Origin of the sequence: Shewanella algidipiscicola, from assembly GCF_003605125.1 — a bacterium.
In the GTDB taxonomy this organism is placed as follows: Bacteria; Pseudomonadota; Gammaproteobacteria; order Enterobacterales; family Shewanellaceae; genus Shewanella; species Shewanella algidipiscicola.
This window is the reverse complement of sequence record NZ_QPQT01000001.1, coordinates 1-57,671: the sequence shown is the minus strand read 5'-3', so window position 1 is coordinate 57,671 and position 57,671 is coordinate 1. Positions and strand designations below refer to the sequence as shown.

Below are 57,671 nucleotides of genomic sequence, written 5' to 3'. Positions count from 1 at the left end.
CGTTACGGTGAAATGGCCTTGCCGCTTATTTATCTGCAAGAGGGCAAAGTGAAGCTTATTACCGAGGCGATCACAGACTTACCTGTGGGCATTGAGTTGATAAGCTTGTTATCTGCCGAAGCCCTAAGTGATACTCAGCTTAGCGACGAGTCTAAAGCGAAAAAGGTCAAATAGGCTAAGTCTAAGCCCGCTGATAACTATACTGATAGTCATAGTTAAGGGTTGTAAATCATTTAGTTGCTACTTAACACCTGACATCAGATCTATTGTTGCATCCATTATGCGCTCATCAACAAAGAGGGGACTTATCTAACCTGATGGGCTTGTAATGTAATAGGGGAGTTTTAACTAATGCTTTGACATAAAAATAGCCCTAATGCGTTAATCATAGGGCTATTTTTTTGTGTGAACTTGGGCGTGGGTAAGCAAGTAAAGGTATTAGCTCACTGCTTGTTTTTCTTCTTTAATCCTAACCCTAACTCACGGCCACGAATTCGCGCATAAAATGGCAATGTGATCAGTAATATCGCCAGTAACAGCACTTCAATCGCGGCAAATACCAAGGCGGTGTCGGTCACATACAGTAAGGTTAATCCATGTAGCATATACAGGCAGATAATAAAACTGCCCCAAGCATAGGTGTAGGGATCGCCGCTTAAAATGCCTTTTAATGGTGCCAGTAAGGGCAATATCCATAACAGACTAAAAATTAGCGAATATTCGCCACTTAGCCCTTGATTACCAAACCAGGCTGTCATCAATAACAACAAGGCCAAGTAGCAGGCTCGACTGATTTGAAATAGCTTATTTGAGCTCATGGGCCATTGACGCCTTATAAAATGCTTAATACGTTTTCGGGAGGACGCCCGATCGCCGCACGGTTATTGGCTAACACTATGGGGCGTTCGATAAGTTTAGGAGTGTCTACCATCGCTTGGAGAAGCAGTTCATCATCTTCAATATCGGCTAGCCCCTGGGATTTATATTCATCTTCTTTCGTGCGCATCAATTGGCGAGGCGTGATCGCTAATTTATCGAGAATGCCGCGGATCTCAAGCTGAGTGAGAGGAGTCTTAAGGTATTCTATGATTTGAATATCACAGCCTTTTTCTTCAAGTAACGCCAAGGTTTGACGGCTTTTTGAACAGCGAGGGTTATGAATAATACTTACTTGCGTCATAGGTTGTCTGCTGGTTGTCAAAAGTTGCCGATATTCTACTGTAAAAGGTGAGCGGAGTCACAAAGAGTTCGCTCACCTCCATGTTACAGCTGTTCGATCGCTTTCTTCGATTGTTTAAATTGGCGAATACGGGCTTCGATACGTGCCAGTTGTAGTGGATCTTGTTCTGATAAGCGATAGGCAAAATTAAGCTGGTCAATCGCGCCGTCGTAATCTGCTGCTAAAGCCATTGCTTCGGCTTTAATGTAATGCTCCATCGATTGATTGCCGACCTCTTTATAGGCGTCACTGAGTAGGTAGAGAGGTAACTGATTTTGTTTATCGAGGAAAATCATCTCCTCCAAAATAGGAATCGCCTTTAGTGGTTGTTTGTGTTCAATATAAGCATTGGCTAAATTGACATTGATCACCTGAGAGGTGGGTTTTAGTTGCCGCTGTTTCTCTAACATAGCAATTGCTTGGTCATGTTGTTTGCGCTCCAGCAGTAAGTCAGTTTTGGTGTCTATATAAAACAAATTATTGGGTGCTTGAGCCAGTAGTTCATCGATAATCTTTTCGGCTTGTTGAGTTTGCTTTGCACGCAGCAGCGCTAAGGCTAAGCCGTACTCGGCAGCTTGTTTATATTCATATTGGCCTTTTTTCAGCTGATTTTGAAATAGGCTTAATGCGGCCTCTTCACTATAGCTTGAGAAGCGCACTTGAATACGGGCTTTAGCTAACTGAAAATCGAGGTTATCGGCGATATATCGATGCGGATATTGGGCGGCGCGATTACGTGCCTCACTGATCCGTGATTCAGGTAGTGGGTGAGTCAACAACATTTGTGGCGGTGTAGTGGTAAAACGGTAGCGAGTCGCCAGTTTTGCAAAAAAGTCGGCGGCGCCATTAGGGTCAAAACCGGCATCGACTAATATTTGCATCCCAATTCGGTCGGCTTCCTTCTCATGGAGACGGGTGTAGTTAATCTGTGATTGCGTTGCCAAAGCCTGAGTGGTGGCCATTGCCGCCATTCCCGCCTGCGGCGCCGCAATAGTCAACAAAATGGCTCCTAGTAGACCCACCATGGTGGCTGTTGAGCTCTTATCTCTGGCTTCAATTGAGCGAGCCAAGTGACGTTGAGTCACGTGGGTGATTTCGTGGCCGATAACCGATGCTAGTTGGCTTTCATTATCTGCATTGAGGAACAGGCCTGTATGAACACCGACATGACCACCAAAAAACGCAAATGCGTTGATCTCATCATTGCGCAGCAAAAAAAAGTAAAAGGGGGTTTTGACCCCATTGGCGTGAGCCACCAGTTTATTGCCTAGTTCCGTCATGTATTGATTTAAGACAGGATCGTTAAGAATCGGTGCAGATGAGCGTATGACGCGCATATAAGCATCGCCATAGGTATTTTCTTTTTCTAAGCTGAAGGTGTTTACCGCGGCCGTGCCGAGATCCGGCAGGTCATTATTAGCAAAACCCAAAGGGGCTACAGCAAACAAGGCCAGTGACATCGCCCCCGCAAGGAGGGACTTGGCTGTGTTAATTTTACTCAAACTTATCCTTAGCGGGCTATCAGCATATCATGTTGATTATTAGAGTGAATAGAGCACAATTAGTTCATTTATGTCGAGTGACACCTTGTAATAAAAGCAAAGTATACTGCAACTTAATTGATAACTTGTGGTTTAGTCAGAGACTTAGGATAATAGCCGGAGTTTGTCTTTAGCAAGTTGATTATGACTTTTATTGATTTAACCTCTTATCGATGTCCCTTAGCCTTAGTTAAGCTTAAGTTGGCGCTTAAACAGATGAGTGATGGCGAGCAACTGCTGGTGAGTCTTGCAGATAAAGGCTCACGCCAAGATGCGCCGCGGTTTTTAACACGACAAGGTTATCTGTACACCGAACAGCAAAATAATGACCAAGTATTAGTGCTCGCCGTAGTTAAAACGGCGCGGTCGTAATTGTAATGCATGACTGAGTAGGAAGTGTGAATGTTATCCTTATTAAGCAATTGGTATAAAGACCGATTTAGCGATCCCCAAGCGGTAACCCTAGTGTTTATCATTGTGGGTATTGCGCTGGCCCTCTATTTTGCTGGCGGGCTGTTGGCGCCGCTGTTGGTTGCCTTAGTATTAGCCTTTTTGCTTGAGTGGCCTGTCGCGCAAATGGGCCGTATTGGGATCAATCGCACCACAGGTGCTTCATTAGTCTTGGTGCTGTTTATCGGTATGATGATATTGCTGATGTTCGGTTTGGTGCCCAGCCTCTGGAAACAAGGGCTCGGCTTAGTCACAGATTTGCCCTCCATGCTTGATAAAGGGCTTATCACCATCAAAGCGTATGTCGAAAAATATCCTCAGTTCTTAAGTACCGAGCAGCTAGATGCGACCGTTGGTGAGCTTAAAAAGTTACTCGATACCCAGCACCTGTTGGACTTAGGTAAACAGCTCATAGGTTATTCAGCCTCACTATTGGTGTTAATGGTTTATACCATTTTGGTGCCATTATTGGTGTTCTTTTTCTTGAAGGACAAGGAGCAGCTCATTCGTGGTAGCAAGCGCTTTATCCCGTCTAATCGTGACTTAGCTCGTAAAGTCTGGTTAGAGATGAATCAACAAATCTTTAATTATATTCGCGGTAAAGTGATTGAGATTTTTATCATTGGCGTGGTCAGCTATCTGTTTTTTGCCATTATGGATCTGCGTTACGCCGCTTTATTGGGCGTGTTAACCGGATTGTCGGTATTGATCCCCTATGTTGGGGCTACATTGGTGACTCTGCCTATTGCCTTGGTGGCGTTCTTTCAGTGGGGCGTGAGCCCTGAGTTTGGTTATTTGATGTTAGGTTATGGCATCATTCAAGCACTCGACGGCAATGTGCTAGTGCCTGTGCTGTTTTCCGACGCCGTTGACTTACACCCTGTATTTATCATTGCTGCCGTGTTGGTGTTTGGTGGACTATGGGGCGTTTGGGGAGTATTTTTCGCTATCCCGCTGGCGTCTTTGGTGAAAGCCGTGATCAATGCTTGGCCGCAAGTGAACTCGGCTTCGTTAACGTTAGATAAGCCTGAAGATGAAACAGCTGATAAGCAGACATCAGCTACACCATCGAACTAAGTGTATTCTTTCTTTTAAGTACTAAGAGTTGCAAGGTCATGGCAGGGGTAAGACTGTGCGGATTAAGCGCAGTAGAATAGGGCGTTAAGCCCAGTTTCGCGGTAATAACTTATGTTGTAACAATCATTTTGAAAATAAAAAGCCAGCAACTAAGCTGGCTTTTTTGTTAGCTAATGCATTGTTGCTTACTGGCTATCAATAACTTTCATAACAACTTCATGATGATCTTTGGTTTTAAATTTATCGAACACATGTAGGATTTTGCCGTCTTGACCGATAAGAAAGCTCAACCTATGGATGCCATCATACACTTTGCCCATAAATTTCTTCTCGCCCCACACGCCAAATGCATCGGCAATGGCATGGTCTTCATCACTTAATAATGAGAAGTTAAGTTGATGTTTATCGGCAAAACGCGCCAGCTTAGCGACAGGATCTGGGCTGATACCCAAGACTGTGACCTGATTGGCGTCAAGTTGGGGTTTACTGTCTCTTAAACCACAAGCCTGTACAGTGCAGCCAGGTGTCAGTGCTTTAGGATAAAAGTAAACCAATACAGGGCCGTCTTTTAATGCTGCTTCGAGTGAAATGGCTTCATCGTTTTGATCTTTTAGGGTAAAGGTTGGGGCAACATCCCCTTGGACTAAGGTTTTCATTCGCTTTCCTTTTGATTGCTGTCGATCCCCTGCATACGTTCAATATTGCAGCTAAGGTTCAATTCGTCGGCAAGTTCGATGATATTTTGTTCGAGTTGTTCGATATCCACTTTCTCTGGCACATTAATGGTTAAAAACACATTTTGTATTGGCTCACCGTCAGCGGTTTCTTCAGCATGTGAGCGTACGGCTGCAAGATCCAGTGAGCGGTCGGCCAAAAATTGTGTTAAGCGTTTCATGGTGCCACGCTGATCTTGACCATTAAAAGAGACTTGTAGGCGTGACACATAATGGCGTGGTGTGTGCTTTGAGGTGCGTTTCATCACGCTTAAAAGCCCCAGCTCGACACTTAATGCTGGCAAATTTGCTTCCATCTTAGTGATGGCAGGCCAGGAACCAGAAATCATCATGATCAAGGTAAACTCATTGCCGAAAATGGCCATTCTACTGTCGACAATATCGCAGTCACATTCACTCGCAAGGCGTGCAAACTTACTGACGATACCGGGACGATCCGCCCCCAGTGCGGTGACGACCAGATGATTAGACATGAAATTCCCCCGTGTTGCTGTGAAAATAGTACAAATAAACGCCGCTAAACGATAACGTTTTTTTGAAGCACGACATGCTAACACATGTTAGTGATTTTGCGATCCCTGTCTTAACAAACGCTCAAACAAATAATCAGGGTGCCTATGAGGTGAAATTCTCGCGCTGTGGCGAGAGTTATGCTTGTTTTTAACGCTTAGCATCAGTACCATAGCCAATCCTGAATCCTTGGGGAAGTCACATGATAAACGGAAGCATTGTAGCCTTAATCACACCAATGAATAGTGATGGCTCAGTCGATTATGCAAGTCTAGAGAAACTGGTCGAATACCATATTGAACAGGGTACGGACGCTATTGTCGCGGTTGGTACCACTGGCGAGTCTGCTACTTTACCCATGGCTGAACACATTGAAGTGGTCAAACACGTGGTTAAATTTGCAGCCGGACGCTTACCTATCATAGGTGGTAATGGCGCTAATGCAACGGCGGAAGCGATAGAGCTGACCAAGGCACAGGCAAACAGTGGCGTTGCCGCCATGCTTGGTGTCACACCTTATTATAATAAGCCGACACCCAAAGGGCTTATCGCGCATTATCGGGCGGTTGCAGCCTCGACCGACATTCCACAAATTTTATACAATGTACCAGGCCGTACTTCGGTAGATATGTTACCTGAAACCGTGGCTGAACTCGTGTCTGTGCCTAACATTATTGGCGTAAAAGAAGCGACTGGCGATCTCAGCCGCGTCGCAAGGTTACGTGAACTGTGTGGTAACGACTTTAAACTTTATAGTGGCGATGACCCAACGGCTCGAGAGTTTCTTAGTTTAGGTGGTGACGGCGTCATTTCAGTGACCAACAACATAGTGCCTAAAGCGTTTAAAGTGATGTGTGCTGCCGCATTAAACGGGGATATGGCCACCGCGATTGTGATAGAAGAGCAAATTAAACCTCTGTTTAGTGCTCTATTTTGCGAAGCCAATCCTATTCCTGTTAAATGGGCCGCTCACCGTATGGGTTTGATAAATGACGGTCATATTCGTTTACCTTTGACGGAACTTTCCCCCCAGTTTCATGGTCTGTTGCTAGAAGCGATGAAAAATGCCCGAATAGAGGTTCAATAATAGATGCTAAAGCAAGTCACCCCAATTTTACTGATTGCAGCTGTTTCAGCCTGTAGTTCACCCATTGATAGACGTCAGGCTAATGGTAGCGATGAGTATGTGTTATTGGAGTCTCAGCCCAAGTTGGTGATACCCCAAGGGCTTAATCAACCTAAATACAGCAGTGAGTATGATATCCCACCCGTTGGTAACAAGGTCGATACTAGCCTTGTGGGTAAAAAGCTGGATATTCGTCCACCATTACAAGTATTGCCTATGGCTGAAGGTACTCACGTTGAAGAATCGAGCGACAGTATTAAGGTTGTAGTCGAATCGATTGATAATGATATCGACTTAAGATCCGAGATGCTTGATATTCTTAAGGCCTATCTTAATAGCAAGTCAATTAAGATGGTTAAAGAAGATGATGAAGCCGGAATTATTGAAACGGATTGGATAGAGAACCAAGAGGTAATCGACTCCAATTTATGGGGCGCAGATGACGTTTATTTAGTGCGTCAACGTTATCGCTTTACCGTTAATGTGCGTCCTCATGGCCGTAGTGGTAATTTAGCTATTGAGCTGATTGATCATGAAGAGCGTTTTGACGGTCAAGATCAAGATGTTATCTTAAGCGGTGAAGATAAACGCCGTTATACGGTTGATATGCTTAATAACACTATTGCATTTATGAGTGTTAAACGTGCGCAATTAATTAAGGCTAAGCGACTGAAACAGAGTCTAGGTATCGATGTAAGTCTAGTGAAGGCCGAGTCTACCGCTGATACCGAGCCTGGTGCGAGTTATTGGTTAGCCCAAGCGCCGTTTAATCGCACATGGGATCGTTTACGTATTGTCTTACCAGAAATGGGCTTTGAAGTTGTCGACATGGACAGTAACAAAGGGCTCTATTTTATCAGTGTTAATGACGACTCTGGTTTCTGGAGTTCGTTATGGAATGATAACAAGCTTCCGTTAGAACAAGGTAGCTATCGTTTACGTATCGAACAAGATAGGGATAATACTAATACGCGTATTTACCTTAACGATATGAATGACGAGCCTTTGAGTAATGAGATGATTGAAACTGTCTACCAGACATTAGCCGATCTCATGCAAGAAGATCGTAAAATGCGCTAAATTCACATTCAGTCATGAAGTTAAAAAGAGGCTCGTATAGCCTCTTTTTTTATGCGTTATCGTTAAGATTTACCCCACAGTCAACCGCAATTGATCGCTTTAGCCATTTTGGGCGTACTGCAGCAGTGTTTTGTTTGCGTTAAGTTTGTAACCAAAAGTAAAACCCCTTGATGCGTCTTAAATCCTAGGTAAACTACCGTTAACAAATTGATGCCATTCGGAAGATTGATGAAAAAAACTATAATAATCTTAATGATATTAGCGGCAATCGCTGGCGCCTATTATTATAACAACCCATCTAGCAGTCAGCTAAGTATTAAGCCAAGGCCGATACCTAATGTGGTTATTGCCAAGGTTGAAATGCAGCCTATTCGTGATGAAGTTGAAGCATTAGGCACGGGCAAAGCCAATGAATCGATCACAGTTACGCCTAAAGTGACTGATATGATCACCGAGCTGAATTTTGAAGATGGGGACATTGTCGAGAAAGGCCGCCTATTGGTGCGTTTACAAGACAGAGAACAGATTGCCAGTGTTACTGTCGCTCGAGTAAAGATGAACGATCACAAGAGAGAGCTTGCACGTATTAGCTCACTAGTGACCAGCCAAACAGTAGCCGCACTAGAACGCGATCGACTACAAACCTTAATCGATACCGCCAAAGCACAGTTAGAGCAAGCAGAATCAGCATTAAAAGACCGACGCATAATTGCACCGTTCTCAGGCCGCCTTGGTTTACGTCAAGTCAGTGAAGGTAGTTTGGTGACTCCAGGTACAGTTATAACCACGCTCGATGATATCTCCACCATTAAATTAGATTTCTCCGTACCCGAGCGCTTCTTGCAGTCGCTTAAAGTGGGTAAGACGGTAGAAACTAGTGCGGTTGCCTACGATGGTGAACTGTTTAGCGGTAAGGTGATATCCATCGATAGCCGAGTCAACCCCACCACTCGCGCGGTTGTCGTGCGAGCGGCTTTGCCCAATCAAGATTTACGTTTATTGCCTGGTATGTTGATGAAGGTCAAGCTTATCAAGCAAAACCGTGAAGCCTTAATTATTCCTGAAGCGGCGATTATTCCTATCCAGCGTGATCAATTTGTGTATCTCGTTAACGATGACAATGTGATAGAGCAACGCCAAGTTAAACTTGGTATTCGTAAACGTGGCTGGGTGGAGATTGTAGAAGGGCTGCAGGTGGGTGAGCAAGTGGTGACCCGCGGTATTTTAAAGGTTCGCCCAGGTGATGAAGTGAAAGTGCAGCTGAGCGAAAACTTTAGTTTTCTTCAGCAGGCTAAGGTGGAGCCCCTAGTATGATCTTGACGGATTTGTCGGTAAAGCGACCGGTTTTTGCTTCCGTCATTAGCATCTTGTTGATTATATTTGGCTTAGTGGCATTTGATAAGTTGCCCCTGCGCGAATACCCCAATATCGATCCTCCGATAGTGTCGGTTCAAACTAATTATCGCGGTGCAAGCGCAGCGGTAGTTGAAAGCCGGATAACTCAGCTGGTTGAAGACCGTATCAGTGGCGTCGAGGGGATCCGTAATATTAATTCATCGAGCCAAGATGGACGTTCGTCGGTGACGTTAGAATTTGATGTCGGCCGAGACATCGAGGCGGCCGCTAACGATGTCAGAGATCGCATCTCGGGGTTACTGAACAATTTACCTGAGGAAGCCGATCCGCCAGAAGTGCAAAAGGCCAATGGCGGCGATGAAGTGATCATGTGGCTTAATCTGGTTTCGGATCAGATGAACACTTTGCAGCTGACTGATTATACTCGTCGTTATTTAGTTGACCGTTTCTCTGTTCTCGATGGTGTGGCCAATATTCGCATCGGTGGCGGTAAAGTCTATGCCATGCGAGTGTGGATAGATCGCCAAGCCTTAGCGGCGCGAAAACTGACCGTTGCCGATATTGAACGAGTGCTGCGTTCAGAAAACGTCGAGTTACCCGCAGGCTCTGTCGAATCTCAAGATCGTCATTTTACGGTACGCTTAGAGCGTAGCTTTAAAAATGCCAACGATTTTGCCAATTTAGTCTTGGCTGAAGGTGATGATGGCTACCTGATTAAGTTAGGTGATGTGGCGAGAGTCGAAGTGGGTTCAGAAGAGGAACGCATCACTTTTAGAGGCAATAAAGAGTCGATGATAGGCCTTGGCGTCTCTAAGCAATCGACTGCAAATACCTTAGATGTGGCGCGGGCAGCCAATGCCCTAGTCGATAAAATCAATCCTACCTTGCCCGCAGGAATGGAGATTAAGCGCTCATACGACAGCTCGGTATTTATCGAAGCCTCGGTCAAGGAGGTGTATCAAACACTATTTATCGCCATGTTTTTGGTGATAGTGGTGATCTACCTATTTTTGGGCAGTGTGCGCGCCATGTTAATTCCAGCGTTGACAGTGCCTGTATCGTTAATGGCGACGTTTATCGTGCTTTATGCCTTAGGGTATACCATCAACTTGCTAACCCTACTGGCGATGATTTTAGCCATTGGTATGGTCGTTGATGACGCAATTGTGGTACTTGAGAACATCCACCGGCGGATAGAGGAGGGCGACTCACCCTTAAAAGCCGCTTATTTAGGCTCACGGGAGGTGGCGTTTGCGGTCGTCGCGACCACGTTAGTGTTAGTGGCCGTCTTTATGCCCATCACCTTCTTAGAGGGCGATTTAGGTAAGCTGTTTAAAGAGTTTGCCGTAGCCATGAGTTCTGCTGTGGTGTTCTCAAGCATTGTGGCTTTAACCTTAAGTCCGATGATGTGCTCTAAGTTACTCAAACCTGCTGGGCAGGAATCTTGGTTGGTGAAAAAAATCGATGCAGGAATGGACAGCTTGACACGCTTTTATCGTGCGACGCTCACCAAGGCGATGCAGCATCCATTTGTGGTGTCCTCTCTGGTGGTTATTGCGCTGGGAATGAGTGGCTGGCTAATGACTCAAGTACCACAAGAATTTGCTCCCCGTGAAGATAGAGGCTCGATGTTCTTAATCGTCAACGGGCCGCAGGGTGCCAGTTTTGAATATATCACTCCCTATATGGACGAAATTGAGTCACGCCTGATGCCTTTGGTTGATAGCGGTGATATTAAACGTCTGCTTATCAGGGCGCCGCGCAGTTTTGGTCGTAGTGCCGATTTCTCTAATGGGATGGCGATTATTGTACTAGAGGATTGGTCGCAGCGACGCAGCGCCTTTGAGATCATAGGTGATGTGCGGGCACGATTGGCCGATCTCGCCGGTGTGCGAGCTTTTCCTGTCATGCGACAAGCGTTTGGCCGAGGGGTAGGCAAGCCGGTACAGTTTGTCTTGGGCGGCCCAAGTTATGAAGAGATCGCTAAATGGCGTGACATCATATTGGAAAAAGCCAAAGATAATCCTAACCTTATTGGCCTAGATCATGACTATCAAGAAACCAAGCCACAACTGCGGGTGATCATAGATAAAGATCGCGCCGCTGCCCTTGGGGTATCAATCTCGCATATAGGTCGCACATTGGAGTCGATGTTAGGCTCAAGACTCGTGACGACCTTTATGCAAGGCGGTGAAGAGTATGATGTGATCATCGAGGGTGAGCGCGACAATCAAAATACCGCCCATGATTTAACCAATATCTATGTTCGCTCAGACCGTACTCAGGCGTTGATCCCCTTAGCTAACTTAGTGTCTGTGGAGGAGTTTGCCGATGCAAATCAGCTTAATCGCTATAACCGAATGCGGGCAATCACCATTGAGGCTAATTTGGCCGATGGCTACAGTTTAGGCGAGGCGTTAGATTACCTTAACGAGCTTGCCTACACCTATCTGCCAGCTGAGGCGGTGATTAGTTATAAAGGGCAGTCGCTGGATTATCAAGAGTCGGGTAGTTCAATGTACTTTGTATTCTTACTCGCCTTGGGAATTGTCTTTTTGGTGCTGGCTGCGCAATTTGAGAGTTATGTTCATCCTGTAGTGATCATGCTGACGGTACCGCTAGCCACATTAGGCGCGCTGGTTGGCTTATGGCTTACAGGGCAAAGCCTTAACATTTACAGTCAGATAGGCATTATTATGTTGGTCGGCTTAGCGGCTAAAAATGGTATTTTGATTGTTGAATTTACTAATCAGTTACGTGACAAAGGGGTGGTATTTAAAGAGGCGATTGTACAAGCGTCAAGCCAGCGTTTGCGCCCCATTTTAATGACTGGGATCACGACAGCGGCAGGGGCTATCCCCTTGGTGATGGCGCAAGGCGCAGGGGCTGAGACCCGTTTTGTGATTGGGGTTGTGGTATTGTCAGGTATTGTGCTTGCAACTATCTTTACACTGCTGGTGATCCCCGTGGCCTACTCATTGCTGGCGCAAAATACCAGTTCACCCGAAGCGATTAGCAGGCAGCTTGACCAAGAACTGCAACAACCTAATTAGTCTAAGTGGTGAATACAAAGCCAACCTTATTCGGTTGGCTTTTTTTATCTATGACGTTTTGCTAATTAACAACGTCAATAAGGTGTTGTATCTTTAACGTAACAAGGATTTTTTATCGTCAATGGCGATGTAATAAGGGAGTTAGTTGCGATGATAACTGAGATAGTGAACCTGACATCAGGGGGGACAATATCTGCGCCGGTGACGGCGCAAAAAGGAGCGATTCACTGTGATGGTCGACTCAGCAAGACTCGTTATCATTTACAGTTTGAGCCTTTTGATACGTCCTCCATCATTGGCCCCACCTTATTAGCTTTGGTTGATATCGTTAAGGTCGATACTTGCTGGGGTAAAGGTGCTGGGATATTACCTATAACCCCCAACGGTATCGAAGTCAGCTTAAAAGATGGCAGTCAATATCAATTTATTGTCGGTGATCCACAACAATGGATAGCACTATTAGTAGGGCAGCAATGATAGCTATGGCTTGAAGTGACAAAAAAGGCTTACCTTAGGTAAGCCTTTTTAGTCATGATATCGGTGTTAAGGTTTTGGCTTACCATCAGTATCGCTGTTATCGCTAGCGCTTGGCGGTTCCACTTGAGGCGAGTCATTTTCATTCTGCAGGCCCTTAGACTTAGGTTTAGGCTTTTGGGGGTGCCCCTTGCCAAATTGATGCATCTTAAACTTAGCGTTGTACTTGAGCACAGCAAGATTACTGACTATCACAGCGATGATTATGATGACAATTATCCAAGTTTCTAGACTCGACATGACTCACCTCTGGTTATTATTAGTCGACGGCTAAACGTGCTTCGCAGATGCGAATGTCTTCAGGTGTGTCAACTTCTGGTGAATCGAATGCACTAATCGCCACTTTGATTTTATAACCGTATTCTAGGGCGCGAAGTTGTTCTAATTTCTCTAAATTTTCCAGACGGCCAAGAGGCAGCTTAGCAAATGTTGATATGAAAGCGCGCGTGTAACCGTAAATACCTAAATGTTTATAGACAGGATAATCGTTGGTATCACGGCCATAGGGGATACGTGCGCGGGAGAAGTATAAGGCATTATAATCGTTATCGAACACCATTTTGACATGTTTAGGATCGTTTAATTCACTTTCTTCGGTGATCTGCACGCCTAAGGTTGCCATGGCAAATTCACCTGGATGACGCTCAAATAAGCTGATGAGCTGCTCAATAGTGATAGGGTCGATAAGCGGTTGATCGCCTTGTAGGTTAATGACTAAGTCGTCGTCTTTTAGCCCCAATTGGGTGATAGCATCTTCAATGCGGTCGGTACCCGATGCCGCATTTTCATCTGTCATGACCACTTTACCGCCAAATGATTCCACCGCAGCTTTAATGCGTTCATCATCGGTGGCCACATAGATGGAAGTTAATCCTTTTGCCAATGCTGCGCGTTCATATACGTGCTGGATCATTGGCTTGCCGTTAATCGGAGCTAGCGGTTTGCCGGGAAAACGGCTAGAACCATAGCGCGCAGGGATTAACAGAGTTACATTCATTATAGATACCTATTTTTATCAGTAAGTGGCGTCAAGATAAAAAGGCTCATAGAGAGCCTTATTCGAGAAGCCTGGGATTAAATACGACGGAACAGCTTAGTGAGCATCTCGTCGGTGACTTTTTCTTCCCATCCGCTACCATACACATTGTCCCATAATGGTCCCATGCTCTTGGTGACGGCGACCATTTTAGCGATGGTTTCATCAGGAAGATCTTTACAAATGTTCTTAGGTAGCACGATATTGTGCTTTTTCATCATCTGACGGAATTCTGCTACGCCTTCAGGGTAAAACTCTTCAAGTACATCAAAGGCTAAACAGTTGCCTATGCCATGGTGGTAGCCTAATACATAGCCTAGACCATAAGACACGGCATGACATGCGCCAACTTGGCTGTAAGCGATACTCATCCCGCCCATGTAAGATGCCATCATCAGCTTGTCATCTTTTTCTGGGTGATCGCCTAAGAAGACTTCGCGGCAAAGATCCATCGATTTTTCAGCGAAGGCCTTGGCAAATTCGTTGAGATAAGTACCTTGTAATGACTCGACACAGTGGATATAACAATCCATGCCCGTATAGAACCACTGATCGGTCGGTACGCCGTCGATCAGTTCAGAATCCATAATGATTTGGTCAAAAACCGTATAGTCTGAGTTTAATCCCAGCTTGCGCACTGGCCCACATAATACGGCGGTGCGCGATGCTTCGGCGCCCGTACCCGAAACCGTAGGGATACCTATATGATGTACTGCAGGGTGTTTTATGAGATCCCAGCCTTGGTACATGGCCGAACCACCAGGATTGGTTAGCATCAAAGAGACCGCTTTAGCCAGATCCATGGTGGCGCCGCCGCCTAGGCCGACCACGCTCACCGGAAGCTTAGGATTAAAGGCTTGGACTTGTTCAGTTAAAGCATCGACTTGTGCCGTGGTTGGCTCATCATCAACGTTGACATAAATGGTTAAATCCTGTGCCTTTGCTGGCACGCGGGTACCAAGGGGTTTATGTTGATGAACATCATCAACGAGAAACACCACAAAGTCATCGGCGTGCTGGCGTTCCGTATCAAGCACATTGTCAAGCTCGGCAAATGAGCCCCGACCAAAGATCATCTTAGGAACACATTTAAAGTTTTTAAAACTCATTACCACATTCTCCTTTGAGATTAGTACTGTAAGAGCAGGCCAGCGCAGTGGATTTAGGGTTACTGCGCGGCGGGCATACGAGGTGATTTAAGCAAAAGCACGTTTTATGTTGTCGATACGCTGTTTGATCTCATCTTCGGTCCAAGAGAGTTTGATCAGCATAGAGATGGTACGACTCATGATAGCATCAGACTTAGGCACGGCAACTTTAGTGTAATCAGGCTTATCTTTTATGAGGGTAATGGGCAAGGCTGCTGGCGATTTAAGTTCTTGAATATGCTTCCAGTTATTCAGGTAGTGCCAGTTGTTGACATACCAGTAGAAGCAACCGTCAACGCCATTTTCAGCCAGCTTTTTACTGATTTCAATGGTGCGTGTTTCTGTTGGCATCATAAAGGTTAGGAAGCCTGCTGAATCGCCTTGTGGATCCGGGATCTCGCGGAACGAAACCTCAGGGATCTCGGTCATGGCATCTTTTAGCATCTTCTTATTTTTGCGTTGGATCTCGATGATGGTGTCTAACTTACGCAGTTGAGCGAGTCCCATCGCCGAGTTCATTTCTGAGATGCGGAAGTTAAGCCCCATGATAGGGTGGCCTTCTGCGCCGCGATCGTTACCGATATGATCGTGACCATGATCTGAGAACATGTGTGCATGGTTATAAATGGTTTCATTATTGGTGATCACCGCACCGCCTTCACCGCAGGTGATGGTTTTAACCGAATCAAACGAATAACAACCGACATCACCAATGGTGCCTAAGGCCTGGCCTTTATAACTGCCACCAATGGCTTGGCAAGCATCTTCTAAAATCACTAAGTTGTGTTTCTCGCAGATGGCTTTAATTTCATCCATCTTTGCCATAGAGCCGCACATATGCACTAAATTAATCGCCTTAGTGCGTGGGGTTATTGCCGCTTCAATCCCTTCTGGTGATAGACAGAGGGTTTCATCGATTTCGGCAAAAACCGGCACGGCTCCAGCCATGAATACGGCTTCAACCGATGCTACAAAGGTAAATGGCGGCACGATGACTTCATCACCAGCGCCAATGCCGGCTGCGGCCATTGCCGTTTGCAGTGCTGCGGTGCCGCTTGATACTAAGTGAGCATGCTTAACGTTCATTTTCTCACAAAGCAGCGCTTCCATCTCACGTGTTTTCCAGCGGTCATTACGCATGTGGTCAAAGTTATAACGGAAGGTAAAGCCGTTTTCCATAACATCTGCAACTTCTTGCTTCTCTTCAGGACCAAATAGTTCAAAACCAGGCATCGAAAGTTTCCTTAGCGTTCATTGCGCGCAGGGCGCGAAAAATATGCTCAATTATAACTGGGATGAGGGGGGGACTGCGATGTTTATTCAGTAATATTTATCGCAATTAGCCATTTTTTTATATCGCTTGGATAAGACTGAATATAAAAAGCGCACGATAGGGTAATCATGCGCAGTGATATTTTGCGTGATTTGAGCCGTGCGCTTAACGGCGACTGATAATCTCTTTATCTACGGTAACGTCAAGATCGGTCAGCAAGCCATTTTCAACGCCGTAAATCCAGCCGTGTACTGCGACATTGTGGCCGCTCTCCCAAGCGTCTTGCACTATATTAGTACTGACCACATTGCCCACTTGCTCAATCACATTAAGCTCGCATAAGCGGTCGAAACGGGCTTTGTCGTCAAGTATGGCTAACTCAGAATCATGCAGGCGATGAATATCTCGAATATGGCCTAACCAGTTGTCAATTAGCCCTAAGCGTTGTTTGCCCATGGAGGCCTTTATGCCACCGCAGCCGTAGTGTCCCACCACCATGATGTGCTTCACTTTGAGCACTTCTACCGCGTATTGCAGCACAGATAAGCAGTTTAGATCCGTATGAATGACCATATTGGCGATATTACGATGCACAAATACTTCACCAGGCATGAGGTCGATTATCTGATTAGAGGGCACTCGGCTGTCTGAGCAGCCGATCCAGAGATATTCTGGACTCTGCTGCTGAGCCAGTTGTTGGAAGAAATGAGGATTCTCTTCGAGAATGCGGCCCGCCCAGCGGCGATTGTTGTCAAACAGAGGTTTAAGTAGTTTCATTTTATAACATTAATGTCTTTTAAAAGATTTTCGCTGGAAATTTTAGCACCTAATCACACCTTGGCTGGTCTATTCAGTGCTAAATACTGTAAAACGTTTCATCTTAGGTACTTATTAGCCTTTTATGTGCTGAGTATGAAATGCTAACAGGTGTTGATTAACTAGGTCTGCTTGCTCAAGATTGGCCATGTGTCCGGCGTGTGGCAGGTGGATATATTGACTGCCATCAATGGCATCGTGCATTAGATAACCTTCGAGTATAGGGTGCAACCGATCATCCGCGCCTGTCATGATAAGACAAGGCAAGGTTAATTGCTCAATATCTTCCATGATATCGCGTCTGCCATAGAGGATGCGGCCTAAGCGGTGTAGCGAGTCGATACGCTCTGGTGCAATGCCACTCAATTGCTGCTTAAAGGCTTTTATTAGCTGCGGATTATCTTGCTCTGCTGAGGCACTAAAGTAACGCGTTGCAAGCTGGTTTATATGGTCAGCAGAGATTGATTTAGTCTGGTTTATTTCATCGAGCATGGCGTAATAGTTGGCGCGGCTCACTTCCGGTTCAAAACCGAGAAAACTGCCCAGCATGACTAAACTGTTGACCCGAGCTGGCGCGAGCAAGGTTAGCTCCGCGCCCCACATGCCGCCGATCCCTTGACCAATCATTGAAAAGTTATCGATATTGAGGCTATCAAGTAAAGCCAAATATTGTTCAGCTAATTGCTTTAATGAGCGGCAAGAGGCAGGCAGCTTATCTGACTGACCATGTCCCCACAGATCTGGCACGATACAGCGATAATGTTGGCTAAGCTCGGCCAGTTGTGGCTGCCAGCTGGTGCTGTCACATAGGTAGCTGTGGCCGAATAACAATACCGGGCCTTCACCTATGTCAAGATAGTGCATCGTATGACCGTCAATAATCTGGGTGTGTTGTGTTAATAGTTGGTTCATGTTGACTCAATATAAAGTATAAAGATTAGCCCGCCGGAGAGGGGGCAACATGGAACACATAGTGGCTGACTAAGTGTTCGAGTCTAGCTAATATCGCGTTTTTTAATGCTATGGGTTGCTGCGACAAGATGGTGGCGAGGCTTTGAGGATCAAACGCAGCAAGATAATCGTTAGCTTTGGGATAATAACTCAAATGCCATGGCTCAGGGCTGACGCCACTTAAGCCCGCCTGAAACGGAAAATAAAACCCAAAATCGCCACAGTAACGGGTGAGCCAAGAGTGCAGCGCATGGCAGGGGCCATCGGCTTGATACTCGCTGGGTATAAGTTGTAACTGCTTGCGAGACATCTGATGCGCATCATATATGTCAATATCTGTGCCCCAATGATGGCGCGATGTGCCAGGCAGTGCCGACCAAAGTAAGATGGCATCGATTAATTGATCCTCGCTAAGGTGTCGGATATCGATAGGCTGTGAGCGTGCATCGAGGACCGCGCGTTGTCCCTTGGCTTTGGCGTTCCATATGGCTAATTGCCGTGGAAGATCACGATAAGCGGAGCAAATTTGTAATGAGATATTGTCTTTGGCGGCCGCGGTTTGCATCAACATCAATTGTTGAGCGGTATCACTTTGTAATTGATGGCCTTGAAAATCAATAAGCTGATTATTTTCAAGGCCATAAAGGTAGCCAGTGTTTAGCACAATAGCTTTTCCAAAATCCGCTGATATACCAAGGCAAGCTGTTCAATATCGGCGACCTTAACGCATTCATTCACCTTGTGAATGGTGGCGTTTACAGGGCCAACTTCAATGACTTGGGCGCCAGTAGGCGCAATAAAACGGCCATCAGAGGTGCCACCAGAAGTTTGCGGATCGGTATCGAGCGTGGTGATCTCTTTAATGGCTTCTTTGGTGGCTTGCAGTAGTGGCCCATCTTCAGTTAAAAATGGCAAGCCGTTATAGATCCAACTAATGTCATAATCTAAGCCGTGTGCATCGAGAATGTTGAGTACGCGCTGGATTAAAATCTCGGCGGTCACCTCGGTCGAGTAACGGAAATTAAACATCACCTCAAGCGCCCCAGGAATAACATTCGATGCGCCGGTGCCGCCATTAATATTGGCGATTTGGAAACTGGTTGGCGGAAAAAACTCATTGCCTTTATCCCAAATCATGCGCGCCAATTCATCCAGTGCAGGTGCGGCCTTATGGATCGGGTTATCTGCTAGGTGAGGGTAGGCGACATGGCCTTGAATCCCTTTGACGGTCAAGTTTCCAGTGAGGCTCCCACGGCGGCCATTTTTGACTATGTCACCTAACTTATGGGTCGATGAGGGTTCACCCACTAACGACCAAGTGATTTTTTCGTTGCGGGCTTCGAGTGTATCAATGACACGCGGGGTGCCATTGATAAATGGGCCTTCCTCATCACTGGTGATCAAAAAGGCGATTGAGCCTTTATGGTTAGGGTGTTGCTCGACAAAGCGCTCGGTGGCAACCACCATGGCGGCGAGCGACCCTTTCATATCTGCTGCGCCGCGTCCATGCAGATAACCGTCAATCACCACAGGTTCGAAAGGGGGGGTATGCCAGCGGTTAAGCTCGCCTACCGGTACTACATCGGTATGACCTGCAAAACAAAACAGCGGGCCATCATTGCCTCGTCTAGCCCACATATTGGTGGTGTCTTCAAACACCATAGATTCAATGGTAAAGCCTTTTGCGGCGAGGCGATCCGCCATGACCTGCTGGCACCCTTCGTCGAGTGGGGTAACCGATGCGCGGCTAATCAGATCTTGTGCCAGCGTTAACACAGCGTCTGTCATTAGTTAAAGATCTCCTGATACTGTTCGGCCTTAAAGCCAACCCATACCTTATTTTTAATCACTAATACCGGCCGCTTAATCAAGGTAGGATGAGCAAGCATCAATTCGATAGCTTTGTGCTTGTCTATGGCGGTTTTATCGTCATCACTGAGATTTCTAAAGCTAGTACTGCGTTTGTTAAATAACGTCTCCCAACCTAAGGTCTCGACCCAGGCTTCTAAATCGGCTTGGTTTAGACCATCGTCACGAAAATCATGAAAAACAACCGTTTGTTGATGTTGTTCTAGCCACTTACGGGCTTTTTTAACGGTATCGCAATTTTTTATGCCATAAAGGGTCAAAATGGGGTCTCCTTACTGGATGAGGTGCGCTATTACTGCGCTATGATTTGCATTGTGTCATCGAGTCTTGTCCGGCTCAAGTGTTACGATAGGCGCCGATAATAAATGCTCAAAAAAACGTTGATTTTGGGTCACGTTTGATATGACATTATTGCGCCATTTAGGCGCAATAATGTGTTGGTTGTATACTTGTATATGGACCATGAAGTTCAGCATTAAAAAGTAATCATTAATCGCTGAGCCCTAAATCAAGAGTTAAGCGTGACGCTTAGGACGATTTCTATAACTGCACTGAAAAGATAATGTCTTTACCCGCCTCGATAGAGCCTTGATGTTTATCAATACGCTTAATATCCTCCATATTGGCCAACACCACAGGAGTAAGTAAACTTTCTACATGGGTTTTGAGGTAATCGAGATCAAATTCCAATATGGGATCGCCCATCTTTACTTGCTGGCCTTCTTCGGCTAAACGCTTAAAGCCGTTGCCGCGCAGTTCGACCGTGCCAACACCAAAATGGACAAACAGCTCTAAACCATGGGGAGATTCAATGCTAAAGGCATGGTTAGTTTCAAATATTTTGCCGATAGTGCCATCGATTGGCGCTAACATTTGGTGACCCTTCGGGGCGATTGCTATGCCGTCACCGACAATCTTTTCAGCAAATACCACATCGGGTACTTTTTCAATGGCAACAATCTCACCCGACACGGGGGCGAACACATCTATACCACCACTGATGGGCGGTTGGCCTGACACTAAACGCCGAATTCGACTCAAAAATCCCATTAATTAGCCCCTATGCTGATGCCCAGCTGAACGATGAATACGTTTTCGATAGCATACTCAATAATTATCAAGAGTGACAGCATGTTAACAACTCATTTAGTGTCTCTATGCGTGAAATCACTTTAGCATGTTGCGCCAGTTCGACACACTCTATGTAGGTCCAGCGGCTGAGCTCTTGTTTTATTTCAAGTAAGGCTGCCACACTAACACTTAATTCATCAATGCCAAGACCAACTAATAGGGCAGTAGCGCGCGGATTACTGGCTAATTCACCACATAAAGATACTGTCACTTTGGCTGCGTGGGCTTGGTTAATGGTTTGACTGATGAGTTTGATGAGCGCCGGAGACAGCACTGGATAGCGCTTAATGAGCTCTGGATTGCCTCGGTCTGCAGCCATGGTGTATTGTGTTAAGTCATTGGTTCCTATGCTGATAAAGTCGAGTAAAGGTAGCATCGATGCTAAATTTAATACTGCTGCGGGGGTCTCGACGACGATCCCCATTGACAGTGGACCATAGCCCTTCTCTTGCTCAATAAGCTCTGTTTTACACTGCTCGATAAGTGCCAATATCGTCTCGAGCTCTTCGACTTGATTGACCATAGGAAACATTAATCGAATCGGTCCCTGATTGGCAGCACGCAAAATGGCCTTTAGCTGTACACAAAACAGTTGCGGGTGGGCAAGGGTGTATCGTACACCACGTAGCCCTAATGCTGGGTTTTCCTCAACGGGCATTGCTAAAGCAGGCACCTCTTTATCGGCACCGATATCGATAGTACGAATTGTCAGTATTCTGCCGTTAAGTAGCTGTAATGCATCACAGTAAAGTTGATATTGTTGCTGTTCATCGGGCAGTTGTTGGCGGTTCATCAACATAAACTCGGTGCGAAATAACCCTACACCTTCACCACCAACGGAGCTAAGGTGATTGATTTCGCTAATGCAGCCTACGTTAGCAAGTAGGGCGATGGGGTGGCCATCTGAAGTTTGAGTGGGGTGATCTTTAAATTTAAGTAACTCAGTTTTACGTCGTAATGTTTGTTGCTGTGCCAGTGTCAGTTGCGCAACCTGCTCGGCATCGGGATCGATAAACAGCAAACCATTTAGGGTATCGATAGCAACGGGTGTACCATCGACGATATCGTTAAGATTGCATTCACAGCCCACTAGGGTGGGGATATCGAAGCTGCGTGCTAAAATAGCGCTGTGGCTGGTGATGCCGCCCGTTTGCAACACTAATCCTGCGAGGTTTTCTAGCGGTAACAGGGCAAATTCAGCTGGGGTGATATCTTTGGCGATCACTATGCTATTGCGGGGCAACTCGGTTAATGTACTGCATTTACCCGTGAGCAGGGTGGTTATAACTCTTTGACCTAAAGCTAATATATCATCAGAGCGGCTGGCTAAATAAGGTGAGTCCATCGCCTGCAGTGCTTGGGCTTGTTTAGCAAAGGTATGTTCTACCGCTAATGCCGCAGAAAACTGTTGCTCAGTTATCGCTGCGCGAAGCTCAGCCTGCAGATCAGCGTCTTCTAACAGTAGTAAATCTGCCTCAATTAATTGGTAATGCTCACTATTAGGATCGAGATGCTGCGCACTGTGTTTTATTTGCTGAATTAAAGAAGCGAGTGCTTTGTCGAGTCGAGCCTGTTCTATTCCCAGCTGCGCAGGCGGTATAAGATGGTAATCGAGCTGACTGTGATAAGGGGTAACCACTTTTGCTTGCCCAAAGGCGATTCCTCCCGCCACGGCTATCCCTTTAATGCGCATCTCGAACTCCTTGTTAACTTAAGGTGATTAGCAGTTCAGAGACATGCTCTACCGCTTGTTGTGCCTGTTCACCGTCAGCTGTGACAGTAACAGATACCCCTTTATATAAACCTAATGTTTGTAGCTTAAACAAACTCTTGGCACTGGCCTGTTTGCCTTGGCATTCGACGAGGATATCACAATCGTATTGTTTCGCCGCTTTTACTAATAACGCTGCAGGACGGGTATGAATACCATGCTCTGCCAATATTGTGACTGTTCTTTGGTACATAAATAGACTCTTTAACCGAGGAAATAAAGCGATAGATCATTGGTAATGAATGATTTGGTAATTGTTTTTTTTGAGCGCACCAATGGCCAGCTCAAGCTTCTCCTTTTTAACAAGCACATAATCGGTATCGAAGGTTGAAATGGCGAAAATACTGACTTGGGCGTTAGCAAGGGTGGTCGATACACTTGCCAATATACCTGTCATGGAAAAGCCTAGCGGCCCTACAACTTCTAAGCAGCGCCAATCTCTTTCTTGTTCAAGGCTATCTAGGACTAATGCGGCAGGAACCACTACAGACAATTCATCTTTGGTTTTTCCAATAAAAAACATCGGTTGACGTAACACGTCGGGATTAAGCATTGTGTCGGGACTAAAGCTGTGGATAGTGTAAAGCTGCGGGTGAACTGCCAACGTCATGCGCGCCATAATCCTAGCTCTCGCTTTAGGGGAAATAACTATAGCGTTAAGTTTATCACAGTTTACTTAAAAAAAAGGAGCGCTAAATAGCGCTCCTTTAACAGATATTGGCTTTAGCCTTATACTTTAAACTGTCCTAAAATTTGGGTGCTCGTCTGACTAATTTGCTTAAGAGATTCGGCCGCTAGGCGGTTACTTTCATTAGCTTTAACAGAGACCTCAGATAATTCAGTTATGCTGCAGACGTTGCGATTAATCTCTTCTGTCACCAAAGATTGCTCTTCTGTTGCACTAGCAAGTTGAGTATTCATATCACTGATATGGGCGATTAACTCTAAAATGGCGTTAAGTGAGTCGCCAACCGCCTGTGCTTGGGTTTGTAACTGCTCCGATTGCCCTTGATTTTGATTGTTACTGGCGATCACACTCGCGACACCGGTTTGAATATCGGTAACTATTTTTTGGATCTCATTGGTCGAGTCTTGCGTGCGGTTAGCTAATGCGCGCACTTCATCGGCGACCACGGCAAACCCGCGCCCATGGGTACCCGCGCGAGCGGCTTCAATGGCTGCATTGAGTGCAAGTAGGTTGGTTTGATCTGCAATGCCCCTGATCACTTCTAAAATATTGCCAATTTGTTTCGATGAGACCCCGAGGTGTTCGGTGATCACCTCGGCACTGCGCAGTTCTTCTACCAGCTTATGGGTATTATTTACAGTACTATCCATTTGAGTTTTACTGTCAAGGGCTTGTCGCTTAACGCTGTTTGCGGCATCGGCGGCTTGCTGGGTATTACTGGCCATCTCTTGTGTAGTCGACAACATTTGATTAATGGCGGTGGCAACATTGCTGGTTTCTTGATGCAGATGATCGACACTGGCATTGGACTCACTCACGGCATTGAGTAAACGATCGGCATCTTGGTTAAGATGATGACCAACGGGCTGCAGCTCTGCGACCATATGGTTAATTTTACCTACGAAAACATTAAATGCTTTAGCTAGTGCAACTACCTCATCGTTACCCGTTGTGGGCAAGCGTTTGGTTAAATCACCTTCCCCTTGGGCGATGTCATTCATGGCATCGATCGCTTGCGTTAACGGCGCGCTGATCGAGTGATTAAGTACCAAGAAGAAGGCAAATATGGGGACTGAGATTAGCAGCATAATGGCCAAATAGTCATACATCACGCTAATGGTCGTGTCATTAACATCGCTCATATAAGCATTCGTGACCAAGGTCCAGCCCCATGGCGTAAATGCACTGGCTGACACCAGTGCTTGCTCTTGTTCACCATTGCTAGGATCATGCATTTCGACAATATGTTGTGCTAATTCTCCTTGCTGGGCTTGACTTATTAGCTGTTTAAAAACGGCAGGAGCACCAAGCGTGCTCAGAGACTGCCCCGCTTTTTCTGGATTGGCTCCATGAGCAATAACTGTGTTATTTGCATCAAATAAGATGAAATAGCCATGTTGACCATATTTGGCTTTATTAATCAGCTCGACGGCTTCGCTTTGGGCAGCCATAGTGCTGTTTTTACCTTGCTGGACTTGAATGTGATGCGAGTTAATGATGCTAAGCATGGTTGAGAGCTGGGCATCATTTTGTACCCATTTCTCGTTAATCAGGTTGTTACGTTGCTCATTAATCGAAAAACTAGCAAAAACGAAAGTACCAATGGCGGCCAGTATTAACATAAATATAAGCCGTTGTAGTATCGTAAATCGTCTAAGAATCGCGAGCATGATATCCCTTATTATGTTGCGAACTGTTCTTTATGGCCAATATACCTCGTCATGTATCTGAATAAAATCAATAGCCTGTTTATAGGTTTATTATTAGTAAATAATTGATCTAGCTCACGCATTTTTGGCAAGGTTAGTCGCTTTTATACCAAGGTATACTTTACTTTTTACCTTCAAACTGAACTGGCAGCAAGATAATGATATGAGGTGATTCAATGGTTTAAGGCTCAAAAGTCTGTTGTACAAGCCCTGTGGCGCTAAATTATGATTTAGCTTTGATTTTTAGGGCATTAGCGCGCAGAATTAAGCATTGATTTTTTTGGAATAAACATAACGATGACATCTCAAGTGATCACCTCCGATGATATTTTATTAAAGCTTTGCCACTCTGTTTCTCATGTACTATCTAGCACCACATCCAGCCCTATATCACATGCGGCTATGATACAAAGTATTAATAAGACCTGCTTAAAACCCGATCTAGGTTGTTTCTCTATTTTTGATGGGGGATTTTCTGGTTTAGTGGTGATCAACTTCTCTGCCAAGGCTGCGATTGAAATTTATCAAGCCTATATGAAACAGATGGGGATGCCAGAATCAGATTTAGCCTTTTCGCATACGTCAGATGAGGTGGCCGATATTATGGGCGAATTGATGAATCAGATTTTAGGCGACTTTATCGTCAAGATGAATAAAGAGCTACAAACCTCGATTAATCAAAGCCAGCCTAAAATGCTCACAATTAATAAAGAGCTGACCATCTCAATTGACACTAATTTGGATGAAGCTGTGGCGAGACGCGTGGCGTTTAAAACCGCAGAACATCATATTTTTTATCTTGAATTTGCGATGGATAAAACCGAGTTTATTAAACTGACCGAATTTGAACAGGATGAAGAGCATGATCCCGATGCGCTGTTAGCACAACATAGTCCTGGTGGTTCGGCATCTTGGGCTAAATCGGTAAATCAAGCCGTGGTGGTCGACGATGACGCCGATGACTTAATGAAAGAGCTAGGTATTTAATTGACGCTAGTGATAACCGATATAAGTAAATGCTCTTGCTGGCTAACAGCAAAGCGGCATTGCTAAAAAAGGCATCAACCCTTTCGGGGGGCTGACTAAATTAGTGTGTATGCTTAAGTCTATTTAGCTTAAGCATTTAGTCCATAGCATATGGCGCTTCGAATATGGTGCTTCATTATTATTCCTGTTTATCCACTGTATAACCCCATTGTGCTCAACTCGATTGATTGTCTGCGTATTTGGCAAAGAAACGCTCAAGGTTAGCTTTTGGCTGCTTCTGTAATGCCGCCATCATAGCAAAACTTGGCGCTTGGCACTGCCAGCGTTGGCATAAGGTGTCGAGAATATGTTGCCATAACAATGCCGTCATCTCTGCATCGGCTAATGCACGGTGAAAGTCACCTTGCTGCTCGATACGATTATGGGCCACTAAGGTGGATAGTTGATGATTACTTGCATCGGGATAAATGCGTCGAGCTACCAACATTGAGCAAGCAAAACGGCCAGAATAGTGGCGGTGTATCCGTGCCAATTCAGCATCAAGAAAGCGCTGGTCGAAACTGGCATTATGTGCGACGAGGTTAGCGTCACCCATGAAGTCGGCAAAGTCATGCATCACAATGTGGCTACTAGGCGCCTCGTTTAACATGGCATTGGTAATGCCTGTGTACTGCTCAATAAAATGAGTGATCCTAAAGCCTGGATTAATCAACTGCTGAAAATGGTCAACAATCACACCTTGCTGTAATTTCACTGCACCAATTTCGATGGCGCGATCACCTTGAGTAGGGGAGAGACCCGTGGTTTCGAAATCCAATACCACGACGCTATTTGCACTGTTCATCTTATTGTTTATCCATTAAAAAATAAAACCCCGACGATTTACATCGTCAGGGTTTTTAAGTTTAAGAATTAACCTAAAAAGTCAAAAATTACTTCTTAGCGTTTCTTTCTTTAACTTCAGCGATCACTTTTTCAGCTACGCTGTTTGGACATGGTGAGTAGTGTGAGAACTCCATAGAGAACTGACCACGACCCGATGTCATTGTACGTAGTGAACCAATGTAACCGAACATTTCTGATAGCGGTACGTCAGCTTTAACACGAACACCAGTTACACCAGCCATTTGGTCTTTGATCATGCCACGACGACGGTTAAGGTCACCAATCACATCACCAACGTTGTCTTCTGGGCTGAATACATCAACTTTCATGATAGGCTCAAGAAGTTGTGCACCGGCTTTAGGCATAGATTGACGGAACGCACCTTTAGCTGCAATTTCGAACGCGATAGCTGACGAGTCAACTGCGTGGAAAGCACCGTCGGTAAGTTCTAGTTCAACGTCAAGCACAGGGAAACCTGCAACAGTACCAGTATTCATCATGCTGGCGAAACCTTTCTCAACAGCAGGCCAGAATTCTTTAGGTACGTTACCACCAACAACTGATGACTTAAATGTAAAGCCAGAGTTTTGCTCACCAGGACGGATAACATAGTCAATTTTACCAAACTGACCAGAACCACCAGATTGCTTCTTGTGCGTGTAGCTATCAGCAACTTCTTTAGTGATAGTTTCACGGTAAGCAACTTGTGGCTCACCCACAATTAGGTCAACGCCGTAAGTACGCTTAAGGATATCAACCTTAATGTCTAGGTGAAGTTCACCCATACCTTTAAGGATGGTTTCGCCTGAGTCTTCGTCAGTCTCTACGCGGAATGATGGATCTTCAGCGATCATCTTACCGATAGCGATACCCATTTTCTCACTGCCGCCTTTATCTTTTGGTGCAACAGCGATAGAGATTACTGGCTCTGGGAATACCATGGCTTCAAGAGTACAAGGGTGCTTAACATCACATAGTGTATGACCAGTTTGTACGTTCTTCATACCCACGATCGCAATGATGTCACCAGCTTGTGCTGATTCAAGTTCGTTACGCTCATCTGCGTGCATTTCACACATACGACCAATACGTTCAGTCTTACCGGTTGCGCTGTTAAGGATGGTGTCACCCTTCTTAAGCTTACCAGAGTAGATACGTACGAAGGTTAGGGCACCAAAACGGTCATCCATGATCTTGAATGCAAGCGCTTTTAGTGGCTCATCAACTGAAACTAGGGCAACTTCACCAGTTTCGTTACCTTCTTCATCAGTCAGTGGCTGAGGATCAACTTCAGTTGGTGCTGGCAGGTAGTCGACAACTGCGTCAAGAACGAGCTGCATACCTTTGTTTTTGAATGCGCTACCACAGTATGTTGGGAATAGGTCAAGATTACGTGTACCTTTACGGATACAACGCTTGATCTCTTCAATAGACGGCTCTTCGCCTTCCATGTACGCTTCCATCAGATCATCGTCCTGCTCAACAGCAGTTTCGATTAGCATTTCACGGTATTCTTCAACCATGTCAACCATGTCAGCTGGTACGTCTTCGATGGTGTAGTTTTCTGCTTCACCTGAATCGTCCCATACCCATGCTTTACGAGTCAGTAGGTCAACAACACCTTTGAACTCATCTTCGATACCGATTGGTAGAACCATAACTAGTGGCGTAGCCGCTAGTACGTCTTTAGTTTGCTTAACAACGCGTAAGAAGTCAGCACCCATACGGTCTAACTTGTTTACGAAGATGATACGAGCAACACCTGATTCGTTCGCATAACGCCAGTTGGTTTCTGATTGTGGTTCAACACCACCAGAACCACAGAATACACCGATACCACCATCAAGTACTTTAAGAGAGCGATATACTTCTACTGTAAAGTCAACGTGGCCAGGGGTGTCAATAACGTTAAAACGGTGGTCTTTCCAAAAACAACTTACAGCAGCAGACTGAATGGTAATACCACGCTCAGCTTCCTGTTCCATGAAGTCAGTTGTAGATTCACCGTCATGAGTTTCACCGGATTTATGGATTTTACCAGTTAGCTTAAGGATACGCTCAGTTGTAGTAGTTTTACCCGCATCAACGTGAGCAAAGATACCAATGTTTCTGTACTTTGATAAATCAGTCATTTTTCTACTCTATTGGAGTTACGTTCTAAAATTCGGGGGGAAGTATATCAATACTTTTAGAATTGTTTTATAGATTTTTCTTAAAATCATTCAATTTTGCCTAATTAGGTCAACTTTACCCTTTCACATAATTGTTTGTCACCAGCTACAGGCCTTGCCATGCCTTGTGTTGCCGACTTTTTATTCACTTAGTGCCGCGGTTGTTATCACTTATATTTTTTTGTTTAAATGTAAGCCACTTTCAGCACTGAACATTATGTGGGTAACTGTGATACTGCATGAATAGGAGGTGTCTGTAGGAGATTGTGCCAACCGCTGCTACCATAGCGGGCAATCTCACTGCCTAGACAATAAAAGGCAAGGGTGTCACTTATCAGGAGTATTTAGCGTGGCAATTGAACACAGTGAAATCACCGGGCTATTGAGCACGCTTAAGTGCAGAACCAATTTTACCGTTAAAAAAATGACCGAATATATGCTGCCCGAGTTAAAAGAGCCTTTTTATCTCTATGGGGCTGACAAAGATTGTCTATTGGTTATTCGCCCTGCCTATGAAGTGTTTCTTGCCGAGTTGTCCGCCCTTGATGGGGTAAAACATAAAGCAGGATTTGTACACCATAGTGAGATGACCCGTTTTCCTAAGCGGGTACAGAAAAGCCTTAACGGTATCCATTATGGTTTGGGGTTTAAATTTACCGATGCAGCCGCATTAACGCGTTTTATCACCCGGTTGATTGCCATTAATCAAGGGCACTAAGTCGATTTTATGATTGGCTCGGTCACGCCCTGTGGAGTGATTGGCAGTAAAGGGTTTTATACACTTGCTGGAGTTCTGTTATAATCAGCGCCACGATTGTGATGCCCGTTTTGATAGACTTGTTGATTAATTAGCAGGGCTAAATCTATTTAGCTAATTTTTGTCCCATTTTGCGTTTAATGCTGCCTTGCAAGGCGCCTTAAAATCAGGTTTAGGACTCACACTGAGATTTTACATGTCATTTTCTACACTTGGGTTTTCTACACTTGGGCTAAACCCAGCCATCCTTACCGCGCTTAGCGAATTAGGCTATTCGACCCCAACGCCTATCCAAGCCGAAGCCATTCCTCTGGCCTTAAAAGGCAAAAACTTGATTGCCGCGGCGCAGACTGGTAGCGGTAAAACGGCCAGTTTTGTATTGCCTATTCTGAGCCGTTTAGCTAACGGTGATACGCAACGTAAAAAGCGAGCGCGGGCATTAATCTTGACTCCGACGCGCGAGCTTGCCTTGCAGGTCGATAACCGCATTGCTCAATATGGTAAGTACCTTAATCTTAAATCGATGGCGATTTATGGTGGTGTTGAGTTAGCGGCGCAAAAGCAGCAACTCATCGATGGTGTCGATATTGTGGTGGCTACCCCAGGTCGCTTAAGGGATCTTTACACCCAACGCGCCATTCATTTTGACGAAATCGAGGTGCTAGTACTGGATGAAGCCGACAGGATGCTCGACATGGGCTTTATCGAAGATATTACTAAGATCATCGACAGCTTGCCTCAAGATAGGCAAAACCTGTTGTTTTCCGCGACCCTATCGCGTCAGGTTCGCGAATTGGCAAAAGAGACGGTTCCTAACGCAATTCACTTGTCGGTGACTAAAGATGAATCCGCTAAGCCTAATATTGAGCAGTGGATCACCACTGTGGATAAAGATAAAAAGTCGGCTTTATTGAGTCATCTTATTCAACAGCATAACTGGCCGCAGGCGTTGATCTTTATCGAGACCAAGCATGGCGCGGCTAAATTAGTTAGCCAACTTGAAAAGCGGGGCATAGCAGCCGATTGCATTCACAGTGGCCGTGCTCAGGCGAGCCGAGAGCAGATCTTAGCGGACTTCAAGGCGGGTAAGATTAAGTATCTTATCTCCACGGGAATATCTGCCCGTGGTATTGATATTGATAACCTTCCCTTGGTGATTAATTATGACTTGCCTTTTCCTGCCGATGAATATGTCCATCGAATTGGCCGTACCGGTCGTGCTGGTGCTAAAGGGCAGGCGATATCACTCGTCTCTAAAGATGATTTTAAAAATTTATGCATGATTGAGAGCCGCTTGGGTCATTTACTGGAACGTCGCGAAATTGAAGGGTTCACACCGCGTAAGGCCGTGCCAACCTCAATTTTAAATTACCGACCTAAACAGCGTATTGAAGAGGGAACATCGCCCGTTGAGGGCCAAAAAAAGCCACCAAAGGCTAAGTCTACTCAAAAGGCTAAGTCTACCAATAAAGTGGATAAGCCAACTTCAGTGCCAGGCTTTAACCCGTGGACCGATAAATCTTAATATAATACGCCTACTGAAGGCGTTGCTTTAACGTCACCGGCGTCAACTTGGCTCAAGGTTATGCTTGAGCCAAACATTGCTGATACCGTTAATTGCTAGCAGCTAGCACTTAATACAAGTCGTGACTAACAGACAGATGCTCAATATACGGTGTGAATGGCAATGCTAAGGGCAATGATACGGCCGCCAGCGCTAACCCCTACCACGTTAAGCCGAAGCTCTGATAAACATTATTTATCTCTACCTAACTCGAACTATGCGCGTTGTACTTGCGTAATCACGCGCTAACTCCTATGATCCTCCGGATTTTTATTAACAGGCTTTATCATGCTAAACGCGTCACTATCACCCAGTTCAACCGAATTAGTTATTAATGTACTCACTATGGTGCTCAATGAGGGGAAACCCTTAGACAGAGCTTATTCGCATCATTTCTCTGGGCTAAAGTTAGCGCCTTCAGAACAGGCAAGGATCACCACAGTGGCGGGCGATCTATTACGTCGGTTAAACCTATATTGTTATTTAGCAGATATGGCGCCAGCAGATATTGAGCGCTTAGGTTCACGCTTACTCAATGCTTGGCATATGTTCCATGGGCTCGAGCTGCCAAAATTGCCATATACCTTGACGATAGAGCAAAACGATTTTGACCAGCGTTTAGCGCAGGCCAAGCTTGACTTACCGCTGTTTGATGGCTGTCCTGAGTGGCTTGACGAACTCGGCACAGCACAAATGGGCAGCCTTTGGCCTGCTGAGCGCGCGGCACTAGCTATGGCGCCGCAGCGCTTTTTACGAACCAACTTATTAAAGTGCCAGCCAGAAGAGTTACAGCAAAAATTGGCACGCGAAGGGGTGCAAACACAACGGGTTGATGGTGTAGACACAGCGTTACAAGTGATATCCGACTCGGCACTGTTTCGTACCGATAGCTTTAAAGCAGGATTGTTTGAACAACAAGATGCCGGTTCACAACAGGTTGCGGCAGCTGTGAATGCTAAACCTGGTATGCGCGTCATCGATGCGTGCGCCGGTGCTGGCGGAAAAACCCTGTCGATCGCCGCACAAATGCAAGGTAAGGGACGCTTGTTAGCGATGGATGTCGAGCAGTGGAAACTTGACAGCCTTAAGCAACGCGCTCGCCGCGGTGGCGCGCACAATATCGAAACCCGGCTCATTGCCAGCAGCAAAACCATTAAACGCTTAAAACTGACCGCCGACAGAGTATTACTCGATGTGCCTTGTTCAGGCCTTGGGGTACTAAAACGTAATCCCGATGCCAAATGGCGTGACACTCCAGAGCGTTTACCCGTACTCGTGCAGCTGCAAAAAGATATTTTGCAAAGTTACAGTCGCATGGTCAAAGTCGATGGCATATTGATTTACGCCACCTGTTCGATAATGCCACAAGAAAATCGTCAGCAAGTGGATGCTTTTTTGGCAGCCAACCCCCACTTTAGCTTTATGGATGATGAGACCATCAGTGTGGCTGAATCTGGCTTCGATGGTTTTTACCTAGCAAGAATGCAGCGTATTACTGAATAAGCGTGTTTAAAATATCTTATTGGTTTTTGTAGAAGGTGTGTCAGTGCAGCTTCTACAACAACTAACCCGATCGTTATAACGTTGTGCAGTCCTGTTTATCCAAGGCTCAGTATTATTGCTTAAGTCGAAGGCTTAATTTTCACGCTCCGAGCGCATACTCTCATGCTTACTCTATCTGTTTTATTTCAAGATTGAGCTTAGCCTAGCGATAAAGGTCTGATATCTGTCCCCTGCGGCGAAATGGGGTGTTTATCGGCTAGGGAAAGTGGGCAAATAATGCTATGATTTGGCCTTTGTCGAAAGATTAATGGCCTGATTATTGGGCTATGGAAGATGTCATTGTTTGCACTAACCCAGGTTTTTGCCCATCAACAAGTTTTCGCGGGATTACAACTGCTATTAGCGGGGCAACTTAACGACGTTAAGCTGTCCGCCACTGAGATAGCAGGGCACTTTACAACCGAGCAAGGGCACTACGCCGCTCATCTCTCACTTGTGCCCAGTGATCGCTTTAGCGGCCATTGCAGCTGCCAAGCTGCCAACTGTACACATATCGCCGCTTTGGCCATCGAACACCTTGCACAGCAAAGCAATAATACCAATGAACGCAGCCGACGCATCGATACGGCAATTCGCTTATTTAAGAGTGAAGCCAATCAAGAGTTTGACCCGTTCCCAGCGATGGCTCGCCACAGGGTATTGTATGTAATTTATGGCGATGAAGGTGCGCTGCGTTTAAGTGTTCATAAAGGCTATTTGAATAAAAATGGCACTTATCAGCTAAGGGATACGTTAGGTTTTGACATCATTGGCAGTGCGCCATTGCCTAAGTATGTTAGCCAAACTGACCAACAGTTATTGTCACTGTTAAAAGCCCAGCTCAGTGGCGATGAGATACTCGCGCAGTTCCAGCAGATAGACTTAACATTACCGCACGGATTAACGAGTGATTTTTATCGCTTACTCTGTGCCTGTGGCCGCAGTTTTTATCAAACATTAACTAAGTCACCTCTGCGCTGTGATGTTCACTATGATGAAGATTATGTCGATACTCACTTTCTTGTCCCTGTCAGTGATCAGGTGTATGTCGAGCCAGTAAGCGGCACAATCGTTATTGATGAGCGTCAAAATGCAGAACTAAACCAGCAACTGCTTGAACACATTGACCGTGACGGAGAATGGCAGCCCTGTATCGAAGTGGTGCGCCACAGTATCGATTTTCCCTGGCAAATGCAGGCGATGCAGCCGTTAGATGTGGCGGTATTTACTATGGTGCATCGCGGCGTAGCGTACTCCTTAGCGCAACTGCTTTATATCGCTTGTGATCACCAGCCCTTATTAGGTCAAATCGCTCAGTATCAACTGCAACTTAATGCGTTACCGCTAGTTAGCCATTGTTTTGAGCCACCCATCGCCATGAGTGTGCAAGCGGGCACGCGGGTGATCCCCGATGATGTTAGTGAACATGCCGTCTTCTTTCGCCAGTTATCATTGGCGGGGTGGCATGTTCATTTTGCCGCTAAAAATCGTTTTGTTAAATTAGCGGCCAATACTTGGTACGCCGAAATTAATACCCCAAATGCCGATTGGTTTGAGCTGAGCTTAGGCGTTGAGGTGGATGGCGAGCGCGTCAATATTCTCCCCTTACTCATTAATCTTATTCGCCAAGGAAAGTTAACCGATAAAGCGGGGCGCGAGCCAGTATCACTGGAGCTCGAGTCGGGTGAGATTTTGATCTTGCCTGCAACCCGAGTTGCGCGGATCTTAAGCGTGCTGGGTGAGTTATTTGACACGCAACCGCTTAATGAAGCACAACATTTAGCCTTACCGCGTCACCAGTTAGCGCGATTACCTCAGTTAGATGATGCCATGCGCCAAGATTTAACTGACAAGCGCACTAAAGCCCTTAAATGGTTCGGTGCCACTTGGCTGAAGAAACAAGCAAAGGCCTTGACCGCTTATTTACGGGCTAACCCCAAAGCGGCAGCCTTCAGTGCACCGGCAGGGCTCAAGGCTGAACTGCGGCCTTATCAGGCCCAAGGCGTCAGTTGGTTACAGTTTTTAAAACAGCACCATTTTGCCGGGATCTTGGCCGATGATATGGGGCTAGGCAAAACCATCCAGACCTTGTGCAGTTTACTGCTAGATAAACAACAGGGGCTATTAACCGCGCCTGTGCTGATTATCGCGCCCACCAGCTTACTGAGTAACTGGCAACGTGAAGCGGCGACCTTCGCGCCGTCATTAACGACCTTAGTCTGGAGTGGACGAGCTAGGCATGAGCAGCTATCTCAGCTTAATAAGGTGGATATGGTGATCACCAGTTACGGGATCTTGGCTCAAGATGCACAGCTGCTGTTAGCTCAGCAATGGTATCAAGTGATTTTAGATGAAGCGCAAACCATCAAAAATAGCCGCAGCCAAGTGACTAAATTGGTTAATAAGTTAAAGACCCAACATCGGCTGTGCCTCACGGGGACACCGATGGAAAATCACTTGGGTGAGCTGTGGTCTTTATTTAACTTTTTGATGCCGGGCTTTCTGGGCACTGCCGCCCAATATCAACGTCAATTTAAGCTGCCGATAGAAAAAGATCAGTGCGATACCGCGCGGCGTAAGTTAGCTCAGCGGATCGCGCCCTTTATGTTGCGCCGCACTAAAGCGGAAGTGGCGACCGAACTGCCAAAGAAAACCGTTATAAATACCCTGATTGAACTTAGCGAAACACAGGCGGATCTGTATGAAACGATTCGGTTAACGGTCGCAGAGCAGTTGCAACTGGCTTTGCTGCAAACCGGGGCCAAGGCTAACCGGTTGGCAATAAGTAATGCACTGTTAAAACTGCGGCAAGTCTGTTGTCATCCCGCCATGCTCAAGCTTGGTAATGTGTCTGATACTCGTCAGCCAACAGAGGTGGAATACCTTGATAAAGGCCATGACAGCGGCGCTAGCGAGGCCGCCGAGGCCAAACTTACCAGCGTAGCTGTTCAGTTAGCTGAGTTGATAGATGACGGGCCACAAGTGTCATCCAAGCTGGCATGGCTTGCCAATAAATTACCTAACATGATTGAAGATGGGCGTAATATCCTTATTTTTTCATCGTTTACCACCATGCTCGATCTCATCGCCGCCCAGCTAAACCAGCAAGGGATCGATTATGAGATGTTAACGGGTAAGAGTCGCCATCGAGATAAAAGTATCGACAGGTTTCGCCGCGGTGAGGTCAATGTGTTTCTTATTAGCCTGAAAGCGGGGGGCTCAGGCCTCAATTTGACCGAGGCAGATGTGGTTATTCATGTCGACCCATGGTGGAATCCTGCGGCCGAAGAGCAAGCCAGCGATCGCGCTTACCGTATTGGTCAGCAAAAGCCAGTGTTTGTGTATAAGTTGATCTGCCAAAATACTGTCGAAGAACGTATTCAACAGCTGCAGCAATCCAAACAAGCATTAGCGCAAAGCATGTACCAAACAGAGAGCCTGTCGGTAGCCGAGATGAACAGTAATGATTGGCTCGCGTTATTGCAACCTATTGATGATGTGCCACCGAGTTAGTATTGGCAATATTGGTCTGTCACTTGGCTCGTTATTTTGGCTGTTACTTTCTAAGTCACAATGGCTCATTCACCTTGTATGGTGATGAGTAACGTGCGCTCGCTGGCATGGTTTCTCGCCTCACACAGGTAGATCCCTTGCCAAGTGCCTAAATTAAACTGGCCGCGGGTGATGGGGACACTCAGCTGAGCTCCCAGCAAGGACGACTTAAGGTGCGCGGGCATATCATCGCTGCCTTCATAGGTGTGGGTATAGTAAGGCGCATTTTCTGGAGCGAGGCGATTAAAATATTGTTCAAAATCCTCACGTACGCTGGGGTCGGCATTTTCGTTCAGGGTCAGTCCGGCCGAGGTATGCTGTAATAGCAGGTGGGCCAGACCAATATTAAGTTGGCGCAGTTCTGGCACTGCAGCCATTATCTCATCGGTTATCAGATGAAAGCCGCGTGGCTTACGCGTTAAGATTATCTGTTTTTGTATCCACATGGGGCATTATCTCCTCATCGTATTCAGATGTTTGCTTGTCATCACCATTGCAGACTCTAACTCATTGCAATCGTAAATGACGATTCTCAACCACTGTCTGATGGCTATCGTAAATGTTTTCTCAATTGCTATTACAACTAATCGCACAATAAAGACCATAAAAAACGCCCCTAAAATTAACTCTTAGGGGCGTTTGTCTTGATCAGCAAGCTAATCGCTTGTCGTTTAAAAGTTGGCTGATTTAGGTGCGCGTGGGAAAGGGATCACATCGCGAATGTTAGACACACCCGTCACATAAGAGACCAAACGCTCAAAACCTAGGCCAAAACCTGCGTGTGGCACAGTGCCATAACGACGCAGATCACGGTACCACCAGTAATCTTCTTTGCTCAGGTTCATTTCAGCAAGACGCATATCGAGCACATCTAAACGCTCTTCACGCTGGGCACCCCCGATGATTTCACCGATGCCTGGCGCCAATACGTCCATCGCGGCAACGGTTTTGCCGTCTTCGTTAAGGCGCATATAGAAGGCTTTAATATCTTTTGGATAGTTCTTCACAACCACTGGGGCTTTGAAGTGTTCTTCAGCCAGATAGCGCTCATGCTCAGATTGCAGATCAATGCCCCATTCAACATTGAAATCAAACTTTTTACCGCAGTTTTTAAGGATCTCAACGGCATCGGTATAGTCGACTTGGGCAAAGTCGCTATTGACGAAGTTTTCTAAGCGCTCAATAACGGTTTTATCGACACGTTGGGCGAAAAAGGCTAAATCATCAGGGCGTTCTGCAAGCACGGCTTTGAAACAGTATTTCAACATGCGCTCGGCTAAACCGGCCACATCATCTAAATCGGCGAAGGCCACTTCAGGCTCGACCATCCAAAATTCAGCAAGGTGACGGCTGGTGTTTGAATTCTCGGCGCGAAAAGTAGGGCCAAAGGTATAGACCTTAGACAAGGCACTTGCGTAAGTTTCAGCGTTAAGCTGACCCGATACCGTTAAAAAGGCCTCTTTACCGAAAAAGTCTTCTTTATAGTCGACTTTACCGTCGTCGGTGCGGGGTAAGTTTTCCATATCCAGGGTGGAAACGCGGAACATTTCACCAGCGCCTTCACAGTCTGATGCGGTGATCAGTGGAGTCGATACCCAGATAAAGCCCTCTTCGTTATAAAAACGGTGAATAGCTTGCGACAGACTGTTACGCACGCGCGCTACAGCACCAATAATATTGGTACGCGGACGCAGGTGAGCTAATTCACGAAGGTGTTCGATAGAGTGGCGCTTTGCTGCCATTGGGTAGGTATCTGGATCATCCACCCAACCAGTGACTTCAATATTGGATACTTGTAGCTCAAATGCTTGTCCTTGGCCTGGCGATTCTACGACGTCACCAGTCATGACCACAGAACACCCTGTGGTCAGCTTAAGAACCTCTTCGTCATAATTGGCTAAGCTATTTGGCACCACGCCCTGGATTGGGTCAAAACAGGAACCATCATAAACGGCAAGAAAAGAGATGCCGGCTTTGGAATCTCGGCGAGTTCTTACCCAACCGCGCACAGTAACTTGCGAACCAACCGCAAAATCACCTTTAAATACAGAAGCGACAGATGCAATGCTCATTGTTGCTTAGTTCTCCAACGAATCGTTTTATTAAAAATTTTGGAGGTTTATATTACCTTGCTGACGGCTTTTCTCAAGGGAAAAACCACATATAAACACAGTTGACAGTAAATAATCTCTCCTTTAGCCGTTAGGTTGGGTTAAGTCTGTGCAATTATCACCATACCCCATAGTCGGCTAAGCCATATTAATGGCATCTAATGGTGTAAAAGGGCAAAAATTGTTAGGTTTAAAATACCGCCATCCGATAAATGATGTCATAAAGTGCATCGTTATCTTTCATTGGTGATTGAATGAGTTAGACTCAAGATTAGCCGATTGCTCACGCGATGGAATAAATGGATATCCATAAGCACTGTTAATGGCAGATAAAAAGGCGACTCAATGACAAAAATTAAGGTTTTCCAAATATTATTAGGTTCACTGTCGATCCTTGGCTGGTCGCTGGCCGTTTATGCGCTGCTGTTGTTTGATGCAGCAAGGCCTGATCGCGCGGTTGGTTACTTTATCAGTAAAGGAGCAAGCGTGCGTTTGAGTTGGGATCCTGAAATCACCTTACGACTCGAGTATGTGATTTGGATCTGCGCCGCCATTAGTCTGTTTAATTTAGGCTTTAATTTTTATGTGGCGAATCGTAGTCGCATGGGGTACTGGTTTAATATTCCGCTATTGCTGCTAACGTCGACTGCGGCAGGGCTTTACCTAAGCTTTATGATTTAACCAAGGTGGATTTTATATTGCTGAGGTGAGCGCCATAACGTTGCAGATGCGCAGGCTTTATCTTTGATGGTGGCGACTATGCTGTTAAGTAAGGGGTTATCAATCGGAGCGGATTTGAGTTCAGCGGTGAGTGAATTCAGTAGTCGATCAACCTAGCATCCCATTTCATCGTTACTAAGCTGACGACACATTTTGTCAATCATCGCCGCAGTGGCTCCCCAAATCATATGCTGATTATAGGGAATAAAATACACTGGGTAACTTATCCCTCGGCGAGTAAATCGCTTCATGACGCGGTTATCTGGGTTTAATAAGAATGACAGCGGCACAGTAAAGAGCTCATCCACCTCGCCCGGATCTAAAATAATCTCAAACTCTTGCTTAATAATGCCGACAATGGGGGCGATGGTAAAACCCGTTAAAGTATTAAACATGGGGTATTGCCCCAACACTTGCACATTATCTTGTGGCAGGGCGATCTCCTCAAAGGCTTCGCGCAGCGCAGTCGCAGTATAATCCACATCTTGCGCTTCTACTTTTCCGCCGGGGAAACTGATCTGTCCTGGGTGGGCACGCAGGTGAGTCGGGCGCCTAGTTAAGATAAGGTGCAGTTCGTGCTCTTTTTCGATTAGCCCCACCAATACCGCCGCTTCACGCAGCGAGCGAGTGATTTTTGGGGCGTTATCTTCGGGCAACAGCTGCAGGGCGTAGCGCTGCTTAAACTCGTCCAGTGTCATGACTCTTCGCTAAAACAGGGAGGATCTTACTTACCTTATCATAGCTCTCTTGATATTCGGCATCCACTTGCGAGTCAGCCACAATACCGCCACCGGCCCAGCAATATAAACGCTGATGTTCAGCCACTAAAGTGCGAATGGTGATGCTAGTATCCATTTGCCCATCTTGACTCAGATAGCCGATGGAGCCGCAGTAGAGGCTGCGTCTTGAGGGTTCGAGTTCTTCAATGATCGCCATCGCCCTAATTTTGGGCGCGCCAGTGATCGAGCCGCCCGGAAATGCGGCGCGCAGCAGATCGCTAGCATGATAGCCCACATCGAGTGTTGCTGTAACAGTGCTGACTAAGTGATGCACCGCCGGAAAGCTTTCGATGGCAAACAGGCTCGGCACGTTAACACTACCAGGTTTGGCCACTTTACCTATGTCGTTGCGCAGCAGGTCGACAATCATTAGGTTTTCGGCGCGATCTTTCTCTGAGCTGGCGAGTTGCGCCGCAGCATTACGGTCAGCAATGGGATCGGCTGCTCGGGGTAAGGTGCCCTTAATGGGTTTAGTTTGAATTTGATCTTCGCGTAGTTGAATAAAACGCTCAGGTGATATAGACAATAAGGCATGGTGTGCTAGGCGTATAAACGCTGAAAAGGGCGCACCATTGCTTTGGCGCAGGGTTTGGTAGGCTAGCCACTCATCGCCCTGATAATTGGCCATAAAGCGCTGGGTAAGATTAATTTGATAGCAATCACCACTGTGTAGATAAGCTTGCACTGCATTAAATTTAGCGTGGTAGTCCGTTACATCGATTTGTGCTTGCCAGTCGCTCGTCAGCGCAAAAGGGGCGTGGCTTGGCATGCTGGCTAATGCTTGCTCAATCTGAGCTAGTTGCCATTGTAGCTGCGCCTCACCGTGATAATGCACCATTGACCATTGTTGGGTATGAGAGTCAAAAATCAGCGCCCAAGGATAAATGCCGACATTCATCTCAGGTAGGTCTATATCTTTTTCTGCAATGTTGGGCAAGGATTCTAAGCGCCGGCCCAAATCATAACTAAAGGCGCCGACGGCGCCGCCACTGAATGGCAAGTGGCAGGCTTTAGACTCGGGAAAATACCGTTTAATTAGCTGCTTAAGCAAGGCAAAGGGATCGGCATTGCTGTGCTCTACACCATGTTCACTCTTAAACTGTGGCTGCTGCATAGCGCTGGTTTGCGGTAAATGAGTGATAAGCGTGGTGTCGCCTTGGGTGACTATGGTAGCGATAGGATCGATACAAATGATGTCGTAACGGGCATCGACATGTTCGGCATTGGCCGAGTCGAGCAGTATGGCCCAAGGACGCTGAGAAAAATGGCTAAATACCTCGGTGGTAGCGTATTTCCACGGTAAGGTTTTTACTGCAACACCTTGAGTAGACGAATAAACCATCAATTAACCTTTGTAAAATGTGATGTTCCCCTAAAAGTCGCGAAAGAGTATCATATTGTGACTGGATTCAAAAAAATAGCCGACCCTGTCACAGGGCATGAATAACTAAACTGCAACCAAGGAAACGTCTGTGAGTATAGAACAGCCCATCATTAAGCAAGCGGATCTTATCGAAAGCATCGCCGATGCATTGCAATATATCTCTTATTACCACCCAAAAGACTTTGTCGATGCCATGGCCGAGGCTTATGAGAAAGAAGAGAGCGCGGCGGCTAAAGATGCGATCGCTCAGATTTTGATTAACTCTCGTATGTCGGCCGAAGGCAAACGTCCACTATGTCAAGATACGGGTATTGTCACCTGTTTCGTTAAAGTGGGCATGGGCGTTCAGTGGGACAAGACCGACATGACAGTGCAGCAGATGGTCGATGAAGGCGTTCGCCGTGCTTATACCAATCCTGACAATCCACTGCGAGCCTCGATAGTGGCCGATCCTGCTGGCAGCCGTAAAAATACCCGTGATAACACCCCATCGGTTGTGCATATCGATATGGTACCTGGCAATCATGTTGAAGTGGCCATTGCCGCTAAAGGCGGTGGATCGGAAAACAAATCTAAGATGGTGATGTTAAACCCATCGGATGATATCGCCGCATGGGTCGAAAAAACCTTACCGACCATGGGCGCTGGCTGGTGTCCACCGGGTATGCTTGGCATAGGCATTGGTGGCACCGCCGAGAAAGCCGCTGTGATGGCCAAAGAATCATTAATGGATCCGGTCGATATACATGAGTTACAGGCGCGCGGCGCCGAAACCACCGAAGAAAAGCTGCGCCTTGAGATCTTCGAGCGTGCTAACAAGTTAGGCATCGGCGCGCAGGGGCTCGGCGGGTTAACCACAGTGCTCGACATTAAAATTAAATCGGCGCCAACCCATGCGGCATCAAAACCTGTGGTGATGATCCCAAACTGCGCCGCCACACGCCACGTGCACTTTCATCTTGATGGTACAGGCCCTGCAGAGCTCACGCCGCCATCGCTTTCCGATTGGCCAGAGATCACCCGTGAAGCGGGCGAAGATGTGCGCCGTGTCAACCTTGATACCGTGACCCAAGCCGATATTGAGCAGTGGAAGAGCGGTGATGTGCTTTTACTCAACGGAAAAATGCTTACTGGTCGCGATGCGGCGCACAAGCGCATTCAAACATTGATAGAAAGTGGCGAAGGTTTGCCAGAAGGTGTCGACTTTACCGGTAAATTTATCTACTACGTTGGCCCAGTCGATCCTGTTGGCAACGAAGTGGTTGGCCCAGCAGGACCCACAACCGCAACACGCATGGATAAATTTACCGATCTTATGCTGGATAAAACCGGGCTTATGGGCATGATAGGTAAAGCTGAGCGTGGCCCTGCAACCGTTGAGTCGATTAAGAAGCATAAAGCCGTTTATTTAATGGCGGTGGGCGGTGCAGCATATTTAGTATCCAAAGCGATTAAGAAGTCACGAGTCGTAGCATTTGAAGATTTAGGGATGGAAGCCATCTATGAATTTGATGTGCAAGATATGCCTGTCACTGTCGCCGTGGACAGTGATGGTGTCAATGCTCACGAAACGGGCCCGGCAATGTGGAAAGTCAAGTTAAGCTAATTAGGAGAGTCGAACGCCAGCTTATGTCACAGCATCAATGTGTCAAGCCAGTGTTAGTTTTTCGCGGTACTTATTGATCATCGTTAGGCACATTAAGTACAGATTCGCTACAGGTGCGAGTCACTTGTGTTAGTCACTTGTATTAACCAAGTAACTAAAAATGGGGGGTAGGCAACTTGCCTAATCCCCCATTTTTGTTTAGTGTGCTTGCGCATATACATTCTCAGGTCGGGTTAATTCCGGCGTTCATTTGAAAAAGATGATAATAACAATGAAAAAAACTGCACTCATATTAGCCTTAGCAACTGCCGGCATGACATTTGGCAGCAATGCCGCGTCACCAGAGCCTTTTACGGTTCAACACCTAGTAAAAATGAATAAGCTCCATTCGACTGCCTTGTCTAATGATGGCGCTAAAATCGTTTATGCTGTTAAAAAAATTGATGACAAGGGTGAGGCACAATCAGACCTCTACATTCAATCGTTAGACGGTTCTCAGCCTGTGAAGCAGCTGACCTCGGCGCCAGGTACAGAGCATAGCGTTGCTTTTAGTCACGACGATAAAAAAATCTATTTCCTAGCTGCCCGTGATGGTAGTTCACAGCTATATGAGCTTGCGCTTGATGGTGGTGAAGCCAAACAGATTTCTAAATTACCATTGGATGTTGAAGGCTTTAAGCTATCGCAAGATAGCCAGCAAGTCGTGCTTAATATGCGTGTATTTCCACAATGTGAACAGCTAAGTTGCACGGCCGATAAGTTGGCCGCCGAGGCTGAACGCAGCTCGACAGGGCGCGAGTATAAACAGTTGATGGTGCGTCATTGGGATACTTGGGGCGACCATACCCGTAGCCACCTATTTGTGGCTAAACTCGATGGTAAGCCCATTACGGCGCCTATCTATGTGACCCAAGGCTTAGATACCGAAACACCTCCTAAACCTTTTTCAGGTATGGAAGAGGTGACCTTTACCCCTGACGGTAAATTTGTGGTTTATAGCGCTAAAGCGCCAAGCTCATCTCAAGCATGGCAAACCAACTACGATTTATGGCAAGTGCCAGTGTCTGGCGGTGAGGCAAAAAACCTGACCGAGGCGAATAAAGCCTGGGATGCGCAGCCGACCTTCTCGGCAGATGGCCGTTATATGGCTTATCTAGCCATGAGCAAGCCGGGTTTTGAAGCCGACCGTTACCGCATCATGTTACGCGATACGGTGACCAATCAAGAGAAAGAGGTCGCGCCACTGTGGGATCGTAGTCCCAGCTCATTAACCTTTGCTCCAGACAATCGCACCCTGTATGTGACAGCTCAGGATGTGGGTCAGGTAAGTATTTTTGAGGTAAATACTCAGTTTGGCGATGTTAAGACTATCTACAACGAAGGCAGCAACAGCCTGGTTGGTGTGACATCAGAACGCATCGTCTTTAATCATAAAAGTTTAGTGGAGCCGGGCGATCTTTATAGCGTGGCACTCGACGGGCAGCAACTTAACCGACTCACACAAGTTAACGAGGCTAAGCTCTCGAAAATTAAATTTGGTGAATATCAGCAGTTCAGTTTTAAAGGCTGGAACAATGAAGATGTTTACGGTTACTGGATAAAACCGACTAATTACAAAGCGGGGACTAAATATCCAATCGCCTTCTTGGTGCATGGTGGTCCGCAAGGCTCATTTGGTAATGGCTTCAGCAGCCGCTGGAATGCACAGCTATGGGCGGGAGCGGGCTATGGCGTGGTGATGATCGATTTCCACGGCTCTACCGGTTATGGGCAGGCGTTTACCGACTCAATTACACAGGATTGGGGCGGTAAGCCGTTAGAAGATCTGCAAAAAGGACTCGCGGCGGTTACCCAGCAGCAACCTTGGTTAGATGCCGATAAGGCTTGTGCACTTGGCGGCTCCTACGGCGGCTACATGATGAACTGGATCCAAGGCAACTGGAATGACGGTTTCAAGTGTCTCGTTAACCACGCGGGCTTATTTGATATGCGCTCTATGTACTATGTGACAGAAGAGCTGTGGTTCCCCGAATATGAATTCGGTGGGACTTATCAAGATAATAAAGAGCTGTATGAGAAGTTTAATCCGGTGAACTATGTCGATAACTGGCAGACTCCTATGCTGGTTATTCACGGTGAAAAAGATTTCCGTGTCCCTTATGGACAAGGTTTAGCGGCATTTAGTTTTATGCAGCGTAAAGGTATCCCGTCAGAGCTACTGATTTATCCTGATGAAAATCACTGGATCTTAAACCCGGACAATCTAGAGCAATGGTACGCGAATGTATTAGGTTGGATGGATCGCTGGACACAAAAGTAACCTTTTGAGCCCGTGCACAATAAAGCCAGAACATCTGTTCTGGCTTTATTATATCTATTGTTCATCAAGCCTAAGCCTTAAAAATGGCTCTGGATGACGTACCCAGATATCATTGTGCTGATGGCTTGGCATCAAGTTTAGCTTGGGTATCCCCATAGGGGGCCTTGAGCTTGCCGCTACTCGCTGCATGCGATGAATATATTATCCCTTCGCCAATCATTAACTCAATGATTTTACTATTACATCCACTACCAATAAGCGGTATTATCGGATTGTTATTATCGAACTAAGTCGCCTGGTAAACTCAGCCCTGATAAGGAGATTCAAATGAGTAATTTGCGTGAGCAAGTGTGGCGTTGGTATGTGCAAGGAGAGATTGCTGCAGAGCAGATGCCTAAGGCGTTAATGTTGGCGGGACAGTCCCACGCTACGGTCGACTGGCGCGAGAAAATAAGCCAATTATTACTTTGGTTTGGCGTGCTGTTTTTGGCTGTCGGAGTGATCATTTTCTTGGCTTTTAATTGGCAAGACTTAAGTAAATTCGGCAAGTTTGCCCTGGTACAAGCGCTGCTACTGATTTGTTCGTGTAGTTACGGTTGGTTTCGCTGGCAAGAACGAGACACTCACGCCGAGGGTTTGGGGGCAACCAAAGCCAACGCGAGCTTACTGGGATTAAGTTTTATGATTGGCGCCTTGCTCGCACTTGTTGGGCAAACCTATCAAACTGGCGCAGATCCTTGGCAACTGTTTGCGATTTGGTCACTGTGTCTGTTGCCACTGGTATGGTTGGCGGGCTTTGATCTGCTCTGGTTAAAGCTGTTGCTCTTGAGCAATGCCAGTGTGGTGTTGTATTTTTCGACCTGGCCGCAAACGCTATGGTGGTTCGATGCTGATATTTTCCCTTTAGTGGTGATCAGTGTCTGTAACGGCTTAGGCTATCTCTTTTTCTATGGCGCAACCACCTTGGGCTTCAGTCGCTGTAATGCTCCTATCACTCAATCACTCACTGTGGTCATCGCATTGAGCGCACTCACTTGGTATGGCTGTTGGCAAGCTGCCGATATGACAAACAAGGCTTCGTTCGCTTTTTATTGGTTATATGCCCTAGCGATATTGGTCTTATCGCGTTTTGTATTACAGCAATTATTTCCCTTAGCCATAGTGTGTTTTAGTGCCATTGCAGTCAGCACGGTATGGCTCACCACGCAGCTGTTTATAGGAGCGAATGATGAAATGAATATGTTTCTGCTGCTAAGCCTATATGTTGTCGGCTGCACTACGATGGCATCGGTTTGGTTGACTAAGGTGCGTGGATTATTTAATGGTGCGCAGTCGAGTCAGGAGGCGTGAAAATGACAACTGCAAAGGAACAATTATGGCAATCACTGCAGCAGACTAATTGTGTCAATGTGGACACGCCAATGCCAAAGGATCCGTTTATGTCCCCTTGGTACCTCGCCTTATTAGAAGGGGGCGCAGGATGGATAGCTGCCATGTTTTTATTGGGCTTTGTGGGCAGTTTTATGGCACTCGTGGTGACTGAAAGCATAGCGCCAGGAGTATTGACTATCGGGAGCGTCTTTGTGTTGTTGGGCCTCTTCTTTGATCGTCAATCGACTCGCCAGCAGGTGTTTATGTCACAGTTGGCTTTGGTGTTAGGCTTATGCGGTTTACTCTGTATAGGCTGGGGGCTATGGGAAGTACTGGATTATCACAATAGGCTGGCTTGGTTTATCAGTTTCGGTGCACTGCTGAGTATTCATAGTCTTTTTATCAATAATCGCTTGAGCGTGCTGCTTAATGGCATAGGTATTGGTGGGTGTATCACAGGTATCTTGTATCAATGGCAATGGATGAACCTATTGCCGTTGGTGATGTTAGTGCTTGCGATAATATTGTGCCTGAGTTTAGAGCGTTTTGGGGCATATTATGGCCGTATCTGTTATTTGTGCTACGGGTTGATATGCTGGACCTTAATGACGCAAGGTGTACTTATTCTTGGCGTGTCGCAAGTCGATTTTTTTAATGATGCGATTAGTGAGTTATCGATTTGGGCTTGGTTGCTGCCTTGGTTCGTCAGTGTGTTTGCGAGTGTTGTTATCGTTAAGTCTATCTTCAATCAAAGGCAAGCGTCATTAAGAACGCCAGCGGGTTACGCTGCAATGGTTGGTGTTTTATTCATTGGTTTTTTGGCCATACCGCTATCGGGGTTAAGCAGTGCAGTGCTATTTTTGTTGCTGGGTTTGCAGCTGCATAATCGGGTGTTTACGAGTTTGGCTCTCGTCAGTATCCCGCTGTTTATTTGTGCTTATTACTATTCTCTTACAGTTTCATTATTAGAAAAATCCCTATTATTAATGGCATTAGGTGTGGTGTTATTGTTTGCTCGCTGGGGCGTAAATCGTTACCTCTCACGGTCTACGAGACTGATCACGCAGGAGGCGTTATGACATCATTCAATCGAGTTAAATGGAATATTGCGCTGGTGGCGGTGTTAAGCGCTAGCCTACTCATACTCGTAAACTGGGATATTATTACGCGCGAAGCTTGGCTTGCTAAAGGGGAAGTGGTGCGTCTCGAGCTTGCGCCTGTCGATCCTCGCTCGTTAATGCAGGGTGACTATATGACGCTGAATTATCAGATCACGGCTCCGATCCGCACTGCTACGGCTGAACAAAACCTCAATGGTTATGTGCGCGTTAGGCGTGATCCTAATTTGGTGGCACAGTTTATCGGCTTTGAAACCCGCTATCTCGATAAGACGGCCTTAGCGGATAACGAGTTGTTACTGCAAGTGAGAGTGCGCCACGGCCAAGTAAAATTGGCCACCAATGCCTATTTTTTTGAAGAGGGCAAAGGTAAGCATTTTGCTGCGGCGAAATACGGCGAGTTTCGAGTCAACCATAATGGCGAGCTGCTGCTCGATGCCTTGCTCGATCAACATTTACAAAAGTTATAAGCTGAACCACTGTGAGGTTAGGGATGTATTATCTCTAACCCTCTGGATAGGCATTATAACTTATTTAAAGTGCGTGTTGTCGCTGGTTGTTTATCTTTCCCATGGGGATTGAGGGAGACGAGGGAAGTCGACAGCAAAGCTTAGTCGCTAAACGTATGGTGCACCTTATCCCAGTTATCTGACGACTTAAAGCCCTATGCTGAATAGTGAGACGATCAATCTAACGGTATGCCTTCATTAATTCGATACCAACCAGTTAGGCTGTAACGGTCTTTATGGGATGGCAGTACTTCATGAGGAAAACGTTCACTTAAAAAAATCACCATGGTGCCAAAGCGGGGCTCTACCGTTTCAAAAGGTGTGGTTTCATCGGCTTGGTACATCAGCAACTCTCCGCCATCCCCTGGTTGCCAGTTGGGGTTCAAATAGAGAATTGACGTCAGTTTTCGATTTGATTGGCCTTTAAAGGCATCCACGTGACGCTTATAAAATGCACCCGGTTCATAATAGGCAAACATGGTTTCATAATCGAACAAGCCTAAGAAAAAATAGCGATTAACCGCTTGGCGAAGTTGTTCTGACCAATCGAAATAGGTCGAGGCGAAGCTCATGGATTTATTTAACCAGCAGATTTTATCGCCGCGGATAGTGTCTATCACCTGTTGGGTTTTATGGCGACCAATAGCCGCGGGTTTAAAGGCACTGGTGTCTAGTTGGGTTAAATTGTCCAGCAAGGGGGTGAGTACCGTCAAGGGGAACAGGTCTGGCAACACTACGTAGCCTTTAGCGGCGATGTTATCGCAGATGTCGTCAAAAATATCTGGGGGTAGTTGTATGTTGGCTTGTGAGTTCAATGATTCAAGTTTCAGTATGACGCGGTAAGGCGTTATAGACCAGTTACGCTTATTTACCTATTGAATAATTTTTATAGTGTAGACAAAAAATTTTAATCAGTAGTTCTCATATAAAAGGCGCCCAGTGAGGGCGCCTAATGGCTAAATAAAAAATCGTGTGCCGTGCATTAAATGAAGTTAACGCGCTCGGCTTGTTACGTTAGTTATCTTGATAGTCTTTGCCGTAAAAGCTCGCGATAAATAATTGCTTGATTTCACTAATCAATGGGTATCTTGGGTTCGCTCCCGTGCATTGGTCGTCAAATGCGGCTTCGGCCAGTTCGTCAAGTTTAGCTAAGAAGTCGGCTTCGTTGACGCCCGCAGCTTGGATAGAATCCGGAATGCCAATCGTCTTCTTAAGCTGACTGATTTTTTCGAGTAAGGCTTCCACTTTTTGTGCATCGCTATTACCGGTTAATTTGAGATGTTCAGCCACCTTGGCATAGCGGCAAAGGGCCTTAGGACGATCGTACTGACTAAAAGCGGCCTGTTTGGTGGGCAAGTCGGTAGCGTTAAATCGAATCACATTGTTTATCAGCAGTGCATTGGCTAAACCATGAGCTAAGTGAAATTCAGCGCCTAATTTGTGGGCCATAGAGTGACACACGCCTAAGAAAGCGTTAGCAAAGGCGATACCCGCTAAGGTCGCGCCGTTATGCACTTTTTCACGTGCGATTGGTGCGTCCGCACCTAAAATATAGGCGTCGGGAAGGTGTTCAAACAGCAGCGCTAACGCCTGAAGTGCTTGACCATCGCTATATTCATTGGCCATCACGCTGACATAGGCTTCCAATGCATGGGTGATCGCATCTATCCCCCCAAAGGCGGTTAACGATTTGGGCATATCCATCACTAAATTAGGGTCAACGATGGCCATGTTTGGGGTGAGTTGATAATCGGCTATGGGGTATTTCATACCGGTTTTCTCATCGGTGACGACCGCAAAGGGGGTCACTTCTGAACCTGTGCCTGAGGTCGTGGGGACAGCGACCATCATGGCTTTTTTGCCTAATGTCGGGAATTTATAGATACGCTTACGAATATCCATAAAGCGCAGCGCAAGATCGGTAAAATCCACATCAGGATGCTCATACATGACCCAGATTATTTTAGCCGCATCCATAGGCGAGCCACCGCCCAGAGCGATAATGACATCGGGCTGAAAACTTTGTGCCATCTTGGCGCCTTGATTCACAATCGCCAAAGTCGGATCGGCTTCGACATCATAAAATACTTCGGTTTCGAGGCCTTGAGCTTTAAGGATCTTAAGGGTTTCATCGCAGTAACCATGATTAAATAAATACTTATCTGTGATGATTAAGGCGCGTTTCTTATCGCTCAGTTCTTCAAGGGCGATAGGTAAACTGCCACGACGGAAATAGATAGATGAGGGGAGTTTATGCCACAACATATTTTCAGCTCGCTTAGCCACGGTTTTTTTATTGATCAGGTGACTTGGGCCGACGTTCTCTGAAATGGAATTGCCTCCCCATGAGCCACAACCTAAGGTCAATGATGGCGCTAATTTAAAATTATACAGATCGCCAATTCCGCCTTGTGATGCCGGGGTGTTAATTAAGATCCGCGCCGTTTTCATTCTAAAACCAAAGGCTTTGACTCGCTCATCTTGCGTATCTTGATCGGTATACAGCCCAGAAGTATGGCCGATGCCGCCCAACGTCACTAAGGCTTCAGCCTTATCCATCGCTTGATTAAAATCATCGGCGCGATACATGGCCAGTAAAGGAGAGAGTTTTTCATGGGCAAAGGCTTCTAATGCCGAGATCTCGCTGACTTCACCTATCAACACCTTAGTCGATGCCGGCACCTTAATGTTGGCCATGGCTGCGATCGTTGCCGCACTTTGGCCGACGATGTCGGCATTGAGCGCGCCTTTGTTAAGGATCACTTTCTGCATCGCTTTGGTCTCTTTGGCTGACAAGATATATCCACCATGGCTGGCAAAGCGCTGTTTGACACTGTCATAAATGGCATCGACCACAATCACTGCTTGCTCGGATGCACATACCACACCGTTATCGAAGGTTTTTGACATTAATATTGAGCTAACGGCGCGTTTTATATCGGCGGTTTCGTCGATCACAATGGGGGTATTACCTGCACCGACACCGATAGCGGGTTTACCCGAAGAGTAGGCGGCTTTCACCATACCCGGGCCACCCGTGGCAAGAATAAGGTTGATCTTATCGTGGGTCATTAGCTGATTTGATAAGGCGACACTGGGCTCATCAACCCAGCCAATAATATCGGCCGGGGCACCTGCAGCAATGGCGGCATCCAATACCATTTTTGCAGCCTTGATGGTGGAGGCTTTAGCGCGTGGATGGGGCGAAAATATGATGCCGTTACGGGTTTTAAGGCTAATTAAGGCTTTAAAAATTGCGGTAGACGTTGGGTTTGTGGTGGGCACCACTGCACAAATTAAGCCCACGGGCTCGGCTATGGTGATGGTGCCAAAGGTTGGATCTTCGGCTAAGATGCCGCAGGTCTTATCATCTTTATATTTATTGTAAATATATTCAGAGGCAAAGTGATTTTTGATCACCTTATCTTCTAACACTCCCATCGCTGTTTCTGTCACGGCCATTTTGGCTAAGCTGATCCGCGCATCGGCAGCGGCAAGCGCCGCAGCGCGAAAGATATGATCGACCTGTTGCTGACTATAGTTGGCATATTGGGCTTGGGCCTTAGCGACCCTTGCCACCAGTAAGTTGAGTTCCTGTTGATTGTTGACCGTCATAGTGAGTTCCTTAAGAAAATTTAGCAAAAATGTGGTTTTGCTAAAACTTTTTTGTGAATAAAAATTACAGCAATAAGCTTGTAAACACAGTGATCATCACCACAATTAAGCTGTTTTCGTAATAAAATAACAGCTCTAACGACTGCTTGAGCAATGGCCGTTAAATCGGCACCATAAAAACCATGGACTCAAGCTCCGATTAAGTAAGGTATGCATGAGGTAGAAGGGCTTAGGTGTGTAAAAAGGGTATCCCCGTTAAACGCTAGGCATCACATTATATAGAATGATGAGCTTGCAATAAGATCAAAGATATAGCTTCATTATCTTGGCTAGCGATATGTACTATTTACGACTACATTAGAGTGACACTTGCTTATCGATATGATTGATTATGGTGCCGACAGTTCGTAGATAGGGGTATCAAAGCCAAAAAATCGCGATATTTTGATAAAGATGTGAAACACGTTAGAAAATCTCATTTGGCAAATCTGACGGATCATGTACAGTAGCGCCTTTTCTACCAGCAACCTTTTTAACCTAGTTAAAAGTCACTGAGGACATGGCATTGGATTTAACACTTTATGTTAAATTTTTTCTTGGTTTAGTCGCGATTATCAATCCGATTGGGCTGTTACCGGTTTTCGTTAGCTTAACCAGTCACCAGACTGAAGCTGAACGCAATCATACGGGCAAAGTGGCTAATTTTGCCGTAGTGGTGATTTTATTAGTCACTATCGTTGCCGGCCAACATATCTTAAATATGTTCAGCATTTCATTGTCAGCCTTTAGGATAGCCGGTGGATCACTGATAGCCTTAATTGCCATGTCGATGTTACAAGGTAAATTGGGTGAAGTTAAACGTAACCAAGAAGAAGATCGCGAGGCTTCGGGCATGGAGTCGGTTGCGGTTGTGCCGTTAGCCTTACCCTTGATGGCCGGTCCTGGTGCAATTAGTTCGGTGATTGTCACTTCGGCGCGATACGATAGCTTCATGGTACACATCGGCATGGGGATCACTGTGATTATTTTTGGTCTGGTCAGTTTTGCTTTATTTAGAATGGCGCCAGTTATTTTTAAAGTCTTAGGTAAAACAGGGATTAACGTCATCACCCGTTTGATGGGTCTATTAATGTTATCTATCGGTATTGAAGTGATTGCCGCAGGTTTTAAAGGCTTATTTCCCACTTTGATGGGTTAATGGAAAAGGGTTGGATAGGCATTAGGCATTAGCCATGACTCCAGTCTTGTTTGTACTGTTCACTCATCAAAATACCACTATGCAGCGACGTCATCCTTGAGTGACTATCGCTCGCCAGAGATTCCATTCAATAAAAAAACGCGCATCGGCGCGTTTTTTTATTGAGTAAAGCATGCATAGTGAGCAGCTAAATGACAACCAGCATTTACTGTAAATCGATAAGCGAGCCTGCACGTGCACTAAACAGATGTTGATGCAGCCTTGCGGCAAATTCATCTGTCATACCCGAGATATAATCGGCAATGACGCGATGTGCATTGCCGTTATTATCATAGGTAGTTTGCCAACGCTCTTGGGTATTGAGTGGCAGTAGGCGCTGGGGATCTGAGGCAAAGGCTTCAAATAACTCCATCACAATTTGCTGCCCCTTGTATTCTAACATCTGAATTTCTGGTTTACGGATCACCCGTCGGTAGACAAACTGCTTGAGTATATCCAGCGCGTGTTGAAATGCCGGCTCTAATACCGCGTTATAACGCAGCAAAGGCTCACTAAAATCGGAATTGTCATTAATCTCAATGGCAGTGACAAAGCCGTTGACTAGGGTACCGATAGCATCTTTACGTAGATGGTGCTCACTGGCAAATAATTTAGTGCCAATATTAACAAACTCTTGCCTTATCCAGCTGTCATCACTTGCAGCGAGTTTATCGGCCACATCCTCTTGCCACATGGCTTGAGTGACAATGCCCATCACGATGGCATCTTCAAGATCATGGATAGCATAAGCGGTATCATCGGCCAGCTCCATGATGGAGCAGTCGAGTGACTTGTATAAGGTGCGTTTGTGCTGATTAGGATCTAAGGTGGTATTAGAGACAAACAGCGCAGCATCATTATTTGATAAGGGCGCGAGTACCCAATCTAAAATGGGCTTATCTTCGTCGAAAATGCCCTTAACAGGCTGCCATTGTGACGGCTTGAGTTGCCGATAACTGTTGACCGTCGGTTTGGGCAGTGACTGATACAGTTGGCTATGACAGGCTGGGTACTTCAATACTCCCAGCAATGTGCGCCGACATAGGTTCATGCCGTAGTGCTCAGTGTAAGGCTCTAATGCGGTTAAAATGCGAAAAGTTTGGCCGTTACCCTCAAAACCGCCGTCGCTGCGCATCATATAGTTCAGCGCGACTTCACCACCGTGGCCAAAGGGCGGATGACCCAAATCATGCGCCAAACACAAAGATTCTATCAGGCTCCTAGAGTCGAGTAGCGAGAGTAGTTCAGGGTATTTTTGTTTTAGCTGGGCGCAGATCCCGGTGCCGATTTGTGACACTTCTAAGGAGTGCGTGAGTCGGGTTCGATAAAAATCATTCATGCCAACCCCCAATACTTGAGTCTTGGCTTGCAGACGCCTAAAAGCCGCCGAATGCAATATACGTGCTCTATCGCGTTGATATGGGCTGCGGTGATCGTTACGGCGCTGTTTATCCTCGCCTAAACGTCGCTCATGCCAAAGGCCTGACGTCATACTGGTTCCTTATTAAGCCGGTGTTATTCACGCTTTAGCGCAATCACTATAATAGGCGATTGATATCGTCTAAGTTCAGTTCAAAACTGGGAATATAAGTATCGATAAAATATTTCACAGCAGGGTCGTTATTTTGCGCAAGTGACTCAGATAAACGTCGTTTGGCTGTGTTAAACTCGTGATTACCCGCTCGCTGCTCTTCTAAACACTTGAGGTAAGCACATAAGGTGTCTGCCGACTTAACTATCTGTTTATATTGCTGGTCTATGTTGTCGCTTGTGAGTAGATCACGATAGTCATCTTTAAAATCATCGGGCACCATCTCTAACAGTCGATGTTCAGCAATGGCTTCAATTTTTTTGTATTCAGCTTCAATTTCTTTATTGAAATACTTAACAGGTGTTGGTAAGTCACCGGTTAATATTTCGCTGGCATCATGAAATATCGCCACGGTGGCGGCGCGATCTGGGCTTAAGTCTGTGGCAAATTTATTATTGCTGATAACGACCAAAGCATGCGCCACCATGGCAACCTGCAACGAGTGCTCCTGCACGTTCTCTGAACGGACGTTATACATCAGCGGCCAACGCTGTATTAATTTCATTCTGGCTAAATGGGCAAATAAATGGCTCATACTTCAATCTATTTCTACGACTTGGATGATTACATTAACACACCCAATGGATTAAAACGTAGAGGAAAGCTGATAAAAAAAGCGATCATATCGATCGCTTTTTAAGTGATGGACTCAGCCAAATAAGGTATTGTTTAGCATAGTCTATGCGCTTAGACATCTCACTTAGGCTTGTTAGAGTTATTAGCTGCGTATGGAGTGATCATTGGCGATAGTTCGCTAAAAAATCACCCAGTTCAGTGATGGCTTTACTTAAATCTTCCTTGTGAGGCAAGAAGACCACTCTGAGGTGATCGGGCTCGGGCCAATTAAAGGCGCTGCCTTGTACCAGCAGAATTTTTTTCTCTCTCAGTAAATCTAATACCAAGCGTTCATCGTCGCGTAAATTAAACTTTTTCGCATCTAATTTTGCAAAGGCATACAGGGCACCGCGGGGCTTTTTACAGCTCACGCCTGGGATCTGATTTAGCATTTCGTAACAGATGTCACGTTGCACAGCCAGTCGCCCTTGAGGCGCCACTAATTCGTTTATGCTTTGATAGCCCCCTAGCGCGGTCTGAATCGCATGTTGATTGGGTACGTTAGAGCATAAACGCATCGAAGCGAGCATATCTAAGCCTTCAATATAGCTTTTCGCCGCTTTAAGGTTACCCGATAACATCATCCAACCCACTCGAAAACCGGCAGCGCGATACGATTTTGACAAGCCATTGAAGGTCACTGTGAGGATATCATCAGAGAGAGTGGATGCTGGAATATGCACTGCACCATCATATAAAATTTTGTCGTATATCTCATCGGCAAATAAAATGATGTCGTGCTGACGACACAACTCAATCACCTCGAGTAGCAAGGCTTTTGAATACACAGCGCCCGTTGGGTTGTTGGGATTAATTAACACTATGCCGCGGGTGCGACTCGTGATCTTGGCCTTGATATCATCAAGCTCGGGAAACCAATCGGACTCTTCATCACAGCGATAATGCTGCGCCTTGCCGCCAGACAGATGCACTGCGGCGGTCCATAATGGGTAATCGGGTGAGGGCACTAACACTTCATCGTCGCTATTAAGCAAGCCTTGCATGGCCATGACAATCAGTTCCGACACGCCATTGCCTATGTAGATATCTTCGATGTCGACGCCGAATAAGCCTTGGCTTTGGTAATGTTGGACGATCGCTTTACGGGCTGAAAATAACCCTTTAGATTCGCTATAGCCTTGAGCACTGGGTAAATTGAGGATCACGTCGCGGACGATCTCTTCTGGCGCGTCGAAACCGAATGAGGCAGGGTTGCCGATATTAAGTTTTAAGATCCTGTGACCTTCATCTTCAAGGCGACGAGCCTCTTTGTGTACCGGTCCTCTAATGTCATAACAGACGGTATCGAGTTTGTTGGACTTAATGATTGGGCGCATCTAAACCTCGTCAATGCTAACAGCGTATTAAAAATGTGGTACTAGCTTAAGTCTGCGAACAATAACGAAAAAATCACTGATTTGAAAGGGGCTAAAAGCAAAAAGACACGCAAAAGTCAGCACACACTGCTGTTTATGCGATTTTTGAATAGATCATTTAGATGATTGTACTGGTTGGTGGTAAATAGTGGAGTTTTTATCTAGTTTGTGGCGAGCATATAATAAAAAAGCCAGCATATTATGCTGGCTTAATTGCTACACGTTTAAATAAGATTAAGCGCGTTTTTTGAATTCGTTAGTACGAGTATCGATTTCAATTAAATCGCCAGTCTTAACGAAGTCAGCTACGCTCAGTGTCGCGCCGCCAGCAATAGTTGCAGGCTTCATCACTTTACCTGATGTGTCACCACGAGCAGAAGGCTCAGTGTAAGTTACTTCACGTACGATAGTCGTTGGTAGTTCAACAGAGATCGCTTTGCCTTCGTAGAAGGTCACTTGGCAAATATCTTCCATGCCGTCGACGATATAAGCTGCTGCGTCACCTAGGTTATCCGCTTCAACATCGTACTGGTTGTATTCAGAGTCCATGAATACATACATAGGATCAGCATAGTAAGAGTAGGTGCAATCTAGACGATCTAGAATGATATCGTCCATCTTGTCTTCACCTTTGAAGGTGGTTTCGGTTGTAGAATCTTGCAACACGTTCTTCAACTTCATCTTAACGATAGCCGCGTTACGGCCAGAACGAGTTGTTTCAGTTTTCTGCACAACCCATGGGCTGCCATCTAACATGATCACGTTACCAGGACGGATTTCATGAGCAGT

At 46.0% G+C, this 57,671-nt stretch carries 51 protein-coding genes (1 of these 51 running past the window's edge); 20 read left to right on the top strand and 31 right to left on the bottom strand.

The window, feature by feature from the left end; translation table 11 throughout:
* Positions 1–174 carry the end of a cation:proton antiporter gene (locus tag DVO77_RS00255; RefSeq protein WP_119976866.1) on the top strand. Its footprint begins 1,656 nt before the window's first position, so the window shows 174 of its 1,830 coding nt (coding positions 1,657–1,830); the start codon falls outside the window, past its left edge; the stop codon is at positions 172–174.
* A gap of 269 nt (positions 175–443) precedes the next feature.
* Here DVO77_RS00255 and DVO77_RS00250 read toward each other — a convergent pair whose 3' ends face one another.
* The 3 genes from DVO77_RS00250 to bepA form a co-directional block, all read right to left on the bottom strand.
* A complete protein-coding gene (locus tag DVO77_RS00250; protein WP_110457955.1) occupies positions 444–818 on the bottom strand; it encodes a DUF2069 domain-containing protein in 375 nt (124 codons plus the stop codon).
* Positions 819–832: 14 nt separating this feature from the next.
* Complete coding sequence (arsC, locus tag DVO77_RS00245; protein WP_119976865.1) at positions 833–1,180, bottom strand: arsenate reductase (glutaredoxin); 348 nt, start codon at positions 1,178–1,180, stop codon at positions 833–835.
* An 83-nt stretch (positions 1,181–1,263) separates the two neighbouring features.
* On the bottom strand, positions 1,264–2,721 hold the full coding sequence (gene bepA, locus DVO77_RS00240; RefSeq protein ID WP_110457953.1) for a beta-barrel assembly-enhancing protease: 1,458 nt from the start codon (positions 2,719–2,721) through the stop codon (positions 1,264–1,266).
* 183 nt (positions 2,722–2,904) lie between these two features.
* Here bepA and DVO77_RS00235 point away from each other — a divergent pair, with 183 nt between their 5' ends.
* Positions 2,905–3,132: a sulfurtransferase TusA family protein gene (locus DVO77_RS00235; protein ID WP_119976864.1), complete on the top strand. Its 228-nt coding sequence runs from the start codon at positions 2,905–2,907 to the stop codon at positions 3,130–3,132.
* Positions 3,133–3,162: 30 nt separating this feature from the next.
* Positions 3,163–4,287, top strand: a complete 1,125-nt coding sequence (locus DVO77_RS00230) for an AI-2E family transporter (protein ID WP_119976863.1) — start codon at positions 3,163–3,165, stop codon at positions 4,285–4,287.
* A 185-nt stretch (positions 4,288–4,472) separates the two neighbouring features.
* On the opposite strand, the gene bcp is transcribed toward DVO77_RS00230, so the two are convergent.
* Positions 4,473–4,943, bottom strand: coding sequence for a thioredoxin-dependent thiol peroxidase (bcp, locus tag DVO77_RS00225; RefSeq protein WP_119976862.1), 471 nt, complete (start codon positions 4,941–4,943; stop codon positions 4,473–4,475).
* On the bottom strand, positions 4,940–5,494 hold the full coding sequence (locus tag DVO77_RS00220) for a glycine cleavage system transcriptional repressor (RefSeq protein WP_110457949.1): 555 nt from the start codon (positions 5,492–5,494) through the stop codon (positions 4,940–4,942). Before DVO77_RS00220 ends, bcp begins: the two co-directional genes overlap by 4 nt.
* A 239-nt stretch (positions 5,495–5,733) precedes the next feature.
* Here DVO77_RS00220 and dapA point away from each other — a divergent pair, with 239 nt between their 5' ends.
* The 5 genes from dapA (at position 5,734) to DVO77_RS00195 (ending at position 12,623) form a co-directional block, all read left to right on the top strand.
* Positions 5,734–6,618: a 4-hydroxy-tetrahydrodipicolinate synthase gene (dapA, locus tag DVO77_RS00215; protein WP_110457948.1), complete on the top strand. Its 885-nt coding sequence runs from the start codon at positions 5,734–5,736 to the stop codon at positions 6,616–6,618.
* Positions 6,619–6,621: 3 nt separating this feature from the next.
* A complete protein-coding gene (gene bamC / locus DVO77_RS00210; protein ID WP_119976861.1) occupies positions 6,622–7,737 on the top strand; it encodes an NlpB/DapX family lipoprotein in 1,116 nt (371 codons plus the stop codon).
* Positions 7,738–7,965: 228 nt separating this feature from the next.
* Entirely contained in the window at positions 7,966–9,051 is a 1,086-nt protein-coding gene (locus DVO77_RS00205) for an efflux RND transporter periplasmic adaptor subunit (protein WP_110457946.1), read from the top strand.
* On the top strand, positions 9,048–12,146 hold the full coding sequence (locus DVO77_RS00200; protein ID WP_119976860.1) for an efflux RND transporter permease subunit: 3,099 nt from the start codon (positions 9,048–9,050) through the stop codon (positions 12,144–12,146). Before DVO77_RS00205 ends, DVO77_RS00200 begins: the two co-directional genes overlap by 4 nt.
* A 150-nt stretch (positions 12,147–12,296) precedes the next feature.
* Positions 12,297–12,623 (top strand): hypothetical protein, encoded by a 327-nt coding sequence (locus DVO77_RS00195; protein WP_110457944.1) that lies wholly within the window; start codon positions 12,297–12,299, stop codon positions 12,621–12,623.
* A 66-nt stretch (positions 12,624–12,689) separates the two neighbouring features.
* Here the strand turns inward: DVO77_RS00195 and DVO77_RS00190 are convergent, their stop codons facing one another.
* From DVO77_RS00190 to DVO77_RS00125, 14 genes are all read right to left on the bottom strand, one after another.
* Positions 12,690–12,920 (bottom strand): DUF2897 family protein, encoded by a 231-nt coding sequence (locus DVO77_RS00190; protein ID WP_110457943.1) that lies wholly within the window; start codon positions 12,918–12,920, stop codon positions 12,690–12,692.
* 19 nt (positions 12,921–12,939) lie between these two features.
* Positions 12,940–13,677, bottom strand: coding sequence for an 8-amino-3,8-dideoxy-manno-octulosonate cytidylyltransferase KdsB (kdsB, locus tag DVO77_RS00185; RefSeq protein ID WP_110457942.1), 738 nt, complete (start codon positions 13,675–13,677; stop codon positions 12,940–12,942).
* 77 nt (positions 13,678–13,754) lie between these two features.
* Positions 13,755–14,825: a 3-deoxy-alpha-D-manno-octulosonate 8-oxidase KdnB gene (kdnB, locus tag DVO77_RS00180; protein ID WP_110457941.1), complete on the bottom strand. Its 1,071-nt coding sequence runs from the start codon at positions 14,823–14,825 to the stop codon at positions 13,755–13,757.
* Between the two features lie 87 nt (positions 14,826–14,912).
* Positions 14,913–16,097: an 8-amino-3,8-dideoxy-alpha-D-manno-octulosonate transaminase KdnA gene (gene kdnA / locus DVO77_RS00175; protein ID WP_110457940.1), complete on the bottom strand. Its 1,185-nt coding sequence runs from the start codon at positions 16,095–16,097 to the stop codon at positions 14,913–14,915.
* Between the two features lie 205 nt (positions 16,098–16,302).
* Positions 16,303–16,914, bottom strand: coding sequence for a carbonate dehydratase (gene can / locus DVO77_RS00170; protein WP_110457939.1), 612 nt, complete (start codon positions 16,912–16,914; stop codon positions 16,303–16,305).
* A 114-nt stretch (positions 16,915–17,028) separates the two neighbouring features.
* Positions 17,029–17,865 carry an alpha/beta fold hydrolase gene (locus DVO77_RS00165; RefSeq protein ID WP_119976859.1) on the bottom strand — a complete coding sequence of 279 codons (837 nt, stop codon included), beginning with the start codon at positions 17,863–17,865 and terminating at the stop codon, positions 17,029–17,031.
* Positions 17,866–17,890: 25 nt separating this feature from the next.
* On the bottom strand, positions 17,891–18,568 hold the full coding sequence (locus tag DVO77_RS00160) for a M15 family metallopeptidase (RefSeq protein ID WP_308444037.1): 678 nt from the start codon (positions 18,566–18,568) through the stop codon (positions 17,891–17,893).
* Positions 18,562–19,692, bottom strand: a complete 1,131-nt coding sequence (gene dapE, locus DVO77_RS00155) for a succinyl-diaminopimelate desuccinylase (RefSeq protein WP_110457936.1) — start codon at positions 19,690–19,692, stop codon at positions 18,562–18,564. The genes DVO77_RS00160 and dapE overlap by 7 nt, the downstream gene beginning before the upstream one ends.
* Positions 19,692–20,033 carry an ArsC family reductase gene (locus tag DVO77_RS00150; RefSeq protein WP_119976857.1) on the bottom strand — a complete coding sequence of 114 codons (342 nt, stop codon included), beginning with the start codon at positions 20,031–20,033 and terminating at the stop codon, positions 19,692–19,694. Before DVO77_RS00150 ends, dapE begins: the two co-directional genes overlap by 1 nt.
* 280 nt (positions 20,034–20,313) lie before the next feature.
* Entirely contained in the window at positions 20,314–20,823 is a 510-nt protein-coding gene (crr, locus tag DVO77_RS00145) for a PTS glucose transporter subunit IIA (protein WP_110457934.1), read from the bottom strand.
* A gap of 67 nt (positions 20,824–20,890) precedes the next feature.
* On the bottom strand, positions 20,891–22,597 hold the full coding sequence (ptsP, locus tag DVO77_RS00140; protein WP_119976856.1) for a phosphoenolpyruvate--protein phosphotransferase: 1,707 nt from the start codon (positions 22,595–22,597) through the stop codon (positions 20,891–20,893).
* Between the two features lie 13 nt (positions 22,598–22,610).
* Complete coding sequence (locus DVO77_RS00135) at positions 22,611–22,868, bottom strand: HPr family phosphocarrier protein (RefSeq protein ID WP_110457932.1); 258 nt, start codon at positions 22,866–22,868, stop codon at positions 22,611–22,613.
* Positions 22,869–22,904: 36 nt separating this feature from the next.
* A complete protein-coding gene (locus DVO77_RS00130) occupies positions 22,905–23,294 on the bottom strand; it encodes an ACT domain-containing protein (protein WP_110457931.1) in 390 nt (129 codons plus the stop codon).
* Between the two features lie 110 nt (positions 23,295–23,404).
* Positions 23,405–25,033, bottom strand: a complete 1,629-nt coding sequence (locus tag DVO77_RS00125; protein ID WP_119976855.1) for a methyl-accepting chemotaxis protein — start codon at positions 25,031–25,033, stop codon at positions 23,405–23,407.
* A gap of 336 nt (positions 25,034–25,369) precedes the next feature.
* On the opposite strand from DVO77_RS00125, the gene DVO77_RS00120 reads away from it, so the two are divergent.
* Positions 25,370–26,059 (top strand): DUF3334 family protein, encoded by a 690-nt coding sequence (locus DVO77_RS00120; protein WP_119976854.1) that lies wholly within the window; start codon positions 25,370–25,372, stop codon positions 26,057–26,059.
* A gap of 214 nt (positions 26,060–26,273) precedes the next feature.
* On the opposite strand, the gene DVO77_RS00115 is transcribed toward DVO77_RS00120, so the two are convergent.
* Both DVO77_RS00115 and fusA read right to left on the bottom strand, forming a co-directional pair.
* Positions 26,274–26,903 (bottom strand): 3'-5' exonuclease, encoded by a 630-nt coding sequence (locus DVO77_RS00115; RefSeq protein ID WP_119976853.1) that lies wholly within the window; start codon positions 26,901–26,903, stop codon positions 26,274–26,276.
* An 88-nt stretch (positions 26,904–26,991) separates the two neighbouring features.
* Positions 26,992–29,076: an elongation factor G gene (gene fusA / locus DVO77_RS00110; RefSeq protein ID WP_110457927.1), complete on the bottom strand. Its 2,085-nt coding sequence runs from the start codon at positions 29,074–29,076 to the stop codon at positions 26,992–26,994.
* Between the two features lie 388 nt (positions 29,077–29,464).
* On the opposite strand from fusA, the gene DVO77_RS00105 reads away from it, so the two are divergent.
* From DVO77_RS00105 to DVO77_RS18955, 4 genes are all read left to right on the top strand, one after another.
* Positions 29,465–29,833, top strand: coding sequence for a hypothetical protein (locus DVO77_RS00105; RefSeq protein WP_110457926.1), 369 nt, complete (start codon positions 29,465–29,467; stop codon positions 29,831–29,833).
* Between the two features lie 235 nt (positions 29,834–30,068).
* Positions 30,069–31,397 (top strand): DEAD/DEAH box helicase, encoded by a 1,329-nt coding sequence (locus tag DVO77_RS00100; protein ID WP_119977074.1) that lies wholly within the window; start codon positions 30,069–30,071, stop codon positions 31,395–31,397.
* A 327-nt stretch (positions 31,398–31,724) separates the two neighbouring features.
* Positions 31,725–32,939, top strand: coding sequence for an RsmB/NOP family class I SAM-dependent RNA methyltransferase (locus DVO77_RS00095; protein ID WP_119976852.1), 1,215 nt, complete (start codon positions 31,725–31,727; stop codon positions 32,937–32,939).
* Positions 32,940–33,278: 339 nt separating this feature from the next.
* On the top strand, positions 33,279–36,491 hold the full coding sequence (locus tag DVO77_RS18955) for a DEAD/DEAH box helicase (RefSeq protein ID WP_162924115.1): 3,213 nt from the start codon (positions 33,279–33,281) through the stop codon (positions 36,489–36,491).
* 65 nt (positions 36,492–36,556) lie between these two features.
* On the opposite strand, the gene DVO77_RS00085 is transcribed toward DVO77_RS18955, so the two are convergent.
* Both DVO77_RS00085 and asnS read right to left on the bottom strand, forming a co-directional pair.
* The gene (locus tag DVO77_RS00085) at positions 36,557–36,976 is read right to left on the bottom strand and encodes a secondary thiamine-phosphate synthase enzyme YjbQ (RefSeq protein WP_119976851.1); all 420 of its coding nucleotides are present in this window, start codon (positions 36,974–36,976) and stop codon (positions 36,557–36,559) included.
* A gap of 225 nt (positions 36,977–37,201) precedes the next feature.
* Positions 37,202–38,602 carry an asparagine--tRNA ligase gene (gene asnS / locus DVO77_RS00080; RefSeq protein ID WP_119976850.1) on the bottom strand — a complete coding sequence of 467 codons (1,401 nt, stop codon included), beginning with the start codon at positions 38,600–38,602 and terminating at the stop codon, positions 37,202–37,204.
* A 384-nt stretch (positions 38,603–38,986) separates the two neighbouring features.
* Between asnS and DVO77_RS00075 the strand changes: the two genes are divergently transcribed.
* On the top strand, positions 38,987–39,322 hold the full coding sequence (locus DVO77_RS00075) for a hypothetical protein (RefSeq protein ID WP_110457921.1): 336 nt from the start codon (positions 38,987–38,989) through the stop codon (positions 39,320–39,322).
* Between the two features lie 152 nt (positions 39,323–39,474).
* Here the strand turns inward: DVO77_RS00075 and DVO77_RS00070 are convergent, their stop codons facing one another.
* Positions 39,475–40,059 (bottom strand): CoA pyrophosphatase, encoded by a 585-nt coding sequence (locus tag DVO77_RS00070; RefSeq protein ID WP_119976849.1) that lies wholly within the window; start codon positions 40,057–40,059, stop codon positions 39,475–39,477.
* A complete protein-coding gene (gene pabB, locus DVO77_RS00065; RefSeq protein WP_119976848.1) occupies positions 40,040–41,482 on the bottom strand; it encodes an aminodeoxychorismate synthase component I in 1,443 nt (480 codons plus the stop codon). Before pabB ends, DVO77_RS00070 begins: the two co-directional genes overlap by 20 nt.
* A 130-nt stretch (positions 41,483–41,612) precedes the next feature.
* Between pabB and DVO77_RS00060 the strand changes: the two genes are divergently transcribed.
* The 5 genes from DVO77_RS00060 (at position 41,613) to DVO77_RS00040 (ending at position 48,409) form a co-directional block, all read left to right on the top strand.
* Positions 41,613–43,130, top strand: a complete 1,518-nt coding sequence (locus DVO77_RS00060; protein ID WP_119976847.1) for a fumarate hydratase — start codon at positions 41,613–41,615, stop codon at positions 43,128–43,130.
* Between the two features lie 271 nt (positions 43,131–43,401).
* Entirely contained in the window at positions 43,402–45,450 is a 2,049-nt protein-coding gene (locus tag DVO77_RS00055; protein WP_162924114.1) for a S9 family peptidase, read from the top strand.
* Positions 45,451–45,777: 327 nt separating this feature from the next.
* Positions 45,778–46,800, top strand: a complete 1,023-nt coding sequence (locus DVO77_RS00050) for a DUF2157 domain-containing protein (RefSeq protein WP_119976845.1) — start codon at positions 45,778–45,780, stop codon at positions 46,798–46,800.
* Positions 46,801–46,802: 2 nt separating this feature from the next.
* Positions 46,803–47,900, top strand: coding sequence for a DUF4401 domain-containing protein (locus DVO77_RS00045; RefSeq protein ID WP_119976844.1), 1,098 nt, complete (start codon positions 46,803–46,805; stop codon positions 47,898–47,900).
* Positions 47,897–48,409 carry a GDYXXLXY domain-containing protein gene (locus DVO77_RS00040; protein ID WP_110457914.1) on the top strand — a complete coding sequence of 171 codons (513 nt, stop codon included), beginning with the start codon at positions 47,897–47,899 and terminating at the stop codon, positions 48,407–48,409. Before DVO77_RS00045 ends, DVO77_RS00040 begins: the two co-directional genes overlap by 4 nt.
* Before the next feature lie 215 nt (positions 48,410–48,624).
* On the opposite strand, the gene DVO77_RS00035 is transcribed toward DVO77_RS00040, so the two are convergent.
* Positions 48,625–49,263, bottom strand: coding sequence for a 2OG-Fe(II) oxygenase (locus DVO77_RS00035; protein WP_249038072.1), 639 nt, complete (start codon positions 49,261–49,263; stop codon positions 48,625–48,627).
* A gap of 199 nt (positions 49,264–49,462) precedes the next feature.
* On the bottom strand, positions 49,463–52,063 hold the full coding sequence (gene adhE / locus DVO77_RS00030; RefSeq protein WP_119976842.1) for a bifunctional acetaldehyde-CoA/alcohol dehydrogenase: 2,601 nt from the start codon (positions 52,061–52,063) through the stop codon (positions 49,463–49,465).
* Between the two features lie 565 nt (positions 52,064–52,628).
* Here adhE and DVO77_RS00025 point away from each other — a divergent pair.
* On the top strand, positions 52,629–53,261 hold the full coding sequence (locus tag DVO77_RS00025; protein ID WP_110458174.1) for a YchE family NAAT transporter: 633 nt from the start codon (positions 52,629–52,631) through the stop codon (positions 53,259–53,261).
* A gap of 205 nt (positions 53,262–53,466) precedes the next feature.
* Here DVO77_RS00025 and DVO77_RS00020 read toward each other — a convergent pair whose 3' ends face one another.
* The 4 genes from DVO77_RS00020 to efp form a co-directional block, all read right to left on the bottom strand.
* Complete coding sequence (locus DVO77_RS00020; protein ID WP_119976841.1) at positions 53,467–54,792, bottom strand: anti-phage deoxyguanosine triphosphatase; 1,326 nt, start codon at positions 54,790–54,792, stop codon at positions 53,467–53,469.
* Positions 54,793–54,838: 46 nt separating this feature from the next.
* Positions 54,839–55,426 (bottom strand): 5'-deoxynucleotidase, encoded by a 588-nt coding sequence (yfbR, locus tag DVO77_RS00015; RefSeq protein WP_110457910.1) that lies wholly within the window; start codon positions 55,424–55,426, stop codon positions 54,839–54,841.
* Positions 55,427–55,628: 202 nt separating this feature from the next.
* On the bottom strand, positions 55,629–56,843 hold the full coding sequence (locus DVO77_RS00010) for a pyridoxal phosphate-dependent aminotransferase (RefSeq protein ID WP_119976840.1): 1,215 nt from the start codon (positions 56,841–56,843) through the stop codon (positions 55,629–55,631).
* A gap of 273 nt (positions 56,844–57,116) precedes the next feature.
* The coding region (efp, locus tag DVO77_RS00005; RefSeq protein WP_119976839.1) for an elongation factor P at positions 57,117–57,671 on the bottom strand (555 nt) is incomplete at its 5' end.

Coding starts and splice junctions, on each gene's coding strand:
- kdnB (WP_110457941.1), bottom strand. CDS start 14,825: ATGAGTTTTAAAAACTTTAAATGTGTTCCTAAGATGATCTTTGGTCGG.
- DVO77_RS00195 (WP_110457944.1), top strand. CDS start 12,297: ATGATAACTGAGATAGTGAACCTGACATCAGGGGGGACAATATCTGCG.
- DVO77_RS00220 (WP_110457949.1), bottom strand. CDS start 5,494: ATGTCTAATCATCTGGTCGTCACCGCACTGGGGGCGGATCGTCCCGGT.
- DVO77_RS00135 (WP_110457932.1), bottom strand. CDS start 22,868: ATGTACCAAAGAACAGTCACAATATTGGCAGAGCATGGTATTCATACC.
- DVO77_RS00165 (WP_119976859.1), bottom strand. CDS start 17,865: ATGAACCAACTATTAACACAACACACCCAGATTATTGACGGTCATACG.
- arsC (WP_119976865.1), bottom strand. CDS start 1,180: ATGACGCAAGTAAGTATTATTCATAACCCTCGCTGTTCAAAAAGCCGT.
- bamC (WP_119976861.1), top strand. CDS start 6,622: ATGCTAAAGCAAGTCACCCCAATTTTACTGATTGCAGCTGTTTCAGCC.
- kdnA (WP_110457940.1), bottom strand. CDS start 16,097: ATGCCTGGTTTTGAACTATTTGGTCCTGAAGAGAAGCAAGAAGTTGCA.
- DVO77_RS00190 (WP_110457943.1), bottom strand. CDS start 12,920: ATGTCGAGTCTAGAAACTTGGATAATTGTCATCATAATCATCGCTGTG.
- DVO77_RS00250 (WP_110457955.1), bottom strand. CDS start 818: ATGAGCTCAAATAAGCTATTTCAAATCAGTCGAGCCTGCTACTTGGCC.
- DVO77_RS00085 (WP_119976851.1), bottom strand. CDS start 36,976: ATGTGGATACAAAAACAGATAATCTTAACGCGTAAGCCACGCGGCTTT.
- asnS (WP_119976850.1), bottom strand. CDS start 38,602: ATGAGCATTGCATCTGTCGCTTCTGTATTTAAAGGTGATTTTGCGGTT.
- DVO77_RS00230 (WP_119976863.1), top strand. CDS start 3,163: ATGTTATCCTTATTAAGCAATTGGTATAAAGACCGATTTAGCGATCCC.
- adhE (WP_119976842.1), bottom strand. CDS start 52,063: ATGACGGTCAACAATCAACAGGAACTCAACTTACTGGTGGCAAGGGTC.
- fusA (WP_110457927.1), bottom strand. CDS start 29,076: ATGACTGATTTATCAAAGTACAGAAACATTGGTATCTTTGCTCACGTT.
- bcp (WP_119976862.1), bottom strand. CDS start 4,943: ATGAAAACCTTAGTCCAAGGGGATGTTGCCCCAACCTTTACCCTAAAA.
- DVO77_RS00040 (WP_110457914.1), top strand. CDS start 47,897: ATGACATCATTCAATCGAGTTAAATGGAATATTGCGCTGGTGGCGGTG.
- kdsB (WP_110457942.1), bottom strand. CDS start 13,677: ATGAATGTAACTCTGTTAATCCCTGCGCGCTATGGTTCTAGCCGTTTT.
- DVO77_RS00205 (WP_110457946.1), top strand. CDS start 7,966: ATGAAAAAAACTATAATAATCTTAATGATATTAGCGGCAATCGCTGGC.
- DVO77_RS00095 (WP_119976852.1), top strand. CDS start 31,725: ATGCTAAACGCGTCACTATCACCCAGTTCAACCGAATTAGTTATTAAT.
- DVO77_RS00200 (WP_119976860.1), top strand. CDS start 9,048: ATGATCTTGACGGATTTGTCGGTAAAGCGACCGGTTTTTGCTTCCGTC.
- DVO77_RS00075 (WP_110457921.1), top strand. CDS start 38,987: ATGACAAAAATTAAGGTTTTCCAAATATTATTAGGTTCACTGTCGATC.
- DVO77_RS00125 (WP_119976855.1), bottom strand. CDS start 25,033: ATGCTCGCGATTCTTAGACGATTTACGATACTACAACGGCTTATATTT.
- dapA (WP_110457948.1), top strand. CDS start 5,734: ATGATAAACGGAAGCATTGTAGCCTTAATCACACCAATGAATAGTGAT.
- DVO77_RS00010 (WP_119976840.1), bottom strand. CDS start 56,843: ATGCGCCCAATCATTAAGTCCAACAAACTCGATACCGTCTGTTATGAC.
- DVO77_RS00120 (WP_119976854.1), top strand. CDS start 25,370: ATGACATCTCAAGTGATCACCTCCGATGATATTTTATTAAAGCTTTGC.
- crr (WP_110457934.1), bottom strand. CDS start 20,823: ATGGGATTTTTGAGTCGAATTCGGCGTTTAGTGTCAGGCCAACCGCCC.
- DVO77_RS00020 (WP_119976841.1), bottom strand. CDS start 54,792: ATGACGTCAGGCCTTTGGCATGAGCGACGTTTAGGCGAGGATAAACAG.
- DVO77_RS00050 (WP_119976845.1), top strand. CDS start 45,778: ATGAGTAATTTGCGTGAGCAAGTGTGGCGTTGGTATGTGCAAGGAGAG.
- DVO77_RS00100 (WP_119977074.1), top strand. CDS start 30,069: ATGTCATTTTCTACACTTGGGTTTTCTACACTTGGGCTAAACCCAGCC.
- dapE (WP_110457936.1), bottom strand. CDS start 19,692: ATGACAGACGCTGTGTTAACGCTGGCACAAGATCTGATTAGCCGCGCA.
- DVO77_RS00070 (WP_119976849.1), bottom strand. CDS start 40,059: ATGACACTGGACGAGTTTAAGCAGCGCTACGCCCTGCAGCTGTTGCCC.
- ptsP (WP_119976856.1), bottom strand. CDS start 22,597: ATGCGCATTAAAGGGATAGCCGTGGCGGGAGGAATCGCCTTTGGGCAA.
- DVO77_RS00130 (WP_110457931.1), bottom strand. CDS start 23,294: ATGGCGCGCATGACGTTGGCAGTTCACCCGCAGCTTTACACTATCCAC.
- can (WP_110457939.1), bottom strand. CDS start 16,914: ATGAAACTACTTAAACCTCTGTTTGACAACAATCGCCGCTGGGCGGGC.
- DVO77_RS00115 (WP_119976853.1), bottom strand. CDS start 26,903: ATGAACAGTGCAAATAGCGTCGTGGTATTGGATTTCGAAACCACGGGT.
- DVO77_RS00045 (WP_119976844.1), top strand. CDS start 46,803: ATGACAACTGCAAAGGAACAATTATGGCAATCACTGCAGCAGACTAAT.
- pabB (WP_119976848.1), bottom strand. CDS start 41,482: ATGGTTTATTCGTCTACTCAAGGTGTTGCAGTAAAAACCTTACCGTGG.
- DVO77_RS00055 (WP_162924114.1), top strand. CDS start 43,402: ATGAAAAAAACTGCACTCATATTAGCCTTAGCAACTGCCGGCATGACA.
- DVO77_RS00235 (WP_119976864.1), top strand. CDS start 2,905: ATGACTTTTATTGATTTAACCTCTTATCGATGTCCCTTAGCCTTAGTT.
- yfbR (WP_110457910.1), bottom strand. CDS start 55,426: ATGAGCCATTTATTTGCCCATTTAGCCAGAATGAAATTAATACAGCGT.